This window comes from Ruminococcus sp. Marseille-P328 (assembly GCF_964249465.1).
Classification (GTDB): domain Bacteria; phylum Bacillota; class Clostridia; order Lachnospirales; family Lachnospiraceae; genus Blautia_A; species Blautia_A faecis.
Genome location: NZ_CAXUBQ010000015.1, coordinates 1 through 57,671, shown reverse-complemented (window position 1 = coordinate 57,671; position 57,671 = coordinate 1). Strand labels below are relative to the sequence as shown.

Below are 57,671 nucleotides of genomic sequence, written 5' to 3'. Positions count from 1 at the left end.
GACGAATATAGGAAAGACCGACATCATATAAGGTCTCTATCTTCCTTCTGATGGATGGAACGTTCTCAAAGAACGTCATTGCCTCCTCAACTGTCATATTCAGTACATCGTAGATGCTCTTATCCTTATACTTCACTTCCAGAGTTTCCCGATTATAGCGCTTCCCCTTGCAAACTTCACAAGGGACATAAACATCTGGCAGGAAGTGCATTTCAATTTTAATAATACCATCACCACTACAGGCTTCACAGCGTCCGCCTTTTACATTAAAGCTGAAGCGCCCTTTCTTATACCCCTTTGCCTTGGCATCTGCTGTAGCAGCAAAAAGATCTCTGATCTGGTCAAACACGCCTGTATACGTAGCAGGATTAGATCTTGGTGTACGGCCAATTGGAGACTGGTCAATGGCAATTACCTTGTCCAACTGGTCTATTCCAATAATTTCATCATGCTTTCCCGGGATCACGCGGGCCCTGTTCAGATCCCTTGCAAGATGTTTGTAAAGGATTTCATTAATCAGAGAACTCTTTCCTGACCCGGAAACACCTGTAATGCAGGTCATAATTCCAAGAGGAATATCCACGTCTATATGTTTGAGATTATTCTCTGCCGCCCCCTTAACAGTCAGATAACCGGTAGGTTCCTTTCGTACTTCCGGAACCGGGATTTTCAGTTTTCCGCTGAGATATGCTCCTGTAATGGACTTCGGATTCTGCATAAGTTCCTCAGCAGTGCCCATTCCAACAAGCTGTCCACCATGTTCTCCTGCGCCGGGTCCGATATCTACAATACAGTCCGCTGCGCGCATGGTATCCTCATCATGTTCAACCACTATAAGACTGTTTCCCAGGTCTCTTAAGTGCATCAAAGCACCAAGAAGTTTATCATTATCCCTCTGATGCAGACCAATACTTGGCTCATCCAGAATATAGGCAACCCCGACAAGGCCGGAACCGATCTGGGTAGCAAGACGGATTCTCTGTGCCTCTCCGCCAGACAGAGTACCAGTGGCACGTGCCAGGGAAAGGTACTCCAGACCTACATCTGCCAGGAACCCAACTCTGGCTCTGATCTCCTTTAGTATCTGCTTTCCAATAAGCTGCTGCTGCGGAGACAGCTGCATTTCTGCCAGAAATCTCTTCAGCTTATCAATGGACATATTGGTAATTTCATAAATATTCTTATCCGCTACCGTGACCGCAAGTGACTCCTTCTTCAGTCGCTGTCCCCTACATGCTTTACACGGAGTGATCTGCATAAAGCTCTCGTATTCCTGTTTCATAGATTCAGAGCCAGTCTCTTTATAGCGCTGTTCCACATTCCTTATAAGGCCTGGAAAAGCCACATCATAAACACCCTCTCCGCGCTGTCCCTTATAATAAACCTTCACAGAATGTCCGCCTGTACCATACAGAATAATATCCTGTATCTTCTTGGGATAATCTTTAAAAGGTGTATCCAGATCAAAACCGTATTCCCTGCAAAGGGCATTCAGAATAGCATTGGTAAAACTGCTCTTATCTGTGCAAGACTGCCAGCCCATTACTACAATAGCCCCTTCAGAAATGCTCAGAGACTTATCCGGGATCATAAGATCCGGGTCAAATTCCATCTTATAACCAAGGCCAAGGCACTCCGGGCAGGCCCCAAATGGGTTATTAAATGAAAAACTTCTTGGCTCGATCTCATCAATACTGACTCCACAATCCGGACAGGAAAAGCTCTGGCTGAAATTCATATAATTTCCGTCCATGGTATCCACCACAGCCAATCCGTCAGCCAGATTCAATACTGTCTCAAGAGAATCTGTAAGTCTTTTCTCAATTCCAGGCTTCACGATCAGACGGTCTACAATAATGGCAATCGTATGTTTAATATTCTTATCCAGGGTAATCTCCTCTGAAAGTTCATACACATTTCCATCGATTTCCGCACGTACATAACCGCTGCGTCTGGCCTGATCCAGTAATTTCGCATGGGTACCCTTGCGTCCTCGTACTACCGGTGCAAGAAGCTGGATCCTGGTGCGCTCCGGCAATTCCATGATCTGATCCACCATCTGGTCTACTGTCTGCTTGGCGATCACCTTGCCGCATTTCGGACAATGTGGAATACCAACACGGGCGTATAAAAGACGGAAATAATCATAAATTTCTGTCACCGTTCCTACTGTGGATCTGGGATTGCGGTTAGTAGACTTCTGGTCAATAGAAATAGCCGGTGGAAGTCCCTCTATGCTCTCCACATCTGGCTTCTCCATCTGGCCAAGGAACTGTCTGGCATAGGAAGACAGAGATTCCATATATCTTCTCTGCCCTTCTGCATAGATCGTATCAAATGCCAGTGAAGACTTTCCTGATCCGCTTAAGCCGGTAAGAACTACAAACTTATCTCTGGGAATATCCACACTGAGATTCTTCAGGTTATTCTCATTGGCTCCTCTGATTCTGATAAACTGTTTCTTATTCTCTGCTGCCATCTGTTCCTCCATTTCTTAACCGGAAAGCACCGGCTGTAACTCCCTGTATCCTGATCTGATCCGGAATCCTCCGGCTCAGATATTTCTTAATGTGTTCTTCAAGAATATCACAAGAACATTTGTTCGTCAACCATTTCTAAATTCTTTTTCCACCAAAACTTACAGCAAAAAATCTGCCATCACTGCATTACTCACATGAATGCCTTCTCTTGATAAAAATATCCTGCCGCTTTCTTCCAACAGCAGTCCCTGTTTCTTATATTTTTTCAGAACTTCTCCATATATATTCTCTATTGCAGTGCCGAAATACTCCTGAAATTCCTTTTTGGACACGCCCTGTGTCATACGAAGTCCAAGAAACATAAACTCTGCCATCTCATCTTCTCTTGTAAGAAGTTCCCTGTTTTTTCGAATTTTTTCTGGTGCACTGCTGTTTTTCAGATATTCCTGCATATCAGCAGTATTGGAAAAACGCTCCATTCCCAATAAGGAAGCCGCTCCAAGCCCCAGCCCCAGATAATCCTTTCTCTGCCAGTATCCTTCATTATGTCTGCATTCATACCCTGCTTTTGCATAGTTGGAAATCTCATACTGATGATAGTCATACTCTTTCAGAACTGCAGCAACATCTTCATACATGCGGTATTCCGTATCTTCATCAGGCAAATCCAGCTTTTTTCTGAAAAAAGGTGTGCCCTCTTCAATAATAAGACTATATGCTGAAATGTGCTCCGGGCCAAGTGCCGCCACTGTCTGAAGATTTTCTATCCAGCCGTCATAACTCTGTCCCGGAATAGCAAACATCAGATCCACATTTATATTGGAAAAGCCAGCCGCTCTTGCCATCTGAAAGCTTTCCAGAAACTGTGCATAATTATGAATTCTTCCAAGCATAGCCAGTTCCTTATTGTTTGGCGACTGTAAGCCAATGCTGATCCGGTTAATTCCGTATTTTCTGTAAATAGAAAGTTTCTCAGGCGTCAATGTTCCAGGATTTGCTTCAATCGTTACCTCCGCATCCGCCGAAAACAAAAAATAATCTCTCAGCCCCTGTAAAAGCTTTTCCATTACATCACATTCCGGCACAGAAGGTGTTCCCCCGCCAATGAAAACTGTATCTACCGGACGTTTTTTCAGATTCTTTGAAACCGTCTCCATTTCCCGTAAAAGTGCATAAATATAAGCTTCCTGCCCGGCCCTGGTAGAGGGACCTGACAGGAAGTCACAATAATCACATTTCTTTATGCAAAACGGGATGTGAAGGTACAATTCCAAACCATTCTTCTTTGTTCCCATTCTGATTTTCTCCACATTGTTTATTTTCTTCTGTTTACAATGCTGTTTCTGTAAAATTAATCTCCACTACCGGTCTCAGTTTCTTCATCTGTTGAATTTCCAGTAGCATCACTGCCGCTGTCAGACGAATCTGCAGCAGTCTGCTCTTCTGAAGAGCCGCTCTTACTGCTGCCTGCAGCCTTTCCCTCTTCTTTTTGAACCAGATACTCATTCACCATAGTCACGCTTCCGCTTTGCGCTACCGCATCTTTATTTACCTGGCGAGGTACCGGCGTAGGTGTTGCTGTAGGAATCGGCGTGATCTTCATTACGCCCTGCGACTCTGCGTCTGGTGCTTTCACCGTTTTCTTCCCACATGCACAGCTGCCTGCAAAAATTACGATCACCAGCAGGATCACTGTCAAAATCCCGCCCTTGATCCACTGTTCCCTGTCTTTTTTATAACTTCTCTTTATTCTTCTTGTCAGAATACGTATCTTAGCTTTCATCGGATACCTCCGCGTCTGATGCCAGCTGGCATATATCTTATGTCAATCAGTCACACTCAGACACCTTTATTTATTGCTTTTCACCACAGGATTGACAACAATTAATTTTCATCCAGTTTCAGTACGCTCATAAATGCTTTCTGCGGAATCTCTACGTTTCCAACCTGGCGCATTCTCTTCTTACCTTCCTTCTGTTTTTCCAGAAGTTTCTTCTTACGAGAAATATCACCGCCGTAGCACTTGGCAAGAACATCTTTACGCATAGCCTTAACCGTCTCTCTGGCAATGATTTTGCTTCCGATTGCGGCCTGGATCGGAATTTCAAAGAGCTGACGCGGAATCTCATCTTTCAGCTTCTCGCACATCTTGCGGCCTCTTTCATAAGAAGTATCTGCATGCACAATAAAAGAAAGGGCATCCACTTCTTCTTTATTTACCAGAATATCCAGTTTCACAAGCTCACTTCTCTCATAACCACAAAGTTCGTAATCCAGAGACGCATATCCTCTGGAACGAGATTTCAAGGCATCAAAGAAATCGTAAATAATCTCATTCAATGGAAGCTTATATTTCAGAAGAGCTCGTGTCTCTTCCATATATTCCATGCCAAGATACTGACCACGGCGCTCCTGGCAAAGATCCATAATGGCACCGATAAATTCTGTAGTTACCATAATCTCAGCATTCACGATTGGCTCTTCCATATATTCGATCTCAGATGGATCTGGAAGATTGGTCGGATTTGTCAGATCAATCACTTCGCCGTTTGTCTTGTGTACTTTGTAAATAACGCTTGGAGCTGTAGTAACAAGATCCAGGTCATATTCACGTTCCAGACGTTCCTGAATGATTTCCAGATGAAGCAATCCAAGAAATCCGCAGCGGAAACCAAATCCAAGAGCAACAGATGTCTCCGGCTCATAGAATAAAGAGGCGTCATTTAACTGCAGTTTCTCCAAAGCATCACGAAGATCCCCGTATTTCGCTCCGTCAGCCGGATAAAGGCCGCAGTAAACCATTGGATTTACTTTCTTATATCCAGGCAAAGCCTCCTCACATGGACGGTTATTGTCCGTAATAGTATCACCAACACGAGTGTCTCTTACGTTCTTAATGCTGGCGGTAATATAACCTACCATTCCAGCTGTCAGTTCCTCACATGGAATAAACTGCCCAGCTCCAAAATACCCAACTTCCACAACTTCTGCCACAAATCCAGTGGCCATCATACGGATGGTTGTGCCTTTGCGGACTTTTCCATCTACCATTCGGCAGAAAACAATGGCACCCTTATAAGAATCATAAATGGAGTCAAAAATAAGCGCCTTCAGCGGTGCATCCGGATTTCCTGCAGGTGCCGGGATCTTAGCCACTACCTGCTCCAGAACCTGATCTACATTCAGACCTGTTTTTGCAGAAATCTGCGGTGCGTCCTGGGCTTCAAGTCCAATCACATCCTCAATTTCATTGATAACACGCTCTGGCTCTGCACTTGGAAGATCAACCTTATTGATTACTGGAATAACCTCAAGATCATGATCCAGTGCCATATAAACATTTGCCAGCGTCTGCGCTTCAATTCCCTGTGCAGCGTCAACTACAAGGATGGCACCGTCGCAGGCTGCAAGGCTTCGTGAAACTTCATAGTTAAAATCCACATGTCCAGGTGTATCGATCAGATTGAAAATATACTCTTCTCCATCTTTTCCATGATATACCGTGCGGACAGCCTGGGATTTGATGGTAATTCCACGTTCTCTCTCCAGTTCCATATTATCCAGAACCTGGGCCTGCATTTCCCTCTCAGTCAAAAGTCCTGTCATCTCTATAATTCTGTCGGCCAGTGTAGATTTACCGTGGTCAATATGTGCAATAATACAAAAATTTCGAATTTTACTCTGGTCTGTCATTCCAGACATTCCTCCTCTGGTTATGCTATACTGTTTATTCTATCAAGAGATTATAGCACAGATTAAATCTGTTTGTCACTTCCTTTTATATGGTTCCTGTTCACTCCGTTCACAGTAACGTTCTTGACGGGATAAATTATATTATTTTTATCCTGTTCCGCAGCCCTTTAACACTCTGTTCAAAATGTCTGCAAAGGGTTCCATGGCGTTTTTTACTTCCTGCACCGTATTTGTCTGGGCACCGGCTTCCAGAAGCAGGGCTCTTTTTCGTAAATGAAGATTGTAGCGCAAGCCCGCCAGGTAAATCCCTCTGTAAAAATCAGGATAATACAACGCCGCCTGATATTCCAGCTGAAAAGAAAAAGCAAGATTGTCCTGTATGTAAGGATTGGGCAAATAAGAAACCTTCCCCTGGGCATTCGTGTAGCTAAGGCCATTATAAAAAAGAATCTGCGCAGTATCTTTTCCGTTTATTTCAGTTACCAGCCGTCTGTCTTCATCGATGCCATCTCTGTGCAGATCAATAACCACCTCCACAGACGGATTTTCTTCCAAAACCTTTTCTACGTAATCACAAGCATAATTATAGGCCTTATTCCGATCCAGTTCTCCGCTCATCATATCAAAAGCTTCTTTTATATGGATCACCTGATAACCATATTTTTCTGACAGCAAACTGGTCAGATAATTTCCAACACCCACAATCGTATCTTCCTCTTCTCCTTCCCTGGAATCGGAAAACGTTTCCTGGGAGTGACTGTGATAAATTAGAATCTGCGGCTCCAACGGTCCATGACTCAAGGAAAAATCCTCTGCCAGAAATTCAGCAGCATTTATTTTTACGGCAGATGCATCTGTGTTCTCATCTACAATGTAAAAATTGTTCATTAGATAATCGTAATCCGACAGCTTGTCTCTGGACAGATCCAGAATTGGATGCGGGAGAACGATGTTAGACTGAGGAAGGGTATTTGCAGGCTGAGTTTCTGAATTTAAGTGATTTTCACTATTTTCTATGATTTCTGACATCTCAGAGTTATCTTTATTTTCTATTTTATCTGTATTATTTATTTTTTTACTTTCCTCAGAAACACTGCTGTTTTTTTCCAGATTGGCTTCCTTGGATTTCTTTGCATTTTCCTCTCGCAAATTACGCTCATTCTCTGCAACTTCTTCTAAATATGCTCCATTTCTCTTCTCAATCTCAGCCAGAGTTTCCCCATCCATTTCCATCCAGGTTTCCTGTGCTTTTTCCTCCGTAAAATAATAGAACGGAAACTGCCTGTACACATTATGCACAATTTCCCGCATGGAAAAAGGTCCTGGCAGCATAGCCAGAACCGCAAAAAAACACAGACAAAGAAACACGCAGAAAACCTTCTGGACTTTTGTCACGAAATCACCTCTTTAAGGTTATCCTATGACAGATTTTTCCTCCGTATGTTTCTTTTTTTAGGCTAACTTTCCATATTTTCAGTATTTTTCCACAGTTCACCACCTTTACATCAGCTTCATGCGCCAGAGCGTGTTTGAAAAATCATTCCCGCAATCTGCACGCCCACTTTGCTGGAGATTTCACCCGAATTCGGTTGCCGTAGCCCGCTACGATGCCCTCATCTAGGCAAAATCTCCCACAAATTGTGACACACATCTTGCAGAAAGCCTTTTTCAAACACGCTCTAATAGCTCTCTGCAAAAGTCATATTTAATCCTTCTGAAATCGTAAAACTCAGATATTTTATGGTCTCGTCCACATCTTTCGGCGTCACAAACATTCCATGAAGATGTGGGGAAATCATTTCTTCCAAAAATTCTTTCTGTTCGGCCTCGTCCAGTGTCTCAAGCAAATGAGCCATAGAATCATGAACAATAGTCGCCGCATCCACCACCGTAGGCACTCCGATCCCAATCACTTTTACATTCAGATTTTCTTCTGTAAGACCATTTCTGTGGTTTCCCACCCCTGATCCCGGAGTAATTCCTGTATCCGTGATTTGAATGGTCCGATTAAGGCGCCTGGTATTTCTTGCGGCAAGAGCATCCACAGCGATCACTACATCTGGCCGTGTTATTTCCACCACGCCCTCCACGATTTCCGAAGTTTCCATTCCAGTCTGCCCCATTACTCCTGGAACAATTCCGCTGATTGCATGAAGAATCTGCTTTTCTGTACTTTTCAGTCCATACTCGCGGATCAGATGGCGTGTCATATGAAGATTCCCAATTACTTCCGGTCCCAATGAATCCGCCGTAATACCCGGATTTCCAAGCCCAACAATAAGCACGGACTTTTCCTTTTCCAGACCGATCAGCTGGCGTAAATGTCTGGAAAGTTCTTCAGACACTTCCCTGTGATAGTCCTCATCTGGCGCTGAAAGCCCTTCCGATTCAATTGTAATATATGTCCCCTGAGGTCTCCCCATCGCCCTGGCACCATTTTCCGTGGTTATTTTCACCACAGTGGTTCGAATGTCTTTTTCCTCATTATAATCTTCCTGAACCTCCACCCCGCGCACTTCTACATTGTCCTCTGTAAAGCGTTCTCTTGCCTCTACCGCCAAATCGGTTCTGATCTTATAAGTTCCCAGCATATCAGTTCCTCCATACTTTCCCAAATTCTCCCATATCACCGGCTCCGCCCTGCTGTTTTCTATGTGCAAAATGTATTTCTCATTGCAATTCATACCTTTCACAGCCACACCTTTCGATTTTTATATAATCTCCCCACTTTTTTGCAAAAATATGTATGTCAAGCATTTTTGTAAAAATATGTATTGACAATCCAAGGTAATTATTATAAACTATATAAGCATGTTCATAGGAACGCCCGTGTCTGTTCTTATGATGCAAAAAATTAATCATCATTCACGAATTGGAGGTGTACGAATTGGCTAACATCAAATCTGCAAAAAAGAGAATTTTAGTTAACAGAACAAAAGCTGCGAGAAACAAATCCATCCGTTCTGCTGTTAAGACTTCCATCAGAAAAGTTGACGCGGCAGTAGCAAACAACGATAAGGCAGCAGCAGAGGTTGCATTAAAAGAGGCTATCTCTACAATCAGCAAAGCAACTTCCAAAGGTGTTTATCACAAAAACAACTGCGCAAGAAAAGTTTCCCGTTTATCCAAAGCCGTTAACAGCATTGGCTAATAGATATCTGAATTTTTAGTTATAAGCTTATAAGTGAAAATTAAGGCAGTCGAACCGTCATCGACTGCCTTTTTTCTGTATTTTTTTGCATTCCTGTTCAGCCCACTGCCTATTTTTGCAAACATCATAGCCTGCACCAAAACGTCATCTTCTGGCTGAACTATACTTCACGATCAGTAATTCCACACTAAGCACATCCTGCAATCTGCCTGTCTTCACAGCTTCCTCTGCATCCACAAAATCCGTCACTGCCTGACGAAGTTCACTGATTCTATAGGATCTTGCACAGACTGCAATATTTTTCACCACAAAAGACGGCACTCCCAGTCTTGATGCCATCACCGGCTGAGGGATTCCTTCTTCTGCATATTCTTTTACCAGAAGCAGCTGGCGAAACTGTTTCGCCAAAAGAAAAAGGATTCTCATCGGGGGCTCCTTCAGCGTGAGAAGATCATAATACAGATCCAGTGCTCTCTTCTGATTTTTCTCCGTTACTGCCCGGACCATATCAAAAATCTTATTCTGGGTCTGAGTGGTACAAACCTGCTGAATATCCTCTCCCGTTACCACATCCCGGTCACCGGTATAGGAAATTATCTTTTCCAGTTCCATCCGCAGGTTTCCCATGTCCACGCCAGTCATGGTAAGAAGGAGTTCCATATCCCGCTGGGTGATCATCTTGCCTTCTTTTTTCAGAAGCCCGGCAGCCCAGCGCATTAGCGTTTTCTCATCCTGCTGCACAAATTCTCCGATTCTACCTGCTGCCTTTACGGCTTTATACATACGGTTTCTTTTATCCACCTCATTTTCTACAAAAATAAGGCAAAGATAGTCTGGCAGTTCTTTCATATAATCAGCCAGTTCATCACATTTATTCTTAAAAAAGCCGGTATCTTCCAACAAAACCACCCTACGGTCTGCAAAAAAAGGCATGGTCTCACAAAGGTCGATCAGTTCCTTCACATCAATGTTCCGACCCTCATAATGATTAAAATTCATGGTGTCATCTTCTGGATTTAGCGCCTGCACCAGTTTATGTTTATACTGCTGTTTCAGGTAAGCTTCCTCACCATACAGCAAATACGCCTGTTTAAAATTGCCCGTCTTTATATCTTCCTGGATATTCTTCAAAATATACGCTCCTGTCATCTTCTTGTCGGTCAGGACATTCCCCCAAGGTTACTATTCACGATCTGACCAGTAGCCCCCCAGACTCTTTCAGCCAGGGTGATAGAGCTGTACTCGACATTCTACTAAACCATACCACAAATTGTGTCTTTATAAAAGTGCCTTTTTCGCTCTACATACTATTTCCCTTTTCCAAAAATTTCTTAATCCTTATCCCCTCTTTCTCCCAGCAAACTTTCACAGCACCGCTCTCCATAGTAAAACTGGTCTGGCACCCGGTTTCTTCCAGGCGTTTCGTAATTTCCGGTGACGGGTGGCCATAGGTATTGGTAGAAGAGCAGGAAATCACAGCATATTCCGGGCGCACTGTATCAAGAAACTGTTGACAGGTAGAGTAATGGGAGCCATGGTGTCCCACCTTCAAAAAGTCCACATCTTCCAACATTCCCAATTCCAGCAATTTCTTTTCCGTTTCTTCCCCGATATCACCTGTCAAAAGGCCAAGAAACTCCTCATATTTTACTTTAATCACCATACCATCTTCATTTACGTCTGCGCCAGAAGCGCTGACAGCAGGAGCAATTATCTGCAATTGCAATTTACCTGCATTCAGGCAGTCTCCTTCCTTCAGGGTTCTCACTGGAATTCCGGCCGCTTTTGCTGTCTGTTTCAGTTTTTCCCATGCAGCAGGAGGATTTTCCCACTCAGGCAGATACAAGCATCCCAATTTTACTGAATTCAGTTTTTTTACAGCCATCTCCAATATTTCCTGTACACCACTGATATGATCCTGATCTGTATGAGATATAAAAATTCCATCAATCTGAGAAATCCCCTGATTTTTCAGATACGGTAAAACCTGATATTGTCCCACACCTGATTTGTTTGTGCTTCCACCATCCACCAGAAAGCAATTCCCTTCCGGCGTCCGCAGCACAAGCCCGTCGCCCTGTCCCACATCCAGACAGCTGACAGAAAATGGTTCCGGCTCACGCCATATAAGAATAGACATGGCCAGGCATACAACTACGAAAGCAATTATTTTTCTCTTCCTCTTCCCTTTCTGTGTAAGTATCCAGACTGCTCCTGCAAACAAAATATAATATACAGCCACCTGCCACAGCTTTGGTTGTCCTGTGATCCAGATGCCAAAAGGCAGATTCCCAGATAGTTTACATAACTCTTCATAAATTCCAGCAAGAACCTTTCCAGGCAAAATCACAACACGCCCAACGGAAAAGCTTACACACCCAGCAAGCAATCCAATAACTCCGCTTCCCAGAACAACTCCTACTGTAGGAAGCACCAGCAAATTTAAAAAAATTCCAACCAGTGAAACTTCTCCGAAAAAATATAAGGAAACAGGAAGCATGGTCAGCTGTATTCCTATAGATGCGCCTAAAGCCAGATTTGCTTTGCAAAAACCTCCGGCAAATTTTTCATATATTTGCCCTGTATGTTTTCCTAAAATCATACAGCAAATATTTTTAAACTTTTTTCCAGCATGTCTTTTCCATACACTCTTTTTTCTCCGCACATTTTCCCCTTTTTCAATACGGGATAAATCCATACTCTTTGTTAATGCAGGAACCACTACGCCAGCTCCTGCTACCGCGCTAAATGACAAAAGGAACCCACTGTTATATAAATATGCTCCTGAATCTCCAAGAATTAACATAGCCGAAACAGCCAGCGCCGTTGGCAGATCATAAATCCTTCCGGTTATTTTCGCCCCTACAGATATCAAAAACATACAGACTGCACGCATAGTAGACACACTTCCACCAGTCATCACGCCGTATTGAAGCAAAATCAGCAGGGCAATTATCCCAGACGGCCAGATTCCCATTCCAGTCTTCATCAGAAGATTATAAATTCCCATCCCAATCACACTGATATGCAGCCCCGAAATTGCCAGAACATGCACAATACCAGCCATCTGGTAGCGAAGCTTTACTTCCTCATCCAGACTGCTTTTATCCCCGAGAACAATTGCCTGAAAAACCCCAGCTTCTTTTCCACCAATTCCATTCAGAACTTTACTGAGATATTTCCTTAGATCATTCATACCTTGTCGATAAGCAGAATAATTTTCCGATTTTTTTAACAATTCCGCCTTTTTCATAAAATAGAAAATATGCTGGCTGGCATAATACTGTCTGGCATCAAATTCTCCTGGATTTCGCATCTCACCTACTCTCTCCAGATTTCCAGACATCAAAACAACAGTTCCTGCCGGAACATCTTCTTTTTTCTTAAAAAATACTTTTACATTTTCAATAGATATTTTCTTCGGTTGATTTTCCTTTGATTGATTCTTCTTTGGTTGATAAATCAGATATGTATTGCTAAGATAAACAGATTGTGAAAATTCATTTTCTGTGGTCTGTGTCACTTCTCCGCAGATTGTGACCTTGGGATGTTCCCGGATCCAGGAGTCCACATTTTCCGGAACAGGATTCCCTCTGATCAGTGGAAATCCTGCCCGGTCGGCCACACACATAAGGAGCATCAAGACCAGACACACCATGCAAAGCGGTCTTTTCGTCATTTATAAACTCCTTTAGTATTTCATTTTATAAGCGTTATTGATTGATTTTTTCAAACACGCTCTAATTCTCTTTCAGGATCAGATCTGTATTTTTACTGAAAAGACTGTACAAAGATGTTCCATCACTTAACTTAGCCTCTGTATCACCTTCGATTGAAATCTGCACTTTATCAGCAGATGTCGTATCCAGAAGAGAATTTACCACGGAATAGATCATGGTGTTCACCGGGATATCAATTCCTGAATCTGAAAAAGCGGAACTAAAATCCACATAGCACACATTATCAGACACCTCTATTCCCAGAATATCCGTATTCTGCGGAATTGTTGGATAATGCCCTTTCACCATCGGTCCTTTGGCAAGCTGTTCCAGTATTACTCTCTCTCTTGGCAGAATTCTCTTATAATATACATTTCTCTGTTCTGCCACAAGATGCTCTCCTGTCTTGTCTGTAAAATACAGAGTAAAAGTATCATACCGATACGCATCTTTATCAGAGCCCCACATTTCTACAAAAGTGTTGCCGTCAAGCAAGCTTACAGCCTGTCCCTTGGAATCGGTAAGCTCCTGATTTCCTATAAAAATCTTTATGCCGGTGATTCCTGGAATCTGAAGAAAAGTTCTTGCCACACCTGCGCGCACCAGAATCTCCCTGGTTCGGGAAATATTACTGTAATCAGCATTAAACTCCAATTCCAGAAGGGATTCATTTAAGCGGTAAGTCACCAGCTGAACTCCTGCTGGAAGCAAAGGCAGGTTCTCTCCGCTGCTCTCCTGTCCATTCAGGATTCCCATTAAATCCTGGAGCATATATTCTGCACTTTCCTGCTCCGGATAATATCTTGTCTTTGTTACTTTCGTTTCATCTTTGTTCAGGTAATATAGATAGTACTGATTGCTGACACTTTCAGTCTTCTCTCCCTGGCTTTCCACCGAGCATCCGGTAAGAAGGCCAATGATCAGAACCAGAGCCATCGCTGTACTCAACAATTTCTTCATCTGGCACCTCCTACGGAATATATGATAAAGGAATGCGGACAGTAAAGGTAGTTCCCTCGCCTTCCTTACTTGCCACCTGAATAGTTCCATGATGCATGGTCACAGCACTTCTGGTAATTGCAAGTCCAAGACCTGTGCCGCCAATTTCTTTGGAATGGGATTTGTCCACACGGTAAAAACGTTCAAAAATTCTTCCGATGGACTCCTCCGGAATGCCCATTCCGGAATCTGCAACCTTCACATAGAAATATTTATGGTCAGCGTCAAGGGTTACACGAACCCAGCCATCATCCACATTGTATTTAATACCATTCTCAACCAGATTGCTCACGGCAAGAGTAAACTTTACCTCATCCACATCTGCTTCAACAGGGCGGAAACTGTCCAGGATCAGATCAATGTGCCTCTTATCTGCAATTGGACGGAGTCTCTTCAGGATATCCTCCAGAAGCTGATTGATATTCAGGTGCTCCACATTCAGATCAGCTGCTTTCTTATCCATTTTTACAAGAGAAAGCAGGTCTGTGATGATCTTATTCTCCCGATCAATCTCTGCAGTGATATCGCCCATAAACTCCTGATACAGCTCCTCCGGCACCCCTTCCTGGCCCACCAGTGAATCGGCAAGTACCTTCATGGAGGTAAGCGGTGTCTTCAGCTCATGGGACACATTGGAAACAAACTCATTTCTGGACTCATCCAGAATCTTCATTCTGGAAAGCATTTTGTTGAACGCATCCGTAATAAGTGCTGTCTCTGTATAATCCGGGACAGAAATCTCCTCATTCTGGTATCCATCCGTCAAATCCTCAATGGACTTGGTAACTCTGGCAAACGGCTTTACAAGAACCGTAGAAAGCACATATCCAAGAAGGACCGCCAGCACAATAATGATTCCTGTGATCAGAAGACTCTTCTGTTCCAGCTCCAGAATATTCTCTGCAATTTCATTGGAGGAAAAGCTGATCAGCATAGCACCCTGAAGCTGCTTCACCTCCGGGCTTTTCACAGGGAGAGCCATCTCAATCTTCTGTGTCTTACTATTATAGCGGCTGGCTTCCTCACCTTTGAAGCATTTGATCACCATAGTGGAGATCAAAGTTTTTCCCTCATCTACGCCATAGGTATCCTTGATAATCCTGTAATCCCTGTCAACTAACAGAATTCTGCCGTCATACACATTAGACAACAACTCCAGCTTGCTGTTTACATCCTGCGAGCTGGAGTCATTCATATAATTCTCTTTAATTAACAGGTTACACAGAATGTCACACTGCTTCTCAACAGTCTGCTTACGGACAGCCACAGCCTTGCTCTCATAGGCCGCCACCATCACATGAGCAACAATGACACTTGGTACGATTCCCAGAATGACCAGAATGATCAGAATACGAAAACGCAGACTTTTTAAAAAGCTTGGTTTCTTTTTCTCTGGCATGGCTTATGCCTGGAAATAATATCCCACACCCCATTTGGTGTGTACATATTTGGGCTCACTGGGATTCGCCTCAATTTTTTCACGTAAACGACGGATATGTACATCCACTGTACGAACATCACCAGGATATTCATATCCCCATACAATATTCAGCAGGTTCTCACGGCTGTACACTTTATTGGGATTAAACACCAGAAGTTCCAGCACATCAAATTCTTTGGCAGTCAGATTGATTTCCTTACCAGAAATAAACACGCGACGGCTCTCACAATCCATCTTCAGGTCACCAGCCTCTATTGTCTTCGCCTTGTCTTTTTCTTCCTGATTGCTGCCTGCACGGCGCATAATGGCCTTGATTCTTGCCTTTACCTCAAGAATATTAAATGGTTTGGTGATATAGTCGTCCGCGCCATACTCAAGGCCGAGGATCTTATCCATATCCTCACCTTTCGCTGTAAGCATTACAATAGGAACATTTGAAAATTCCCTGATCTGCTGGCATACTTCAAAGCCATCCATCTTGGGAAGCATAAGATCCAGAAGAATAATGTCATATTTCTTCTCTTTGGCCATCTCCAGGGCTTCTTCGCCATCGTAGGCACAATCCACATCCATTCCATCCTGTTCCAGACTGAAACGGATACCCTTTACTATCAGTTTCTCATCATCTACTACCAAAACTTTCCTGCTCATTTAAGAATCTCCCTTATCCAGTTGATATCTTGTCTTTTATCTTTGAAAAGGTACCCTCTTTGATACCTTCTACATTCATAATCTCTTCGATAGAAGCAAAGTCTCCATGCTCCTCTCTGTATGCAACAATGGCTTCTGCCTTTGACTGCCCGATTCCGCTTAAAGTGGAAAGCTGTCCGGCATCTGCAGTATTCAGATTAATTCGTGTATCATCGCCTACGCCATCTCCGAAACTTCCTGTATCTCTTCCAACAGTTCCCGATGGATTTTCCACTGAGCTGCCTTGAATTTCTTCCAATCCTAAATTCCCAGAATTGTCACCATCGTTCAATGCCTCTGGCACTTTCGCCATAGCAAGTTCCAGGTTCTCAGCCACTTCTTTCTCAGTAGGCACATAAATCTGCTGCCCATCTCCAATACTTCTGGCTCTGTTCAGATAATTTATGGCTGCCTCTGGCAAATATCCTCCTGCTGCATCAACAGCCTGGAAAATACGTGCTCCTTCATCCAGCTCATAAACGCCTGGATTTACAACGGCTCCGCATACATCAACGAATATTTTCTGTGGAATTGGCGTTTCTAGTGGCAAATCCAAAGCTGAATTTTCTGTATTCCCCTCTGATCCAGCATCTGAAACAACAGACTGTTTTTCGGGATTTTCCCCTGCCGCCACGTTATTCTCATACGCAGTGCTCTCTTCTCCTGCTTTTCTATTCGAGTTCTCTTCATCTGAATCCATCTCTTCCAGAAAAACCTCTTCCCGACGTGCGCAACCTGTCATTGCAGACGCCGTCCAGAGAAAGAACAAAACTGTCCAGATTCCACATCTGTATTTTATTTTTCTTCCCATGCAGGTTCCCCTTTCGCTTTATGCGCAGGTTCCCCTCCACTCATGCTTTACCTAATCTATTTTAACGAAACTTTACATTTTTTACAATACCATTTCTAAATTTTATCAGTCTTTTATCTATTTGCCTTATTTCTCCCATTTAAATATGACAATTCCTACAATCGCCACAGCCATGCCGATCAGTTTTCGCCACTGAAAATCCACTTTTTCTACACCAAACAGACCAAATAATTCAATTATATAGGCAACTGCCAGCTGGGAAATTACAATCAGCATAGCAGCCTTTGCAGGACCTAAACTTCCCATGCTTTGAATGACAGTTATGGTAATAAATGCTCCGATAATACCGCCAAGTAAAGTATATTTATTCTCCACCTGCCACAACGCGCCAACACTGTCCCTCCCGGTAAAAATCCACGCCAACACGCAGACCAGAAACGCAGAAAACTGTACCCAGCCGGTGGATACCCACAAGCTGGTCTGCTTAGTCATCTCTGTGTTAAAAACGCCCTGAATACTCATCAATGCACCAGATATCAACGCTACAAGAAATCCCCACATACAATACCTCCATAAACTATCCTATACTTCCAGATTCTTTCTCTAGAACGTGTTTGAAAAAGGCTTTCTGCAAGATGTGCGTCACAATTTGTGGGAGATTTCGCCCGGATGAGGGCGCCGTAGCGGGCTACGGCAACCGAATTCGAGTGAAATATACCGCAAAGTGGGGCGTGCAGATTGCAGGAATGATTTTTCAAACACGCTCTAAGCCAATCGATGTTCTGACAGCCTCCAAAAGGATACTCCCTTTCCCGGGAAGAAAAGGAGGTGCACTTGCAGCAGGCACCTCCATAATAGTATTATATGTATTTTTCAAAGATTCATTCACTTCGCAAGTTTTTCGCTTTTTTTCGTAACGCAGCACCGGCAGTAATTAGACGCCGATAAGATCCAGAGAAAAGCAGGAATGATAATAGCAAGAACGCCCGTATTCCATACCATATGAAGCAGCATGGCTACCAATGTGCAAAAAGGAAGTACCTTTCCAGTCAGCAGATAAGTCTTATAGCTTGCTTCGTAAATTTCTTCCTTCTCTGCTTCGTCACAGCTTGCAAGCCACTGCTCCTGAAAGTTTATAGAAGTAGGATCACCTTTCTTATCCGGATAAATTCTCTGAACCAGCTTTATATAGCGAATCTGCCACATACCAAAATATCCAACCATTCCCACAAACACAACCAGTCCTGCTAAGAACATCCATATCTCACCGTCACTCTGGCTCTCAATATATTTCATAGAGTATCCTGGTGAAATAAGCAGCATCATAAGAACAGTTCCCACTGTACTCGCAATCATCCCCCAGCTGGAGGACACTTCAATATGATACTGCAATTCATGATATTCTTCATCCTCTGCATCCTGTATCTGGCTTCCCATTCTCTTCATCTTTCCAAAATGGATCTCACAGATCATAATACAGATCGCACCGCAGATACATTCCAGCAGCACTGTATGATCACGTACAGCCAAAAGAAATGCATTCATCCCATGCCCAATAGCTGCTATAGAATTCTCCCCAGTGTATGATGTAACAAAGCCAAAAATTCCTCCAACAACACCACCAGCCAGCATAATCAGTACCATTTTTAAATAGGAATTCATTTTCTTCTTAGATTTTCCCTTATTCATCTTCTCCATCCTCCGTATAAGTAAAAATATCTTCCACTGTCACCTGACAGATCTTCGCCAGCTTCAAAGCCAGCGTCACTGAAGGTGAATAGTCTCCCCTCTCAATCAGGCTGATCGTCTGTCTGGACACACCAGCCAGTTTCCCCATGTCCGCCTGATTGATTCCAAGCCTGGCACGATATTCCTTCAATCGATTCTCCAGCGCCATTTCAAAGGCTCCTTTCTCATTCGTAGTGTATTCATTTTTTTGAAATGACTTATTTCATTGTCATTATGACAAGTTTATTTGTCATTCCTTGTATTTGCATAATATCATTGACAACTTTACTTGTCAACAGGTTTTTTATATTTTCCCAAAACAACCTTGCAATCCTGTTATATCTCTACTGAAAACCGCTTTTCCAGTCTTTCTTCTGACATTATGCAAAAATATTTTCGAAATTTTCTATATTTTCCATCTATTCAACAGCTCTCACAATTGATATAATATTTTCAACAAATATGACAGCCGGGCTGGCATGTCAACTTGAAAGGAGAATCACAATGGCAGACGAAAAGAACATTGGTACCCCAGCAGAAGAGGAAATCGAGATCATCACCCTCACCGACGAAAACGGGGAAGACATGGATTTTGAGTTCCTGGACCTTGTTGAGTATGAAGGAAAGCGCTACGCAGTTCTTCTCCCACCTGTAGAGGACGTGGAAGGTGAGGACGAGAACGAAGATGAAGAAGTACTGATTCTTCAGGTTGAGGACGACGGAAATGAAGAAAACGAGAGCTATGTTTTCGTTGATGACGATGACATTCTCACCGCTGTTTTTGACATTTTCAAAGAGAAATTTAAAGACGAATTCGACTTCGCAGAAGAGTAAATTCACAAAAAGCTTTTAAGCAGCTGTACTCTATACAGTGTAAAAAGTTCCATCCCCCAACTTTTGACAAGATGTATGTCAGGATTTATGGGCGATTGCCGGAATAATTTTTTAAAACAGAATCTTGAGCAATAGAAAAAAGGTACCTGAAAACCATTTCAAAGTACCTTTTTTCTGTCATTTTATTCTCATTTATAGCTTAAAATCAACCTACAATGCTTTTTTAGTGAATCTTTTTTAATTTTCACCTATTTTTTCACCAAAACTCCAGCCCTGATTTACGCCAGACATTCATCCAAAATCTCCGCCATTTCATCGATATCCGCCTTGGTAATCACAAGCGGAGGCACAATACGAAGCACGTCGCTTCCTGCAGAAATAACCAGCAGTTTCTTCTCCAGAGCCTTCTTAACAATCTCTCCTACAGGTCGTCCTGCAATGACGATTCCCTGCATGAATCCCATACCTCTTCTTGCTGCAGCACACTCATGTTTTTCCACAAGTTCATCCAGTTTTTTTTCAAGATATGGGGTTAATTCCTGTACATGAGTAAGGATCATATCCTTCTCATAAATGTCAAAAACCTTGCTTACAGCCGCACATACAAACGGATTTCCGCCATAAGTTGTACCATGGTCTCCCGGCTTCAAAGAAGCCTGTGCAACCTTCTTACTCAACACAAATGCACCAACAGGAACACCGCATCCAAGCGCTTTTGCACAGGTCATAATATCCGGCTGTACACCGTATGCCTGCCATGCAAAATAATATCCGGAACGTCCCATTCCGCACTGGATTTCATCCAGAATAAGGAGAATATCTTTCTCATCACACAGTGCGCGAACGCCCTCCAGAAACTCTCTTTCCGCTGGATAAATACCGCCTTCTCCCTGTACGGTCTCCATAATAATTGCACATGTTTTATCTGTAACCTGGGCTTTTACACTCTCAAGATCATTGAAATCAGCAAATTTCACACCACCCATGAGCGGCTCAAAAGGCTCACGGTAATGTGCATTTCCAGTGACAGAAAGTGCTCCAATAGATCTGCCATGGAAAGAATGATTCATGGCAATGATCTCATGATCTGCATGTCCGTCACGTTCATAAGCATACTTTTTCGCAGCCTTTAATGCACCTTCAATAGCCTCTGTACCACTGTTTGTAAAGAAAGCCTTGTCCATGCGGCTTGCATTTACCAGCTTTGCGCCAGCTTCGATAATTGGCTCATTGTAATACAAATTAGAAATATGAGTCAGCTTATCAATCTGTTCTTTCAGTGCTTCATCATATCCAGGATAATGATATCCAAGCGAATTTACAGCAATTCCTGCTGCAAAATCCAGATATTTGGAGCCTTCGGAATCAAAAAGATGCACACCCTCTCCACGTTCAAAAACAACTGGAAAACGATTATATGTATGAAGAATACTGGACTCCGCTTCTTCCATCTGATTATTCATGTTCATGGTAATATTTCTCTCCATCCTCTCTTAAAATAGCAGTTCCGATACCTTTGTTTGTAAAGATTTCCAACAGTAAACTATGAGGAATTCTTCCATCAAGAATATGAACCCGGTTAACACCATGCTCAATTGCTTCAATACAGTTATTCAGCTTCGGAATCATTCCGCCGCCAACATATCCATCCTCGATCAGTTTTCTGGCATCCTGAATATGAAGCTCAGAAATCAGAGATGACGGATCATCTTTATCCCTATAAACTCCCTCAATATCAGAAAGAAATGCAAGCTTCTCTGCATGTACAGCCTCTGCAATTGCGCAGGCTGCATCATCTGCATTAATGTTATAGCTGTCATAATTATCATCAAATCCGATTGGAAAAACAATCGGAAGAAAATCTTTTTCCAGCAGATCATAAAGAATTTTCGGGTTTACTTCTGTAATATCCCCTACAAATCCAATATCCTCTCCATTGGAATATTTCTTTTTACATTTCAGCAATCCACCGTCTTTTCCACTGATACCAACAGCCTGTACGCCAAGAGATTCCACATGGGAAACAAGTTCTTTGTTTACTTTGGCAAGGACCATTTCTGCTATTTCCATTGTCTGGGAATCTGTTACCCGAAGACCATTGATAAACTTAGCCTCCATGCCTACTTTTCCAACCCATTTGCTGATTTCCTTGCCGCCACCATGTACGATAATTGGCTTAAATCCAACCAGTTTCAGGAGAACTGCATCCTTAATTACATTCGCCTTCAATTTTTCATCCAGCATAGCACTTCCGCCATACTTTATTACAACAATTTTACGGTTAAAACGCTGTATGTAAGGAAGCGCCTCAATCAGTACCTCTGCCTTATCAAGATATTTCTGATTTACCATTTTTTCTCTTAACCTTTCTTTCCTATATCTTTATGTTACAAAAGTCCTACAACTGCATGCCTTTCAGTCTTCCTCTGGCATCTAATTTACACACTCTCAAGCTTTAATATCAAGAACGGTAATCTGCATTAATTTTCACATAATCATAAGTAAGATCACAGCCCCATGCAGTTGCTTTTGCGTCACCCATCTTCACATCTGCAATAGCTGTTACCTCATCCTCAGACAGGATTCTGGTTGCCTCTGCTTCATCATATCCTGTTGAAACACCGTTCTCAATAATCTTTAATTTTCCTGCGCGGCTCTCAAAATACAGGTCAACTTTTTCCGGATCAAACTGCACTCCAGAGTATCCCATAGCGCACAAAATCCGTCCCCAGTTTGCATCGTGACCATAAATTGCAGCCTTTGTAAGAGAAGAAGTTACTACGGATTTGCTAAGCGTAACTGCATCTTCTTTTGTCTTAGCGCCCACAATTTTCACTTCAAAAAGTGCAGTCGCACCCTCTCCGTCACCTGCAATTTTCTTTGATAAACAGGTATTAATATAATTCAAAGCCTCCATAAATTTATCAAAATCAGCACCCTCTTCTGTGATCTCAGGGTTGCCTGCCATGCCGTTTGCAAGGAGCAAAACAGTGTCATTTGTGGAAGTATCGCCATCTACAGAAACCATATTAAAGGTATCTTTAATATTTGCACTTAGTGCTTTTTGAAGCATTTCCTTGGAAATTGCAGCATCTGTTGTGACAAATCCAAGCATGGTACACATATTAGGATGGATCATTCCGGATCCCTTGCACATACCGCCAACTGTTACTGTTTTTCCACCAATTTCGATCTGTACAGCAACCTCTTTTTTTACGGTATCTGTAGTCATGATAGCCTTGGCTGCCTCTGTTCCGGCCTCTAAAGAACCGTCAAGCTTCGGAGCCATAGCCTTTACACCATTTACAATTCTGTCAATCGGAATCTGCATTCCAATCACGCCTGTAGATGCAACCAGCACGCTATCTGCAGGGATTCCAAGTATCTCAGAAGCTGCATCAGCAGTCGCCTTACAATAGCCATATCCTTCTGCTCCGGTACATGCATTTGCAATACCGCTGTTGCAGATCACAGCCTGTGCAGATGGGTGATTATAGACCACATTCTGATCCCATTTTACAGGAGCTGCCTTCACCACATTTGTTGTAAAAGTGCCAGCTGCAACACATGGAACTTCACTGTAAACCATGGCCATATCTGTACGGCCTTTGTATTTAATTTCTGCTGCTGCCGCAGCTGCTTTAAACCCCTTTGCTGCGGTAACACCACCTGTAATTATTTCCATATTGATACTCCTCCTTTGCCCGATCAGGCAAATTATATGTTTATTTTTCAATGTAACTCAGTCCTGAAATCAGGCCCGGAGCCTGTCTCCAATTTCACTTTTACGGATACATCGGAACCTGTAATAATCCTTCCGCTTCATCAAACCCAAACATCAGATTCATATTCTGAACTGCCTGTCCGGCAGCACCTTTTACCAGGTTGTCAATAGCTCCCATCATGATGATTCTGTGGGTTCTCGGATCGATCTTGAAATTCACATCCACGTAATTACTGCCCTCTACCCACTTTGTCTGCGGACACACATCCTTATCCAGAACCCTCACAAATGTCTCATTCTCATAGCATGCATCATAAGCAGCTTTTACTTCTTCATAGGTCACATCCTTTGTCAGGGAAGCGTATGCTGTAACCAGAATGCCTCTGTTCATTGGAACAAGATGCGGGGTAAAATTAATGGTCACTTCCTGTCCGCAGGCATATCCTAACTGGTCTTCGATCTCTGGTGTATGTCTGTGTGTGGCAACACCGTAAGCCTTGATATTTTCATTTACTTCACAATAAAGATTATCAACCTTAGCCCCTCTTCCAGCACCCGTCGTTCCGGATTTAGCATCAATAATAATCGTGTTCGGATCAATCATTCCGGCCTTTAACAATGGGTAAATAGAAAGTGTAGAACAAGTTGGATAGCATCCCGGATTCGCGATCAGACGGGCTTTTTTGATGTCCTCACGGTTAATCTCACATAATCCGTACACAGCTTCATCAATAAACTGAGGGGATTTGTGCTCAATTCCGTACCATTTTTCATATTTCTTCACATCTTTAATACGGAAGTCTGCACTTAAATCAATTACTTTCGCTCTGGAAAGGATTCCCTCATTTACAAGAGAAGCACACAGCCCCTGCGGTGTTGCAGTGAAAATCACATCAACCTCATCTGCCAGAGCTTCCATGTTATCGTCCATACATTTTGCATCTACCAGCTTAAAAAAGTTCTGATAAATTCCTGCATATTTTTTATCAATGTAGCTTCTGGATCCATACCATGCTACTTCCACATTTTTATGTCCCAGAAGGAGACGTACAATTTCATTTCCCGCATAACCGGTTGCTCCAATAATTCCAGCTTTTATCATTTTAGTGTCCTCCATTATTATGGTGTCAAAAGCATGCTTTTTCAAACAGGCTCTAGAACTCATACTTGTTACTCTGTTCACTGGCAACAATGTCCGTTTTGTGAACGGAGTGAACAGTAACATGTGCTTTATAAACAATGATGAATGAATTATACATCTTCTTTGCATATTATGCAATAGTCATTTTTTCCTTATTTTCCATTCAATCTATCTTTTTTTGTGCATTTCAACGCGTATTTACCTATTATATGATGCATTTTTATGCAAAGTTTTTATAAATTTTTTTCAAATTTACTATTGCATATTTATGAGTATTGTTGTATATTATTCTTTGTGAATAACGTACAGAACGTAAGAGCCGTTATCACGATGAATATTTATTCAAAATTTAATATGCTTTATAACCCTATCTGTTTCAGAGGGATAAAAGAAAAGAGGTAAATATTATGAAAGAAAAAGTTGTACTTGCATATTCAGGCGGACTTGATACCACAGCATTGATTCCGTGGCTGAAAGAAACATTTGATTATGATGTTGTCTGCTGCTGCGTTAACTGCGGACAGGGAAATGAGCTGGACGGACTTGAGGAAAGAGCAAAGCTTTCCGGAGCTTCCAAATTATATATTGAGGATATCGTAGATGACTTCTGCGACAACTATATTATGCCGTGTGTTGAGGCAGGTGCTGTATATGAGCACAAATATCTTCTTGGTACTTCCATGGCACGTCCTGCTATTGCCAAGAAACTGGTTGAGATCGCAAGAAAAGAGAACGCTGTTGCAATCTGTCACGGCGCAACTGGTAAAGGAAATGACCAGATCCGTTTTGAGCTTGGAATCAAAGCTCTTGCACCAGACATCAAGATCATTGCTCCATGGCGTATGACAGACGTTTGGACCATGCAGTCCCGTGAAGACGAGATCGCGTTCTGCCAGGCTCATGGTATCAATCTTCCATTCGATGCAAAACACAGCTACAGCCGTGACCGTAACCTGTGGCACATCAGCCATGAGGGACTTGAGCTTGAGGATCCGGCGCAGGCTCCAAACTATGATGATATGTTAGTACTCAGCGTAACACCTGAGAAAGCTCCGGATAAAGAGACCGAAATCACCATGACATTTGAGGCAGGTGTTCCAAAGACCTTAAATGGAAAGGCAATGAAAGTTTCCGAGATCATCACAGAACTGAACAAGCTTGGCGGCGAGAACGGAATCGGCATTATCGATATCGTTGAGAACCGTGTTGTAGGTATGAAATCCCGTGGTGTTTATGAGACTCCTGGTGGAACAATCCTTATGGAAGCACATGAACAGCTTGAGGAGCTGATCCTTGATCGTGAAACTCTGGAAACCAAGAAGAAACTTGGCAGCCAGCTGGCTCAGGTTGTTTACGAAGGAAAATGGTTCACACCACTTCGTGAGGCAATCCAGGCATTCGTAGAGTCCACACAGAAATATGTAACTGGTGAAGTAAAATTCAAACTTTATAAAGGCAACATCATCAAAGCCGGAACCACTTCTCCATACAGCCTTTACAATGAATCTCTTGCTTCCTTCACAACAGGTGATATGTACGATCACCATGATGCAGACGGATTCATCACTCTGTTCGGTCTGCCGCTGAAAGTTCGTGCAATGAAGCTTGCAGAAGTAGAAAGTCAGAAACAGACCAACGACTGATCTTCATAAAAATAAGCAAAAAATATCTCCGGAAGTTCTTAATCCTCCCGGAGATGTTTTTTTGCAGATTTTTTGTTTTATGTAAACCAATTATTTTCCAGCGCTTATTTTATTTAGCAACCAGCGCTCATTAAAAATTTTCTCAACTGATTTTTACCTTCTTCTGCTCCAGCCTCTCAGACACCCATTCCTTAAACAATGTATAAATTACAGACACCAACGGAATAAAAATCAGCATTCCCACAATTCCCATAAGATTTCCGCCCAGAGTCACTGCAACCAGTACCCAGATTGCCGGCAGTCCCACAGAGTTTCCAACTACGTGAGGATAGATCAGATTTCCCTCAATCTGCTGCAGGATCAAGAACAATATAAGAAATGCCAAAGCTTTCAGAGGACTTACCATCAAAATCAGGAAAAATCCCACCCAGCATCCAATAATTCCGCCAAACACAGGAATCAGCGCCGTAAAACTGATCAGCACTCCGATCAGCATTGCATATGGAAATCTTCCGATCGTCATGGAAACAAAGAACATGCTTCCCAGGATCACCGCCTCTATGCACTGCCCGGTAATAAAGCTTGAAAACACCTTACTTGCCAGTGTACAAACATGTCCCAGATATTCCACTGTTTTCACAGGTAAGATCGCATAAGCCGCTTTCAGGACCTGCCTGCCCAGCTTCTCTTTCTGAAGGAGCACATAACAGGAAAACACAAAACCAATTGCAAAATTCATAGCCATACTCACCAGTCCCATAGTCACGGTAATAGTGGAGGATACCAGATTGTCCGCCCCACTTCTCAAAACGCTCACAATAGAATCAATAATTTTCTGCGGATCAATTTCTATGGTAGATGCCCATTTCACAATTTCAGAATCACTCTGGAAGGTATCTGTCAGCCATTTCTGAACTAACGGAATATCTTCTTCCACCTTTTTCACAACATTTACCAGAGTTCTTCCAAGCTCCGGTGCCACAATCAGTACTACAACGAGAATCGCCAGCACCACCAGAACAATGGAAAAGATCAGGCTCACCGGTCTTGCAAATTTTGCTGCTGCACGTCCCCTCCTGTTTTCTTTTTCCTTTGCTTTTCCAAAAACATGCCGCTCAATAAATGCCATAGGTACATTCAGCACAAACGCCATAGCTCCACCCAACACAAATGGCAGAAGAAGTCCCCACACAATTTTCACATACTTCAGCACCACATCCAGATTCTGCACTCCCAGATACAGAAGTACTGAAAAAGCGATCAGCCACCTTATCTTTTTCATATTTTCCTTATTTAGTTCCACTATTTTCAACCTCCTCCTTTCTTTCTCAGTACACTTTTGTTCTGCATATCTTACCACAAAATCCACTTTTTGACCAGTTATCCCTTTCTTTTTCCCACCTCTTTTAATTCAACGTGTTACTGTTCCCTCCGTGACCAGTAACACGCTTCGCGATGCAAAAGAATCATGCTTTGCATGATTTCGCGCCGCAATTCTCTGGTTTTCTGTGAACTTTATTGACACTTTTCCACGTTAACGCTATAATATTGATTAAATATCGTTTGCTCTAGAGCGTGTTTGAAAAAGGCTTTCTGCAAGATGTGCGTCACAACTTGTGGGAGATTTTTTTATAATTATATTGTGGGGTTTTTCCCCGGCGAAAAGGAGGTATCTTCACTAAATGAAACAGATATCAGGCAATAAGCTGCTGGTAAAAGCACTGAAAGAAGAAGGTGTTGAGTACGTTTTCGGTTATCCCGGAGCATGTACCATTGATATCAGCGATGAATTATACAAACAGGATGATGTCACCGTAATCCTTCCACGTCACGAGCAGGCACTGGTTCACGCAGCCGATGCTTACGCACGTACCACTGGAAAAGTTGGCGTATGTCTTGTAACAAGCGGTCCTGGTGCTACCAACCTTGTCACAGGCCTTGCTACAGCCAATTACGACAGCGTTCCTCTGGTGTGCTTCACCGGTCAGGTAGCACGTCATCTGATTGGAAACGATGCATTCCAGGAAGTTGATATTGTAGGAATTACCCGCAGTATTACCAAGTATGGAGTCACTGTACGCAACCGTGAAGATCTTGGACGTATCATCAAGGAAGCCTTCTATATTGCACGTACCGGACGCCCTGGACCGGTTCTCATTGACCTGCCCAAGGATGTAATGGCTGAACTGGGCAGTGCAGAATATCCAAAGAGCGTAAATATCCGCGGCTACAAGCCAAACACCAGTGTCCACATCGGACAGCTGAAACGTGCGATCAAAACACTTTCCAAGGCAAAGAAGCCTCTCTTCCTGGCAGGCGGCGGAATCAATATTTCCCATGCCAATAAGGTATTCCAGGAAGTAGTGGAAAAGACCGGTGTTCCGGTTGTAACTACTATTATGGGACGAGGTGCAATCCCTACCAACCATCCGCTTTTTATCGGAAACCTTGGCATGCACGGTGCCTATGCAGCCAATATGGCTGTAAGCAACTGTGACGTACTTTTTTCCATTGGAACACGTTTTAACGACCGAATCACAGGAAAGCTTCATGAATTTGCCCCTAATGCCCAGATTATCCATATTGACATTGACACGGCCTCTATTTCCAGAAACATCCAGGTAGATATTCCAATCGTTGCAGATGCAAAAGATGCCCTTGCAAAAATGTCCGAATACGTTTCCGACTATGCCAGCAAAAAATGGAACAGTGAGATAAACAGCTGGAAGCAGGAACATCCTCTTGTAATGCGTCCAAATGACAGATTAAGTCCGGTTGACATCATTAACCAGATCAACTGCCAGTTTGAAGAAGCCATCATTGTCACGGATGTCGGACAACACCAGATGCTGGTTTCCCAGTATGCTGAGATCACACCAGGCAAACAGCTTGTTATGTCCGGAGGACTTGGCACCATGGGATACGGTTTTCCCGGTGGTGTAGGCGCAAAGATCGGTAATCCGGACAAACCGGTTATTGTTATTTCCGGCGACGGTGGAATGCAGATGAATATTCAGGAATTTGCCACAGCTGTTCTGGAAGAGCTTCCACTGATCCTTTGTGTATTTAATAACGAATATCTTGGTATGGTTCGTCAGTGGCAGAAGCTTTTCTATGGCAAACGCTACAGCATGACCAATCTTCGCTCCGGTGCCCTTTCCCGCCGTACAAATGGCGAGGAATACCCGAAATATACACCGGATTTTGTAAAGCTGGCAGAAAGCTACGGTGCCAAAGGGATCCGGGTTTTCAATAAAAATGAGGTTGCCGCAGCCTTTGAAGAAGCAAAGAAAAATACCAAAGTTCCGACCCTGATCGAGTTCATCATTGATCCTGAAGAAATGGTTTATCCGATGGTAAAGCCTGGCGGAACACTGGAAGATTTAATTATGGATTGTTAATTAACAGGAGGTTTATCCAATGGCAGATAAAGGTATGAAAAAAAGATGGATTTCCCTCTACGTAGAAAACCAGGTAGGTGTTCTGTCCAAGATTTCCGGACTTTTCTCCGGCAAAAGCTATAACCTGGACAGCCTCACCGTTGGTACTACAGAGGATCCTACCGTTTCCCGAATGACCATCGGAACTGTAAGCGACGATGAAACGTTCGAACAGATCAAGAAACAGCTGAACCGAATGGTAGAAGTCATCAAAGTTATTGATTTCACCAATATGTTCGTCCGCATGAAAGAGATTCTTTACATCAAGGTTTTTAACTGCTCTTCTGAGGACAAAGTTGAATTATTCCAGATTGCTGAGACTTTCAAAGCCAGAGTCATTGATTACGGTAAAGACAGCCTGCTTCTGGAATTCGTACAGACAGCGACCAAAAATGATGCAGTTGTCAAACTGATCAAAGAAGAATTCGGCCGCATCGAAGTAGTCCGAGGTGGAAGTGTAGGAATTGAATCCATCAGCATGATGGAAAGATAATTTAAACGATGATGCCCCTCCTGTTAAAGGAGGGCATTTTTGTAAATTTTACGAGGGGATAATTCATTATGAAAAAACAACAAATACCATTAAAAAATTCACTGATTCTCCTTTTGACAGCAACGATCTGGGGAATCGCCTTTGTAGCACAAAGTGAGGGCGGTGAAGCTGTCGGCCCTCTCACTTTCAATGCCACAAGAAACATTATCGGTTCTCTGGTGCTGATCCCGGTTATTTTACTGCTCAATAAAATAAATCCACAGAGCAATTCAGCTGATTTCACAGAATCCGACAGACAGCCAATGGCATCCAGCGGTTCAAATCCATTTTCCCGCAACAAAACCTTAATTGCCGGCGGCATAATCTGCGGTATCTGCCTGTGTCTTGCTTCCAACTTCCAACAGTTTGGTATCCAGTACACCTCCGTTGGAAAAGCAGGTTTTCTCACTGCATGCTACATTATCATCGTCCCGATCCTTGGACTTTTTATGAAAAAGAAATGCAGTCCTTTTATCTGGGTTGCGGTTGTAATGGCACTGATTGGTCTCTATCTGCTTTGCCTCACAGACGGCTTTTCCATTGGAAAGGGAGACTTTCTGGTCCTGATCTGTGCTTTCCTGTTTTCCCTGCACATTCTGGTCATTGACTACTTTTCACCAAAGACAGATGGAGTAAAAATGTCTTGCATTCAGTTTCTGGTCTGCGGAATCCTCACTGCTATCCCAGCCATAATTCTGGAGCATCCCAGTCTTTCTTCATTCAGTGGTGCCTGGGGCGCTACTCTCTATGCCGGCGTTATGTCCTGCGGTGTCGCCTACACCCTCCAGATCGTGGGCCAGAAAAATATGAACCCAACCGTAGCCTCTCTGATTCTCAGTCTGGAATCCTGCATCTCTGTCCTCGCCGGCTGGATTATCTTAGGACAGAAATTAAGCACCCGGGAAATCATCGGTTGTGTGGTAATGTTCGGGGCTATCGTTCTTGCCCAGCTGCCGCAGAAAGAAACTGCCAGTGAAAAATAACGCGCAAAATAAGAGGTAACGCTTGAACCTTCCAAACGTTACCTCTTACTTATTTACCCCATATCACCCATTATACAGCTGATAATATTTACCTTTCTGCGCAATTAACTCATCATGAGAGCCTCTCTCAATAACACGTCCCTGCTCCAGAACCATAATACAGTCGCTGTTTCTGACTGTGGATAATCTATGTGCAATAGCAAATGTAGTTCTGCCTTCCATCAGCTTATCCATACCATCCTGTACAAGCTTCTCTGTACGGGTATCAATAGAGCTGGTAGCCTCATCCAGGATCAGAACCGGCGGATCTGCTACTGCCGCCCTGGCGATTGCAAGCAGCTGTCTCTGTCCCTGGCTTAAATTAGCACCATTATTGCGAAGCATAGTATGATAACCATCCGGCAGTCTTCGGATAAAGCCATCCGCATTCGCCAGCCTGGCAGCTGCAATAACTTCCTCATCTGTGGCATCCAGTTTTCCATAACGGATATTCTCCATAACGGTAGCAGTAAACAGATTAGTATCCTGAAGAACGATACCCATGGAACGTCTCAGATCACCCTTTTTGATCTTATTTATATTGATGCCATCATAACGGATCTTACCATCCTGAATATCATAGAAACGATTCAGAAGATTGGTAATTGTCGTCTTACCGGCACCCGTGGAGCCGACAAATGCAATTTTCTGTCCTGGCTTCGCATACATCTTCACATCGTGAAGCACGATCTTGTCATCACGATATCCGAAGTCAACGCCATCCAGAACAATATCACCTTTCAATTCAATATAATCTGTTTTGCCAGTGGCTTTGTGAAAATGCTTCCATGCCCAGCGTCCTGTACGTTTCTTGGACTCAACCAGCTTACCATTCTCTTCTTTCACATTTACCAGGGTCACATATCCGTCATCTACCTCCGGCTTCTCGTCCAGAAGGTCGAAGATACGCTTCGCTCCGGCAAGTGCCATAACAATACTGTTAAACTGCTGGCTTACCTGGTTGATCGGCTGGCTGAAGCTCTTGTTAAAAGTAAGAAAACTTGCCAGGCCGCCAAGAGTAAATCCACCCACACCATTTACTGCCAGCACGCCGCCAACAATGGCACACAGCACATAGCTGATATTCCCAATCTGTGCACAGGTAGGCATCAGCACGTTTGCAAATTTATTGGCATTATTCGCGCTCTCAAACAGCTGGTCATTCAGCTCATTAAACTTCTCAAGGCTTTCTTCCTCATGGCAGAATACCTTTACAACCTTCTGGCCTTCCATCATTTCCTCGATGTAACCATTTACAATACCAAGATTCTTCTGCTGCTCCATGAAATACTTGCCGCTGAGTCCTGCAAGATTTTTACTTGCCACCAGCATCACTCCAACCATGACCAGAGTCACGATGGTAAGAGGCACATTCAAAATAATCATACTTACCAATACACTGACAATGGTAATCACACTGGAGATCAGCTGTGGAATACTCTGGCTGATCATCTGGCGCAGTGTATCAATATCATTGGTGTAGATAGACATGATATCGCCATGTGCATGTGTATCAAAATATTTAACAGGAAGTGTTTCCATGCGCTCAAACATCTCATTTCGAAGATTGCGTAGGGTGCCCTGACTGACATAGATCATCAGACGGTTGTACGTATATGTGCACGCCACCCCAATTGCATAAAAACAGGCTACACGAAGAATTGCCATTGCAAGAGGATGGAAATCCGGAGTCTCAGATTGAAGCATAGGCATGATATACTGGTCAATCAAAGTCTTCATAAACATGGTTCCCTGCACATTGGCAAGAACACTTACCACAATGCCGATCACAACTACAATAATATGGATCCTGTAGTTCTTAAAAATATACCCCATCAGTCTTCCAAGCATCTTGCCCGGATTCTCTACCATAGGGCCTGAACGGAAGGCTGCCCCGCTGCGGCCTGGCTTCTTTATCGGTCTTTCATTGCTCATGCCTGCTCACCTCCTCTATTCTCATCAAAATCTCCACCACCCTTTATCTGTGAATTATAAACCTCCTGATAAATGGCATTGGTTTTCATCAGTTCCTCATGAGTTCCAAATCCGCTGATTTTTCCCTCATCCATGACAATGATCCTGTCCGCACTCTGAATACTGGAAATACGCTGTGCAATAATCAACTTGGTAGTATCCGGAATTTCTTCTACAAAAGCTCTTCTGATACGTGCATCTGTGGCAGTATCTACCGCACTTGTGGAATCATCCAGAATCAGTACTTTGGGTTTCTTAAGAAGAGCTCTGGCGATACACAGACGCTGTTTCTGACCGCCGGAAACATTGGTTCCGCCCTGCTCAATATAAGTATTGTATTTGTCCGGCATTTTCTCAATGAAGTCATCCGCACAGGAAAGCTGACACGCTCTGCGGCACTCTTTCTCCGAAGCCTCTTTATTTCCCCAGCGCAGATTCTCCAGAATGGTACCGGAAAACAGCACATTCTTCTGAAGTACAACTGCCACCTGGTTACGCAGACTATCCATATGGTAGTCACGCACATCCACACCTCCAACTTTCACTGATCCGGAGCTTACATCATAAAGCCGGCTGATCAGGTTTACCAGACTGGACTTGGCGCTTCCGGTTCCACCGATAATACCAATAGTTTCTCCTGCGCGGATAGAAAGATTGATATCCTTCAGCACCGGCTCCTTACTGTCCTTCTTATAGCTGAAATCCACATGGTCAAATTCAATACTTCCGTCTGCAACTTCCATAACCGGATCCTGCGGATCATGAAGATCTGCTGTTTCATTAATAACCTCAGTTACACGCTCTGCACTTGCTGCGCTCATGGTGACCATAACAAATACCATGGAGAGCATCATAAGGCTCATAAGAATATTCATACAATATGTAAGAAGACTCATCAATTCACCTGTAGTCAGACTGCCGCCAACGATCATGTTCGCACCAAGCCAGCTGATTCCAAGAATACATGCATATACTGTAAACTGCATAACCGGCATATTCATAACTACCAGCTTCTCAGCTCTTACAAACATTTCGTAAACTTTATTGCAGGCTTTCTGAAACTTAGTGGTCTCATATTCCTCACGTACATAAGCCTTCACAACGCGGACTGCGCTGATATTCTCCTGCACGCTGGCATTTAAATCGTCATATTTCTCAAATACTTCCCGGAAATACTTCGTCGCCTTTTTCATAATAAATACGAGAAAACATCCAAGAAAAATAACGGCAATAAGGTAAATGCTGGCAACCCTTGCATTGATCATAAACGCCATCGCCATGGCACAGATCAGACTGGCCGGGGCACGGGTACACATACGCAGGATCATCTGGTATGCATTCTGCAGGTTGGTCACGTCTGTAGTCAGACGTGTGATCAGACTTGCAGTACTGAACTTGTCAATGTTTGAAAATGAAAATGTCTGAATGTTCGTATACATTGCTTTACGAAGATTACGGGCAAAACCGGAGGATGCGTATGCTCCGTATTTTCCCCCAAGAATACCGGTAACAAGTCCTGCAACAGCAAGAAGCGCCATAATGGCACCCTTTCTGTAAAGATAACTGATATTACCGGCTTCCACACCGTTGTCGATCATATCTGCCATTACAAGAGGAATCATTGTCTCCACCACAACCTCCAGTATCATAAATACCGGTGTGAGGAAGGAGGCCTTCTTAAACTCCTTTACCTGGGCAAGTAATGTCTTTATCATCAGGTTCTCCCCTTTCTGTTTTGTTTTTCTTTTTACTTGTGCTGACTTTTCCGGCAGTCCGCCGGCTTATCTTAGTTTTCATCCCGCAGACAGCACTCTCTTTGGGCATTTTCCCGGATCATGTCCAGAACTTCCAGGAAGCATTCCAGTTTTTCCTGGGGAATATCAGACTTTAACACATCCTGGATCCTGTCAAAATTCTCCATAATTTCCATCTGAAATTCCATCCCCTTTTCCGTAAGCACCAGACGCTTCAACCTGGCATCTCTTGGAATAGATTCTCTGGTAATAAGCCCTTTCTTCTCCATTGCCTGAAGGATTCCTGACGCAGTAGAACGCGCCATCTGAAATTCTGCTTCCAGGTCTTTCTGAAAAACAGCTTCTTCTGAATGCCGGTACAGATAACCAATGATCCAACCCTGCATGCGGTTAATTCCGGCTTTCTCATCCACCTTGGACTGATACGAATTCACCAGACGCCCAATTACCTGATTGAGAGTACGAACCTCATACCCTATTTGCCGTTCCGCCCTGCAGCACTCATCAGGACCAGTTTTCTTCTTTTTCTCCATCTTTCCCTTCTTTCATATACTTCCATACAAAATAGTTCATGTGCGAACTGTTCGGGTTCGAACTGTTCGTGCACGAACTAATTATAAGGGGCATGTTTCTGAATGTCAATCCTGTTTTTTCAATATCCGCTTTGCTATTTGCTCGCGGAGCGTTTTTTGTGTAATAGGAAATTACTCCGTAATATTCCTATTACACAAAAAAATACCAGAAGCAAAATTCCCATTGCTCCTGGCATCCCTTTTTATTTCGAATAAAAGCTCCACTCCCTTTCATCCACAGGCAGGTCTTCCATCTGATAATTCTCAATCCGGATGAAACTTCCCATCTCGATTTCCTGAATCATACGCTCAATTCCGGAAAGCTCTCCCTGGACTTCCATTTCCACTCTGCCATCCCACAGATTGTCCACCCAGCCGGTAAGATCATTGGCTCTCGCCGCATTTTTGGCACGGTAACGAAATCCAACTCCCTGCACCTGCCCGGAAAAATATATGTGTTTTCTTACTATCGCCATCTTTTGTCACTCCTTATGTACCTTATGATATACGTCAATACCGGCAGATGCAAGAATTTTTATTATTTTCCCTCAAAAATCTGAGCAATCGGGGAATCCGATGACAAAATAACGGTCTTGTTTTCTCCTTGCATAGAAGCTTTCAGTGCTTCAAGACTTCTTACGAAGGAATAAAATTCACTTCTCTCATCTTCCCCATAAGCCTGGGAAAGAATTTTCATATATTCCTGTTCCCCTTCTGCCTTCAAAATCTCAGCCTGCTTCTTCGCATCTGAAATCTGAATGGTCACTTCCTTATCTGTCTTGTTCTGGATTACTTTTGCTTCTGAATCACCTTCTGCTTTATATGTAGCAGCAATATTATCACGCTCTGAGATCATTCTCTCATACACAGCAGCCTTATTATCGTCCGGCAGATCCAGCTGCTTTGTTTCAAATTTAATCAGCTCTATTCCATATTGTTCCATATTATCTCCAATGGCTTCCATCACCATATCCGATAATTCTCCGTCACGGCTTGTGATCACTCTGTCCTGGGAAAGACTGCTGATCACATTTTTTGTGGCATTATATACGGCCGTATTAATTCGGCTCTCGCTGTTTTCCAAAGAAGAGTTCAGAGTCTGTGCAAATTTAAGGGGATCTGTGATTCTCCACAAAACATAGCTGTCACTGATCATGGTTTTCTTGTCCTTGGTAATCACATCAGATGCTTCCAAATCATATAACAACGTTTCCTTTGGTAAAGACTGTGTTCTTTCTATCAATGGAATTTTAAAGCTGATTCCCGGTTCGCAGATCACTCTGTCAACTTTACCAAACTGACGGATCAGCTTGTATTCATTTTGTTGGGTTATAGTTATGGAAGAACCGATTATTACTGCTCCGAGAATGCCTGCTATAAGTGCCGCTTTTTTCATTTTCATAATTTTTTATCCTTTCTATCAGATACTTATCTTAACTTCACTTAGTTTCTTCACTTGTATCTTCTTCTGTTTTCCAGTCTCCGGAAAAAGAATCCAGCGGCAATATCTTTTCCACGCCACTTCCGTTGTCGATCACAATCTTCATACCAGGCAGCACATCTTCCATGGTTTCATAGAACATTCGCATTTTTGTGGTCTCCGGATTCTTCACATATTCCTCATACATTGCATTAAATCTTGCCACCTCAGCTTCTGCCTCATTGATCCTCACCTGTTTTTGTGCCTCCGCATCCTGAATAATCTGGTCTGCCTGGGCCTGCGCTTCGGGAAGCTTTTCGTTCCTGTATTTATTGGCATTGTTAAGCGCCGTTTCCTTTCCCTGTTTCGCAGTTTCCACCTCTTTAAATGCTTTCATCACTTCTTCAGTAGGCGGCTCGGAATCTTGTATTGTTATGTTAACCAACTGAATTCCAAGATCCTGTTCCTCCATCTGATTCAAAATCATCTCTTTGATCTTGCTCTGGATTTCTCCTTTTCCGGTGGTCAGAACCTCATCCACGTTATAGCTTGCTATCACAGTTCGGATACAGCTTTGCGCAATATTTTTTAAAATCTCTTCCGGCTGCTCAGATGTGTAAAGATATTTTACAGGTTCTGAAATTCGATATTCTACAAAGAAATCCACATCAATAAAATTATAATCCGAAGTGATCATGATTCCTTCATTTTCCACCACCTCATTGTTCCCCATACTGTATCCGATTGGAAATCCCTGGATCGTGGTGTTTACCTTCTGCACCTGCTGTACAAAAGGGACTTTGAAATGTAATCCCGTTTCAGTTACTGCCTTTGGCACTCCAAAGGTTGTGAGTACTGCCTGTTCCTGCTCCTGAATCTGGTAAGTTGCATCCAGAGCCAATCCCCCTGCCGCTATAAGCCCGGCAGCACCGATTGCCAGATATTTCATTTTTCCATTTCGCTTATTCATTTTTCTCCTCCATCTCTCTTACTAACAATAGTTGTAAAGCGTTCAAAAAGGGAAAAAAAAGACTTTTATCCCAGGCACTGTTATAATGCCTGAAATAAAAGTCTCGCTGATTATCTCATAATGCGGGTAGTTTCATCTACCGTTCTGACGCATTTATGCACCATTCAGAAAAAATGGATTTCCTTTTATCTCTTCATGGCCGCTACTCCCTTTTCTTTGAGCAGTATCATATCATAAGTATTCATGAAAATCAAGATGTTTTTTTATGTTTTTCAGTTCTTATTAATGCCTTGTTGCTGTTCAGGGGCTAACCCTGTGTTACTGTTCACTGTGTTACTGTTCACTCCGTTCACAGTAACGCGCTTCGCGATGCACAGAAATCATGCATTCGCATGATTTCGCGCCGCAATTCTCGGGTTTTCTGTGAACTTTGTTCACAAAAAACGCCTCGCGGAATGTTACCAGTGAACAGTAACAACCCTGTTTCAAAAAACAGGACAACTTTTCAGAGAATATGGATTTCTTTACATTAGCATGATACAATTAAGAAAGTAAAAAAACGGCACAGCATAGATCATCCGGCTTGCTGATTGGGATACAGTGAAAACAAACAAATTTGCAAACAGAGCAATAGCCAATAGCCTATCTTCTAAACTGTGAGAACGAAAAATTGCCCAAGGAAATAATGGTGGCATTTGAATAACGAGGGAGTGAGATACATGGAACAATTATTGATTATTGAAGATGATATAGGGTTGAATCAGGGTTTAAGTAAAGCACTGAAAGCAGATGACCGTCAGATTATATCCTGCCAAGACCTAAAAACGGCGAAGGAACAGCTGCTTTGCGGCGGTGTATCCCTGATCCTGCTGGATATCAATCTGCCGGATGGCAGTGGGCTTGAGCTGCTCCGTGAGATCAAGGAAAACACGCCCGGGATTCCTGTTATTCTGCTGACTGCCAATGACACCGATCTGGACATCGTAGACGGACTGGAGAGGGGCGCTGATGATTACATTACCAAGCCCTTTTCTCTTTCGGTTTTGCGGGCAAGGGTGAATACCCAACTGCGAAAGCAAGCGTCAAACAAAAAAAATGCGCCGTTCCATATGGATCTATTTCACTTTGACTTTGAGGCTATGACCTTTTATGTGGGAGATTCAAAAGTGGAATTGAGCAAAACAGAACAAAAATTACTGCGTCTGCTTGTTGAAAACCGAGGCCGAACCATGACCCGTGGAGACCTTGTCGACCGGATCTGGACAGATGGCGCAGAATATGTGGATGAAAATGCTTTGTCTGTTACGATCAAGCGTCTGAGGGATAAGCTTGGCGCACAGAAATACATTAAAACCATCTACGGAATCGGTTATAGCTGGGTGACAAAAGATGAATAAAACCGGCATTGTGATCCTGCTGCTGTGTTTTCTGGCGGCGGCAGCTATTGTATTATGGGAGCGGAGAAAGGCCAGAAAAACGATGGAAAAAATCGAAAGGATGCTGGACGCTGCCATGACCGGCTCCTTTTCTGAAACCAATTTTGATGAAAGCCAGCTATCTGCATTGGAAACAAAGTTTGCACACTATCTTTCTGCCGCAGAAGCATCTTCTCAAAATATAGCGCAGGAAAAAGACAAAATCAAATCCTTGATTGCGGACATTTCCCACCAGACGAAAACGCCGATTTCAAACCTGCTGTTATACAGCGAGCTTTTGATGGAGGAAACTCTGCCTGCATCGGCGAAGGCAAATGTGGAGGCACTGTATAAACAATCGGAGAAGCTGCGATTTCTGATCGATTCTCTCGTAAAGCTTTCCAGACTGGAAAACGGGATCATTTCACTCGCCCCCCAGCAAGTAGCGTTGCAGCCTCTGCTTGAAAGCGTAGTAGAACAATATGCCGCCAAGGCTTCTGAAAAAGGTTTGTCTTTGCAACTGCAGGATACCGATACTTTTGCTGTATTCGACTTCAAATGGACAGCGGAAGCGCTGGCTAATATCGTAGACAATGCCATCAAATATACAGAGCATGGCACCATTACTATTTCTGCTGTAAGCTATGAAATGTTTGCAAGGATCGATATATCGGATACCGGTTCAGGCATCCCGGAAAGTGAGCAAGCAAAGATATTTGCCCGTTTTTACCGCTCAAATAGTGTGCAGAAACAAGAAGGGGTCGGCATTGGCTTATACCTTGCCCGACAGATCATATCCGGCGAGGGCGGTTATATCAAGGTTGCTTCCGTTCCGGGAAAAGGAAGTACGTTTTCCATATTTCTGCCGAAATAACAACAATTCTATCAAAACTGTTAGATTTCATTTTCCGCCGGAAAGAATGTGGAAAGATTCCTATGCGATAATCTGTATGTATCAAAGGATCATTTTCTTTCATACATACAGATTTTTTCATGGAGGTACTCATTTATGGAAGTTTTACAGGCAAAAAACCTGAAAAAGATTTATGGCTCCGGCAATAACGCAGTTCATGCGTTGGATGGAGTTGATTTAAGTGTAAAGAAGGGCGAATTTGTTGCAATTGTCGGCACATCCGGCTCCGGCAAATCCACGCTGCTGCACATGCTGGGCGGGCTGGATCGCCCTACAAGCGGCACGGTCATGGTGGACGGACAGGATATTTTCTCCCTGAAGGAGGAAGCCCTGACCATCTTCCGCCGTAGAAAAATTGGCTTTGTGTTCCAAGCATATAATCTTGTTCCGGTGCTGAATGTGTATGAAAATATTGTTCTACCCATTGAGCTGGACGGTGGCAAGGTCAATAAGGATTTCGTACAGCAGATCGTGCAGACGCTTGGACTGAGCGACCGTCTGGATGCGCTGCCCAATCAGCTCTCAGGCGGTCAACAGCAGCGAGTAGCCATTGCCCGTGCGCTGGCGGCAGCACCCGCTATCATTCTGGCAGATGAACCCACCGGCAATCTGGATTCCAAAACCAGCCAGGATGTATTGAGCCTTTTGAAAGTCACCAGTCAAAAGTTCGCCCAGACAATCGTAATGATCACTCACAACGAAGAAATTGCGCAGATGGCAGACCGCATTATCCGTATCGAAGATGGTCGGATCGTCTCCCAGAACTAACGGGAGGTGGCTACGATGAATGTCAAAAATCGAAAATGTATTCGAAAACTCAGCTTAAAATCTCTTTATGCGAACCGTCGTCGCAATCTGATCGCCATTTTTGCCATTGCGCTGACAACGCTGCTATTTACTTCCATGTTCACCATTGTCTTGTCACTGAACGCCAGCTATGAAACCTACCAGTTTCGGCAGGTAGGCGGCTATGCACACGGCACCTTTAAGGATGTTTCCCCCGAGCAGGCGGAACGCATCGCTGCCCACCCAAAGGTGAAGGCTACGGGGGTACGGAAGGTAATCGGTATCGCTGCGGAGGGGGTCTTTGTCAAAATACCGGCAGAGATCAGCTACATGGATGCCAACTGCACTAAATGGAGCTATGCAACCCCTACTATCGGACGGATGCCCGAAAGCGGCAAAGAGGTAGCCATGGATACGGCAGCGTTGCAGCTGCTTGGCGTAACGCCGGAGCTGGGCGCCGAGGTCACGGTTTCCTATTCCATTACGGACAAGGATCAAACCGCCTTTACTGTAACAGATACCTTTACGCTGGTGGGCTATTGGGACTATGATGAACTAATGCCTGTTCATTACATCAACATCAGCCGTGATTACGCAGATGACATCGAAGCGCAGGCAGTGAAAACAGGTTTACAGCCTTTCCGCACCGATTTGAATGTCATGCTGGCCTCCGGCACAAACATTCAAGGGCAGATGGAGCAGGTGGATACCGATCTTGGTTACACATGGGACAGCTATACCGATCCCAACAGCGTCCGAATCGGCGTCAATTGGGGATATACCTCATCCCAGCTGGAGTCACAGCTCGATCCAGAGCTGATGGTCGCCATAGCAGCTTTTTTGCTGCTGGTGATTTTCACGGGGTATCTTATCATCTATAACATTTTTCAGATCTCTGTTGCAGGGGATATCCGGTTTTACGGACTTCTGAAAACCATTGGCACAACGCCCCGGCAGCTCAAACGCATCATTCGCCAGCAGGCACTTCTGCTTTGTCTGATCGGCATTCCGGCGGGGCTGCTGCTGGGCTATGGCATCGGCGCTGTTTTGGTTCCTGTTGTCTTGCGCTCCACCCAGTTGGATGCGGGCATCACAACTATCAGCACATCGCCTGTGATCTTCCTTGGTTCTATGCTGTTCGCCTTGTTGACGGTGCTCTTGTCCTGTTCCAAGCCCGGAAAAATGGCAGCTAAGGTCTCTCCGGTGGAGGCTACCAAATATACGGATGCAATGCAGACCAAGAAAAAACAACGCAGCACCCGGGGAGCCAAGCTCCATCAGATGGCCTTTGCCAATTTGGGACGAAACAAGAAAAAGACGGTGCTGGTGGTGGTGTCTCTGGCACTGTCGGTGACGCTGTTCAATGCACTGTGTGCCTTTGTGGGCGGCTTCAGCATGGAGAAGTATGTATCCTTCATGACCTGCGCCGATTTTATCGTCAGCACGCCCGACTATTTCCGTTACAACCCGGCAGATGAATTCATCACGCCAGAACAAATCGAAGAGATCGCAGCAAACACAAAGGCCAATCTTTCCGGCACGGGATATGCTGTGCGAAAACCCGCATACCTGTGGATGACGGAGGATGCTCTGCGGCAGGACTATGCAAGGTACGAAAGTGCTGAGCAGTTGGACAGCCATATGAGCCGTCTGGAGCACCGGGGCAATATGGTGATGGGAGATACCAGAATCGAGGCTCTGGATAACAGTCTGTTTGACAAGCTGCAAGTGCTCGACGGAGATATTTCTCCTATGCTGGAGCCAAACAATAACGCTATTGCCATTGCGGTTTCTTTGGATGATTACGGCAATCTGCTCAATCCTGAATACTACCCCAAGGTGGGGGACACGATTACCGCTACCTATGCGGATGATGTGAAATATATCGACAGCCGCACCGGGGAACTCCGCACCGAAGATACACCGGAGGAGTACTTTCAGGCAAAATTGTATGGAGCCAGAGATGTAGAGTACACGGTCTGCGCCTTGGTAGAACTTCCGAATTCCATGAGTTATCGTTATGGTGGTATTGGATATGACGCAGTTTTGTCTGTGGACACCGCACAGAGGGACAGCGGTGGTGCAGCCATTCCGATGCTCTACCTGTTCGACACAGCGGACGAAGTTGACGAGGCCGAAGCAGAGCAATATCTATCGAAGCTCACTGCCGGTGAGTTTTCGCCCTTGATGTATGAAAGCAAGGCCACGGCTCGCTCTGAATTTGCTCAATTCCGGCAGATGTTCCTTCTGATAGGTGGTATCCTCTGTGCTATCATTGGGCTGGTGGGACTCTTAAATTTCTTCAACGCCATGATGACCGGTATTCTTTCCCGCCGCCGTGAATTTGCTGTGCTTCAGGCTGTAGGAATGACGAACCGGCAGCTCAAAACCATGCTGATCTACGAGGGGTTGTTTTACGCAATGTCTTCTGTAGCGGCGGCCTTTATTCTGTCGCTGGCGGTGGGACCTCTTGCGAGAAAAATGCTGGGCAGTATGTTCTGGTTCTTTGAGTATCGATTCACCATTCTGCCTGTCCTACTGACAATTCCGGTATTTCTTCTGCTGGGGTGGCTGATTCCTTGCATGATGTATGACAACGCAGCGAAATGCAGTGTTGTAGAGCAATTAAGGGATGCTCAATAACTGTTAAGCAAAAAACGGCCCTCTGCCAATGAAAAGGCAGAGGGCTGAAAATCTATGGGTTTATATTCCGTCACAGTTTTTAAATAGGTTTCGGGGTTTCGTTCAAAACAAGACAACCGTCTCGTGTATTGCACTCCCGCAATCCTGGTATCTTATAAAAACTTCCACGCTTCCACATCAAAAACGCCTCTTGGTGTAATTCGGATCTGCGGAATAACCGGCAAAGCCATAAAGGACAGCGTAATAAACGGATCATGACCGTCTTTCACACCCATTTCATGAGCTTTATGGATCATTCGCCCAAGAGTCTCATTGTCTTTCTCAAAACCATTATCACTCATCAGTCCCATTACAGGAAGGGCAAGAGTGTCAAATACTTTATGACTCTCTACGATCGTATAGCCTCCCTGAGTACGCATCAGTTCCCGCACAGCAAGCTCCATGTCCTCATCATTATCTCCGATCACAATAATATTATGGGAATCATGGGATACACTGGACGCAATTGCTCCACCGCGGATACCAAAACCACCGATCACGCCGCAGCCGATTTTCCCTGTCATCTTATGACGCTCTACAACTGCAATCTTCTGATAATCGTCATCGGACTGGAATTTGCAGGGACCATTCCCTGCGTTCAGAGTTCCCTTTCTGGTAGTAATCTGTCCTTCTTCTGCCAGAATCACCGGAAAGATTCCATCTGCAGACTCCAGCTGAAATGCCTCTCTGGAAAATTCAGCCACATGCACTGTATTTTTCAATTCAGGGGCACACGGCTTTATAACAATCTTTGCATTTTTATCTACCAATTGCCCTTTAAAGTACACATCTTCTATGGTCACACTGGCAAGATCCGAAAGAACCAAAAGATCTGCCTGTCTGCCGGGTGCCACTGCCCCCTTGTCTTTCAGTCCATAACAATTAGCTGCATTGATGGTTGCCATCTTAATAGCGGACACCGGATTCATGCCAAGGCGGATAGCTTTTCGCACGTTATGGTCAATATGCCCTTCCCGCTGGATATCCTCAATATGCTTGTCATCTGTGCAGAAGCAGAATCCGTCACCATTCATATGTCTCTGCACCAGACCGCCAACAAGCGCCTCCAGATTTCGGGCAGCGCTGCCTTCCCTTACAAGAATGGTAAGACCGTTCCGCCGTTCTCGCATGGCATAATCAAAGAAGCTGCACTCATGGTCCGTAGCAATCCCTGCCATGGCATATGCCTGAAGATCCCCCTCTTCCAGAAACGGAGCGTGGCCATCACGGATTCTGCCTTCAAACAGCTCCAGCTTGTCATGCATGCTTTTCTCGCCCTGTACCACAGAAATGCTGTCCATTACTTCTCCAAGTCCAAGAATCCGGCTGTTATGAAGATAAGGAGCCATATCTTCAGCAGTAAGAGTACATCCATTATCATCAATGGAAGTAGCCGGAACACAGGAAGGCATCATTACGTATACGTTGGCTTTTACATTCTCTGTCTGATCCAGAATATAATCAACTCCTGCCAGACCGGACACATTGGCTGATTCATGGGGATCCACAATAAAAGTGGTAGTTCCATGTCTGGAGGCAACCGTTACCAGTTCAGCCGGTGTAACCAGTGTAGATTCCAGGTGAAGATGGCTGTCAATAAATCCCGGACATACATATCTGCCAGCCAGATCACGTTCTTCTTTCCCATGGAAGCTTCCAATTCCTGCTATAATCCCATCCTGTATGGCAATGTCTCCGCGGATGATCTCTTCCGTAAAAACATTCACAATCCTCGCATCCTTCAATACCAGGTCTGCCTTTTCCAAACCTCTTGCAATTCTGGAATACTGCTGATATTTTTCCAAATTCATATATATCCTCCTTTCATTTGTCAAATAATATTTATTGTACGCAAAAATATTTTGATTATTATTTATGATAGTAACACTTGTACAGTGAAATTTCAATGTAAATTTCAAAACATCCAGAAAAGACAAAAAACACCAGAGATGATTTTTACTTTTAAATCACCTCCGGTGTTTCCATCAATTCTGCAGCATTGTTTTCATTTCCGACAGGATAGCCTTATCTCCATAATTTTCCCGGAATTTCACTTGCCATAATTATTTATCGTCTCCTGTAAGACGCAGAATATCCCTGATCTCATCCACATTCATATCGAGAATAACCGCCAGCTCATCAATGGTAAAACGGTTCTCCCCGTCATCGTCCGTCAGATCCTTCACTGCCGATTCCAGTTTCTCCACCTTCGTTACCAGACAATCATCCTGGAATTTCTGCTGTGTCTGCTCCTCAATGGCAGCGATGATTCCCTTGCGAAGCTGAAGACGTAGCCAAGCATCATCTTTACGTTCTGTCTCCGGGTCGGAAAGAGCCGTAAGCAGCACCACATTCGCCTCCTGAATCAAATCTGCAAGTTGAATCTCTGTACAGTTCATATCTGCGGCCATATTTGCCGCTACCGGCAGATAAATGCTGGTAAGAGCTGCCTCTGCAATGGCATCCCCATCTGCCAGATTCTCAAACAGTGTGTGAAGCATCTCCGGACTTACTTCCTTACCGTTGCTTACCTCTGCCAGGTAATCCTTCAGATATGCTTCTTCCTCTGAAGTAAGCGGGGTGCTGGTTCCTTTTGACTCCGGTTCCGTCTCACCCACTTCCTCTGTCTCCACCGGGGCAGTGTCTCCCTCTATCATAATTCCCTGCAGTTTCAGATACTGCAGTACCTTTAACATCTGACTGGTCTCAAGATCAGTACTTGCAAAATGCTCCCGAATCTGCTCATGCGTCAGCATATTTCCATTCTGCTTTCCAAGCTCACAAATATTCCTTAATTTCTCCTGAAACTGAATAACGTCCATATTATTCCTCCATGCTTCTTCGTTGTGTAAACTATAACAAATCCGTCCTGTAAAATCAAGGCATTACTGTTCACTCCGTTCACAGTAACGCGCTTCGCGATGCACAAAAAGACGAACCTTCTTGTGACAAGCACAAGAAGTAGCGTTTGCTGCGCAAACTTAACTCTCGGGTTTTCTGTGAACTTTGTTCACCAAAAACACCTCACGGAACGTTACCAGTGAACAGCAACAAACAGATTAAAAAAATGACCCAGATCTAATTTTCATCTCGAAAATCCGATCCAGATCATTCCTCATTTCCTGCGGATGACAGGACTTGAACCTGCACGTCGTAAACACCAGAACCTAAATCTGGCGCGTCTGCCAATTCCGCCACATCCGCATATATATTATTTAAAAAACCGGAATGCCCTAATCATAAGGCTTCCGGTTCTCATTCGCAAGTGAAGCATCGGGGATTCGAACCCCGGACAACTTGATTAAAAGTCAAGTGCTCTACCAACTGAGCTAATGCTCCATATAGGACTGGGCTAGCTGGATTCGAACCAGCGAATGCAGCAGTCAAAGTGCTGTGCCTTACCGCTTGGCGATAGCCCAAAGGCAAAGGGTGGATACAGGGATTCGAACCCTGGGCCTCCAGAGCCACAATCTGGCGCGCTAACCAACTGCGCTATACCCACCACAGCGTGTCAGAAGGGATTCGAACCCCCGACCCACGGCTTAGAAGGCCGTTGCTCTATCCAGCTGAGCTACTGACACATATCTCTCTTCATCAGAGAAGCGGGTGATGGGAATCGAACCCACGTATCTAGCTTGGAAGGCTAGTGTTCTACCATTGAACTACACCCGCATTTACGCTGAAACGGTAATGTTGTTACAGCAGTCGGGGTGACAAGATTCGAACTTGCGGCCTCCTGGTCCCAAACCAGGCGCTCTAGCCAAACTGAGCCACACCCCGATGTCTTACAACATCATTTCTATGAAGTTGTCGTTCCTTGTGCTCTCAAGAATTTCTTTTCTCTCGCTCAAGGCAAGAGTTATTATATTATATGGTCTCCCATTTGTCAACACCTTTTTTATAAATTTTTATATTTTTTTCGAAAAAAGATGTAATTTCCGAAAACCCGCTAAAAATGCGGGTTTTCAGGCCCTCCACCACCTGCATTTTTCTCTTTTTCGACTATTTTCAAAAAAATATTTCAAAAAACATTTCATTTCCACAGTCAAACATACAAGTATTTTTCAGTTACAAATACCGAATTTCAATTTCCGGCTCTTCCCCTTTATACAGCTCCATCACCGCATAACTTGGTCTGCGGCCTTCCTGTCTCGGAAAAGAAAGGCTTCCCGGATTGATCACCAGTACACCATTTTTCTTCTCCACCACTGGCTTATGGGTATGTCCAAAGCAAACAATCTCACAGCCTCTGGCTGCCGCCTCTTCCGAAACCCCATAAAGATCCATGGACACACCATAATTGTGCCCATGAGTCACCATGATCTTATGTCCTTCCAGCAAAATCTCATCCTCTCTTGGAAGATCACTGAAAAAATCATTATTTCCTGCCACAATGGTACAGGGACATTCTGCCAGCGCTTCAATAAAAAATTCCCTGCCCTCCACGTCGCCGCAATGAATCAGATAGTCAAAGGGTTGCTCCAAAGCTACTGCCATCTCCAGTGACTCATCTCTCCCATGAGTATCACTGACAACCAGCACCTTCATCGTAATTCTTCCTTTATTGCCTGCAAAGCTTTTCCTCTGTGGCTGATTTTATTTTTTTCTTCCATAGACAGCTCTGCAGATGTACAGCCATATTCCGGCAGGAAAAAGATAGGATCATAGCCAAATCCATTGGCACCCTTTTCCTCATATCCAATACGGCCTTCCATGGTTCCACGCACAGTTTCCACTCTTCCGTCTGGAAAGGCAGCTGCAATAGCGCAGACAAAACGGGCTGTACGCTGCTCATCCGGCACGCCATCCAGTCTCTGGATCAAATTTGCATTCTTAATATGATAGTCTGTATTCTCGCCCATATAACGAGCAGAATAAACTCCCGGCTCTTTATTCAGATAATCAATCTCAAGCCCCGAGTCATCTGCAAGTACAATTTCGCCATCACTGGTAAGCTTGCTGATGGCAGTCGCCTTGATCACTGCGTTTTCCTCAAAGGTTTTGCCATCTTCCACAATATCAGCCTGAATCCCGGCTTCTTTCATAGATACCACTTCTGCATCCAGATCTGCCAGGATTTTACGGATTTCTTTCATTTTATCTGCATTTCCTGTTGCAAAAATTATCTTCTTCATTTATCAGTGCCCTCTTTCTTTTCCTGTGCCGCACGTCTTGGAGGCTTTGGTCCCAGGAACTGGTAAAAATATGTTTTCAGCATTCCGTTATAGATTTTACGGTTCTTATCCGCCTTGCGTCCAATGTCATTCTCAGCTTTGTCATAAGAAGTGATCAGGTACATAGACCACTTATCCAGGCCGCGGTAGCTCTCACCGATCTCGCGGTAAAGCTGCGGCAAAGCTGCTTTTTCTTCCAGACGCTCACCATAAGGTGGATTCGTAATAATAAATCCGTAAGGCTTCGGGTGATGAAGCTCCTTCACAGGACGCTGCTGAAAATGGATCAGGCTTTCTACCCCTGCCATTTTTGCATTTGCCCTGGCTGCCTTCAGTGCCTCAGCATCTATGTCATAGCCCTGAATATCTGTCTCGATTTTCAGATTTACTCTGTCCTGAGCCTCTTCTACAGCCTCATACCAGCATCTTCTCGGCACAACCTGCTTCCAGTCCTCGGCAAGGAAAGAACGGTTCATACCCGGTGCAATATCTGCAGCCATCATAGCTGCCTCGATTGGAAAAGTACCGCTTCCGCAAAAGGGATCCACAAGACTTCTGTCCTTTTTCCACGGAGTTAACATAATCAATGCGCTGGCAAGAGTCTCTGTAATAGGTGCCTTCACGGTCATCTGACGATACCCTCTCTTATGAAGAGAAACACCGGAAGTATCGATTCCAATAGTTGCAACATCCTTCATAAACGCCACACGGATAGGAAAACTTGCTCCATCCTCCGGGAACCAGGACACATTGTATACGCCCTTCAGACGCTCTACAATGGCTTTTTTCATAATAGACTGGATATCAGACGGGCTGAACAGCTTACTCTTCACTGAATTGGCTTTCGCAATCCAGAATTTGCCATCTGCTGGAATGTAACGTTCCCATGGCAAAGCTTTCGTTGCCTCAAAAAGCTCATCAAATGTCTCAGCTTTCACTTCCGCAATCTTCAGAAGAATACGCTCTGTAGTGCGCAGAAAAACATTGGCATCTGCAATTCCCTGGGCATCTGCCAGGAAAGTAACCTTGCCATCCTCCACCTTGCTGATCTCATATCCCAGATCCAGTATTTCTCTTTTCAAAACCGCTTCCAGGCCAAAATGGCAGGGAGCGATCAGTTCAAATCTTTCTGTACTCATTCACCGTTTTTCCCTTCTTAAAGAACTATGCTTTTTACAATATTCCCGTCAAAATCCATGATGGAAAAAACACCGTCCTCAAGCACTGCATAGGTAGGCGGATTTCCTTCTTTCGGAATGGATACGGAACCCGGATTCAAAAGAATGTATCCCTCCATCTGCTCTGCTTTCAGCACATGGGTATGACCATGGATCAAAATATCTCCCTCGCATAAGGGCGGCAGGTTATTCTGATTATAAACATGTCCATGAGTCGCATAAAACGTCTTGCCGTCAATTGCCAGAATGCAGTAATCTGCCATCACCGGAAACTCCAGAACCATCTGATCCACTTCTGCCTCACAGTTACCGCGCACAGCATAAATTTTGTCTTTCATGGCATTCAGCATGGGAATTACCTGCTTAGGTGCATATTCTTTTGGCAGATCATTTCTTGGTCCGTGATAAAGCAGATCGCCCAGCAGAACCAGGCGCTCTGCCCCTTCTTTCTCAAAAGCATCCAGCATTTTCCTGCAATAGTAAGCAGAACCATGGATGTCAGAAGCAAACATATATTTCATAAACTTGGTTTCTCCTCTGTTTTTAGTGTTCGAATTGTCTCTCTCCTTTTCGATTTACATAACTTCATGAAAAGGACATTTTTCTTCTTTACATTATCATGCCTTGATGGAAATTACAAGATAGTACTCTTTTGAATTTTTTCTCATATATCGCATATCAGATTTCTCCCTCTGTACTCCTTCATTCCCCCGATCACCGTTTTTGTCTTATATCCATTTCGCGCCAGAATCCTGGCCGCCTGAAGACTTGCCCCGCCCCGGTCGCAATACAGCACCAGTATTTTCCCTTTTGGAAAATCATATGTCTGCATTTCTTCAAACTTCTCATATGGCACATTTACCGCTCCCCTTATATGTCCGTTATGATACTCTTTTGCATCTCTTAAATCTATGATAAAGGAATCCTTCCGTCCAACATAATAATCCAGCATTTTTCCGGAAATCGGCTCTACAGGAAACATGGAAAATCCCCTTTTTTATCAGTATATCCGCAAATACAAAAAAGGTGCCAAAATGCACCTTTTTTAAGTATTGCTTTTCGCAACCTCCGCAGGGGACTTACTTGATTCGGTTAAATATGAAACAAGATCAGAAATCCGTTGTACATCTGCGGACTATTTCGCATGGAACACACACATTCTTTTCAATTTGTATTTCTCTCTCAAGAAGGTCTATCATCCGTTCCACTGTCTTTTTGCACATCACGCCCAGCTTACTGTCCACCGATGTAAGCTCAGGATCACTGCTGATTGCAAGAATTGAGTTATTATATCCGACGACCGCCAGTTCCTCAGGAATCGCCAGTCCCTTAATCTTTGCATACTTTACTGCTCCGATTGCAATTCCATCCTCCGTTGCAAGGACGCTGTCGAAATCGAGGGTCCGGTTGTATTCAAGCAGCATATCCCGCGTATATTCAATGTCATTTTTGGTCTTGAATTTCAGATTTCCACGAATGGGATATCCGGCATCCTGCAATGCAGCTTCGTATCCCGCCATTTTCTGCCTGGCACTGTAGGATTCTGAATCATACATAAAAAGAATTTTCTCTTTTCCTCTCCGAATAAAGGCTTTCGTCACTTCATAAGTAGCCTGAAAATCATCCGCATAGGTGCAGTAAATATTATCGCCTGAAACCTTTGCGTTAATCATAAATATGGAAACCTGTTCCGCTGCCTCCCGAATATAATCTGTGTCAGATTCATCTTTACCATTTCCTGCATATGTAGAACCAACCAGTATCAGCGTGTCTATTTTCTTAGACAAAAGGAGTCTGACATAATCCTCCTTTTCTTCCTGTTTAAATCCGCTGCAGCCAAGAATACAGTCATATCCATGAGCATGAAGATTTTGCTCCAGATAAGATACTGCTTTTGCCATATAGATATCGTCAATATTTGGACAGATGATTCCTACTGTTTTCATCGACCCAAGACCAAGGCCTCTGGCAAACGCATTCGGCGTGTATTCATTTTCTTTCATAACCGCAAGAACCTTTTCTTTTGTCTTCGGGCTGACTTTCGGACTGTTATTGACCACTCTGGATACTGTTGCGATGGAAACATTTGCCAGCTTTGCAATATCATATATATTCACTATCGTTCTCCTGTTCGTTCTGGTAATAATAGAAAATAAGCTTTCTGATATCAATCATTTTACAGGTCAAACCCAAAATAGTCTACTGCATTATTGTATGAAATTCCACACACGATTTCCTTTAAAGTCTTATAATCAGCCGGATATTCTCCATTTTCCACCCATCCGCCAATAAGCTCGCAAAGAATTCTGCGGAAATACTCATGTCTGGTATAGGACAAAAAGCTTCTTGAATCAGTAAGCATGCCAACAAAGTTTGCAAGCAGTCCCAGATTTGCAAGTGATGTCATCTGTGCGATCATACCTGTTTTGTGATCGTTGAACCACCATGCACTTCCCTGCTGAATTTTACCTGCTGCCTCTGTTCCCTGGAAGCAGCCAAGGATTGTTCCAATTGCTTCATTGTCATTGGGATTCAGGGAGTACAGGATTGTCTTTGGAAGTTCATTTGATGCGATCAGAGAATTCAGGAAATCTGCTGTCTGAGCACTTGGCGCATAGTTATTGATGCAGTCATATCCGGTATCCGGTCCGAGCTGCTCATACATAAATGCATTGTTGTCTCTCTTGCATCCATAATGGATCTGCATTACCCAGTTCTTTTTATGATATTCTTTTCCAACAAACTGCATAAAAGCTGTCTTGAAGATCATTTCTTCTTCTCTTGAAATGCTTTCGCCATTCAGTCTCTTTTTAAAGATCTCATTTACTTTTTCTTCTGCTGCAGGCGCATACATAACATATTCCAGTGCATGGTCAGATACGCTGCATCCCATCTGTGCAAAGAATTCCATTCTCTTAAGAAGGGCTTCTTTCAGATCTGCGAAATCAGCAATTTCAACGCCACTGACCTGTGAAAGCTTTTTCATGTATTCCGGATATTCCGGTTTTTCCAGATTCATTGCCTTGTCCGGACGCCATGCAGGAAGCACTTTCACCTCAAAGCTGTCATCCTCTGCAAGAACTTTATGCCATTTCAGATCATCTACCGGATCATCTGTTGTGCAGATTAATTTTACATTGGACTTGCGGATAATGTTTCTTACAGACATATCATCTTCCTGAAGCTTTTTGTTGCACAGGTTCCACACTTCTTCAGCTGTATCTCCGTTCAGATATCCTGTATATCCGAAATATCTCTGCAATTCCAGATGGCTCCAGTGATAGAGCGGATTTCCGATTGCTTTCCCAAGAGTTTCTGCCCATTTCTGGAATTTTTCACGATCACTGGCACCACCTGTAATGTAGTACTCATCTACTCCATTTGATCTCATCTGACGCCATTTATAATGATCGCCACCAAGCCACACCTGGGTAATATTCTCAAACTTACGATCCTCTGCAATTTCCTGGGGATTGATATGGCAATGGTAATCTACAATTGGCATTGTCTCTGCATACTCATGAAATAACTTTTTTGAAGTTTCTGTTGAAAGTAAAAAATCTTTGTCCATAAATGCTTTCATAAAATAATTCTCCTCTCCTTTCTATCCGTTTCAGCAAAATGTAAGGTCTTACATTTTATTTACAGTATACGACAAATAAGTATCATTTTCAATTCACGAAGTATTTGCAGAACAGACAAATTTTCGCACTACACATTGTGTATTTTTACCATTTTCAGCTTTTTTTCCATTTCCTATTGACGTTCCCGTTTTGTTGATGTAATTTGTATGTAAGCTCTTACATACATTATTTTCACATAAAGGAGGTTGTTGATTTCTTGAAATCTTTTATTAAAATTAATCCTTCAGATAATGTAGCCGTTGCGCTTCAGCCTCTGGCGAAAGGCACTGTGATCAAACTTGATAACTCCACACTCACTCTTACAGAAGAAATCATGCAGGGACACAAGTTTGCATTAAAAAGTCTCAAGCCTGGTGATTCCATTATTAAATATGGTAATCCCATTGGACGTGCAACCGCAGAAATTCCTGCAGGTTCCTGGATTCATACTCACAATTTAAAAACAGGGCTGGGAGATCTTCTTACTTATACATATAACAAAACTATCACAGAGCTTCCACACCGGGAGCCAAAGTTCTTCCAGGGCTATCGCAGAAAAAACGGTGGTGTTGGTGTACGCAATGAAATCTGGATCATTCCTACAGTAGGCTGCGTTAACAATGTGGCATCTGCTATTGAACGAGCCACACAGAAGTACATGACAGACCAGATTGATGGTGTCTGTGCTTTTCCACATCCTTACGGATGTTCCCAGATGGGTGATGATCAGAATAACACACGTCAGATTCTTGCTGATTTAGTGAACCATCCTAATGCAGGCGGTGTTCTGGTTCTTGGACTTGGCTGCGAAAACAGCAACATCGATGAATTAAAGAAATTTATCGGGGACTATGATCCTGAGCGTGTACGTTTTCTCGTTGCCCAGGAATGCGAAGACGAGATCCGTGATGGTATTGAAACTGTCAAAGAACTGATTTCCTATGCATCCTCATTTAAACGAGAACCAATCCGTGCATCTGAACTGATAATCGGTATGAAATGCGGCGGCTCTGATGGTTTGTCCGGAATCACGGCAAACCCTACTGTTGGTGCATTTTCTGACAAACTGATTTCTATGGGAGGATCTACAATTCTTACAGAAGTTCCTGAAATGTTCGGTGCTGAAGAATTACTTATGAACCGCTGCGAGACAGAAGATCTGTTCAACCAGACAGTTGCCCTTGTCAACGATTTCAAAAACTATTTTAAAAGTCACAACCAGACCATTTATGAAAATCCTTCTCCTGGAAACAAAAAAGGCGGTATTTCCAGTCTGGAAGATAAATCTCTCGGATGTACGCAAAAATCCGGAAGTGCACCTGTCATGGGAGTTCTTTCTTATGGAGAACCTGTAAAGGAAAAAGGATTAAACCTGCTGAGTGCACCTGGCAATGATCTTGTCGCCTCTACTGCCCTTGCTGCATCCGGTGCACACATTGTACTTTTTACCACCGGACGCGGAACACCATTTGCAAGTCCTGTACCTACAGTAAAAATCTCCACAAATAACCAGCTTGCAAAAAAGAAGCAGAACTGGATTGATTTCAACTGTGGAGTCATGGTAAATGATACTCCTCTTGATGAGCTTTCAGAAAATCTTCTGGATTTTGTCCTTGAGATTGCATCCGGAAAGAAATCAAAATCCGAAGAAGCAGGTTTCCATGATATGGAAATCTTCAAACAGGGCGTTACTTTATAAAATATAAATCGAATTGCGGAAGCAGCGTAGCTGCGTAGCAATCCGGATATCAAATGAGTGTCAAAAGACCTTTTAACACTCATATCATTATATATGAGGAAAAATGAAAATGAAAAAATTATCTTATGCTGTTTTAAAAGAACAGGGCTATGATGGATACCTTCTTGAATCAGCGCCGGAACGTGTACTTCAGTTTGGTGAAGGAAACTTCCTCCGTGCATTTGTAGATTATTTTATAGATGAGTTAAACGAAAAAGCCGGATTCAACTCCAAAGTTGTTCTGTGCCAGCCAATCGCTCCAGATCTCGATGACAGGTTCAACGAACAAGAGGGTCTTTATACCTTATTTCTCCGTGGATTCCAGGATGGCAAAAAAATAGATAAAAAGCGTGTTATCTCCTGTGTAAGCCGTTGTCTCAATCCATATAAGGATTTTGAAGCAGTTCTCGCATGTGCAGATAACCCGGACCTCCGTTTTATCGCATGTAATACAACAGAAGCCGGAATTACTTATGATTCTTCCTGTCAGTTTACTGATGTTCCGGCTGGCAGCTATCCTGGAAAACTTACTCAATTTATGTATCGCCGTTTCCAGAAATTCGGTCAGGAAGCCGGCAAAGGATTTATCATTCTTTCCTGTGAGCTGATCGATGATAATGGAAAAGAGCTTGAAAAATGTGTATTAAAATATGCAAAGCAGTGGAATCTTGGTGAAGACTTTATCAACTGGATCAAAGCTGAAAACATCTTCTGCTCTACACTTGTAGACCGTATTGTAACAGGTTATCCAAGAAATGAAGCTGCTGCAATCTGTGAAGAACTTGGCTATAAAGATAACCTGATCGACACAGGTGAAATCTTCGGCTTCTGGGTAATCGAAGGACCTCAGTCAATCAAAGACGAATTCCCGGTTGACAAAGCGAACCTTCCAATCCTGATCACAGACAATCACAAACCATACAAGCAGAGAAAAGTACGTATCTTAAATGGTGCTCATACCTCCTTTGTACTGGGTGCTTACCTTGCAGGACAGGATATTGTCAGAGACTGCATGAACGACGATGTGATCTGTGGATTTATGAACAAAACTATTTATGATGAGATCATCCCTACTCTGGACCTTCCAAAAGCAGAGCTCAAAGATTTTGCCGCTGCTGTTACAGAACGTTTCAAAAACCCATTTATCGATCACGCTCTTCTTTCCATTTCTCTGAACTCTACATCCAAATGGAAAGCACGTGTTATGCCGTCACTCAAAAAATATGTTGAACGCAAAGGTACACTTCCTGCATGCATCACAGCTTCTTTCGCCTTCTACATTGCATTCTATAACGGATATGCTATGAGCGAAGACGGACTTACAGCCAAAAGAGCAGCTAATGAATACACTGTAAAAGATGACAAAGCAGTTCTCGAATTCTACCTTGCACATAAAGATGATTCCGCAGCGGATCTTGTTCATGCAGTCTGCACCAATACTTCCTTCTGGGGCGAAGATCTGACACAGATTTCCGGATTTGAAGCAGCTGTATGCAATTACTTAACTCAGATCCGTGAAAATGGTGCGTATGAAGTAATGAAAGCACTGGCTTAAATATATTACTGAATCATAAGTTCTTTCCATGATTGAAAGCGACGGTGCAGGACGCGTGCAACGTTAGAGCGTGTCTGAAAAAGGCTCTGGATTTTCTTCCGCATTGCTCATCAAAAACCTCCGGCATACATTAAACCTCCCAACATGGGCGCAGAGTCAACAGACCCTGCGCCCTTTCTTAAAATATTTTAATATCTGGAAGTAGTATCTTCCCCAGACTCGTAAGAATTACGACTCTTGTTTTTGCTGCTGTTTTTTGAGTAAGAATTCTTGCAATCCTGAGAATTCATCTCATTTTCATAAGATCTGTTTGTTGAATTTTTGTTGTTCTTGTTTTCAGACTCATAATTTTTTGCCATTTGAGTATTCCTCCTGTTGAATGCCGCTGTTCGCGTTCTGTTCCGCACCCAGCAGCTGTTTTCAGATTACTTTGTGTATTGTAACCAATTGCAGAAAGAATATTCATCAAAATGATATTGCTTTTTTTTCCAATTTATATTATAATTGGCTTTGTAAAAGAATTTACCCTTCAAAAATTTTTTTACATAACCCCTTATTTAATTATTTATACTCCCCTCGAAATACCCGGTAGCTCCCCTACCGGGTGTTTCTCTTTGGATTTATGCGGGTTTGCGGGGTTTTGGGGTACACCGTTCTTGTAATATTTCTGTAACATTTACCCTCCGTACCCAAAATATACCCAAGATTGCATTTCAAGTACCCAAATCAGTTTCCTCCGACGCAAAAATGAGGGCAGCTTTTAACCACCCTCACTCAAATTCTTCAAAAACAGTGGTACTATGTCAAGATTTAGTACAAGTTAAAATGAGGTTTTCCCCATCTTAACTTGCCATTGGCTCTTCGTTCTG

The 57,671-nt window shown here is 43.5% G+C and carries 51 protein-coding genes, 7 tRNA genes and 1 pseudogene (1 of these 59 running past the window's edge); 14 read left to right on the top strand and 45 right to left on the bottom strand.

The window, feature by feature from the left end; translation table 11 throughout:
* From uvrA to ACESTK_RS11855, 5 genes are all read right to left on the bottom strand, one after another.
* Window positions 1-2,479, bottom strand: partial view of an excinuclease ABC subunit UvrA gene (gene uvrA / locus ACESTK_RS11875; RefSeq protein WP_373119817.1) — the 5' portion only. The gene continues 359 nt to the left of window position 1, outside the view; 2,479 of the gene's 2,838 nt are visible here — the first part of the coding sequence; the start codon lies at window positions 2,477-2,479; its stop codon lies beyond the left edge, outside the window.
* Between the two features lie 159 nt (window positions 2,480-2,638).
* Window positions 2,639-3,775 carry a radical SAM family heme chaperone HemW gene (gene hemW / locus ACESTK_RS11870; RefSeq protein ID WP_373119816.1) on the bottom strand — a complete coding sequence of 379 codons (1,137 nt, stop codon included), beginning with the start codon at window positions 3,773-3,775 and terminating at the stop codon, window positions 2,639-2,641.
* 56 nt (window positions 3,776-3,831) lie between these two features.
* Window positions 3,832-4,263: a hypothetical protein gene (locus ACESTK_RS11865; protein WP_173718896.1), complete on the bottom strand. Its 432-nt coding sequence runs from the start codon at window positions 4,261-4,263 to the stop codon at window positions 3,832-3,834.
* Window positions 4,264-4,364: 101 nt separating this feature from the next.
* The gene (gene lepA, locus ACESTK_RS11860; RefSeq protein WP_330382770.1) at window positions 4,365-6,173 is read right to left on the bottom strand and encodes a translation elongation factor 4; all 1,809 of its coding nucleotides are present in this window, start codon (window positions 6,171-6,173) and stop codon (window positions 4,365-4,367) included.
* A 147-nt stretch (window positions 6,174-6,320) separates the two neighbouring features.
* On the bottom strand, window positions 6,321-7,568 hold the full coding sequence (locus ACESTK_RS11855) for a stage II sporulation protein P (RefSeq protein WP_226815251.1): 1,248 nt from the start codon (window positions 7,566-7,568) through the stop codon (window positions 6,321-6,323).
* A 118-nt stretch (window positions 7,569-7,686) separates the two neighbouring features.
* Here ACESTK_RS11855 and ACESTK_RS11850 point away from each other — a divergent pair.
* A pseudogene (locus ACESTK_RS11850) lies at window positions 7,687-7,899 on the top strand (DUF6783 domain-containing protein).
* On the opposite strand, the gene gpr reads toward ACESTK_RS11850, so the two are convergent.
* Window positions 7,853-8,764, bottom strand: a complete 912-nt coding sequence (gpr, locus tag ACESTK_RS11845; RefSeq protein ID WP_373119814.1) for a GPR endopeptidase — start codon at window positions 8,762-8,764, stop codon at window positions 7,853-7,855. The pseudogene ACESTK_RS11850 and the gene gpr sit on opposite strands and share 47 nt — an antisense overlap.
* Before the next feature lie 296 nt (window positions 8,765-9,060).
* Between gpr and rpsT the strand changes: the two genes are divergently transcribed.
* Window positions 9,061-9,324, top strand: a complete 264-nt coding sequence (gene rpsT, locus ACESTK_RS11840) for a 30S ribosomal protein S20 (protein WP_330382769.1) — start codon at window positions 9,061-9,063, stop codon at window positions 9,322-9,324.
* Window positions 9,325-9,468: 144 nt separating this feature from the next.
* On the opposite strand, the gene holA is transcribed toward rpsT, so the two are convergent.
* From holA to ACESTK_RS11800, 8 genes are all read right to left on the bottom strand, one after another.
* Window positions 9,469-10,455, bottom strand: a complete 987-nt coding sequence (gene holA, locus ACESTK_RS11835) for a DNA polymerase III subunit delta (RefSeq protein WP_148461738.1) — start codon at window positions 10,453-10,455, stop codon at window positions 9,469-9,471.
* A gap of 169 nt (window positions 10,456-10,624) precedes the next feature.
* Window positions 10,625-13,003, bottom strand: coding sequence for a ComEC/Rec2 family competence protein (locus ACESTK_RS11830; protein WP_373119813.1), 2,379 nt, complete (start codon window positions 13,001-13,003; stop codon window positions 10,625-10,627).
* 61 nt (window positions 13,004-13,064) lie between these two features.
* Window positions 13,065-14,003, bottom strand: a complete 939-nt coding sequence (locus ACESTK_RS11825; RefSeq protein ID WP_373119811.1) for a GerMN domain-containing protein — start codon at window positions 14,001-14,003, stop codon at window positions 13,065-13,067.
* A gap of 10 nt (window positions 14,004-14,013) precedes the next feature.
* A complete protein-coding gene (locus ACESTK_RS11820; RefSeq protein ID WP_148461740.1) occupies window positions 14,014-15,441 on the bottom strand; it encodes a cell wall metabolism sensor histidine kinase WalK in 1,428 nt (475 codons plus the stop codon).
* A 3-nt stretch (window positions 15,442-15,444) separates the two neighbouring features.
* Complete coding sequence (locus ACESTK_RS11815) at window positions 15,445-16,134, bottom strand: response regulator transcription factor (RefSeq protein ID WP_173734913.1); 690 nt, start codon at window positions 16,132-16,134, stop codon at window positions 15,445-15,447.
* A 13-nt stretch (window positions 16,135-16,147) separates the two neighbouring features.
* Complete coding sequence (locus tag ACESTK_RS11810) at window positions 16,148-16,984, bottom strand: helix-hairpin-helix domain-containing protein (RefSeq protein ID WP_226855023.1); 837 nt, start codon at window positions 16,982-16,984, stop codon at window positions 16,148-16,150.
* A 126-nt stretch (window positions 16,985-17,110) separates the two neighbouring features.
* A complete protein-coding gene (locus ACESTK_RS11805) occupies window positions 17,111-17,545 on the bottom strand; it encodes a DMT family transporter (RefSeq protein WP_118579731.1) in 435 nt (144 codons plus the stop codon).
* Window positions 17,527-17,700 carry a DUF6783 domain-containing protein gene (locus ACESTK_RS11800; protein WP_308768404.1) on the bottom strand — a complete coding sequence of 58 codons (174 nt, stop codon included), beginning with the start codon at window positions 17,698-17,700 and terminating at the stop codon, window positions 17,527-17,529. Before ACESTK_RS11800 ends, ACESTK_RS11805 begins: the two co-directional genes overlap by 19 nt.
* On the opposite strand from ACESTK_RS11800, the gene ACESTK_RS11795 reads away from it, so the two are divergent.
* Window positions 17,620-17,901, top strand: a complete 282-nt coding sequence (locus tag ACESTK_RS11795) for a DUF6783 domain-containing protein (protein WP_319017271.1) — start codon at window positions 17,620-17,622, stop codon at window positions 17,899-17,901. The genes ACESTK_RS11800 and ACESTK_RS11795 overlap by 81 nt on opposite strands.
* Here ACESTK_RS11795 and ACESTK_RS11790 read toward each other — a convergent pair.
* Complete coding sequence (locus ACESTK_RS11790) at window positions 17,870-18,673, bottom strand: DUF3169 family protein (RefSeq protein ID WP_173716155.1); 804 nt, start codon at window positions 18,671-18,673, stop codon at window positions 17,870-17,872. The genes ACESTK_RS11795 and ACESTK_RS11790 overlap by 32 nt on opposite strands.
* Complete coding sequence (locus ACESTK_RS11785) at window positions 18,666-18,875, bottom strand: helix-turn-helix transcriptional regulator (protein ID WP_330382771.1); 210 nt, start codon at window positions 18,873-18,875, stop codon at window positions 18,666-18,668. The genes ACESTK_RS11790 and ACESTK_RS11785 overlap by 8 nt, the downstream gene beginning before the upstream one ends.
* 341 nt (window positions 18,876-19,216) lie before the next feature.
* On the opposite strand from ACESTK_RS11785, the gene ACESTK_RS11780 reads away from it, so the two are divergent.
* Window positions 19,217-19,546, top strand: coding sequence for a DUF1292 domain-containing protein (locus ACESTK_RS11780; RefSeq protein ID WP_118579740.1), 330 nt, complete (start codon window positions 19,217-19,219; stop codon window positions 19,544-19,546).
* 278 nt (window positions 19,547-19,824) lie between these two features.
* Here ACESTK_RS11780 and ACESTK_RS11775 read toward each other — a convergent pair whose 3' ends face one another.
* From ACESTK_RS11775 to argC, 4 genes are all read right to left on the bottom strand, one after another.
* Entirely contained in the window at window positions 19,825-21,015 is a 1,191-nt protein-coding gene (locus ACESTK_RS11775; protein WP_118579743.1) for an aspartate aminotransferase family protein, read from the bottom strand.
* Window positions 21,002-21,898, bottom strand: a complete 897-nt coding sequence (argB, locus tag ACESTK_RS11770; RefSeq protein WP_118579746.1) for an acetylglutamate kinase — start codon at window positions 21,896-21,898, stop codon at window positions 21,002-21,004. The genes ACESTK_RS11775 and argB overlap by 14 nt, the downstream gene beginning before the upstream one ends.
* Window positions 21,899-22,007: 109 nt before the next feature.
* Window positions 22,008-23,231 (bottom strand): bifunctional glutamate N-acetyltransferase/amino-acid acetyltransferase ArgJ, encoded by a 1,224-nt coding sequence (gene argJ / locus ACESTK_RS11765; protein ID WP_148461743.1) that lies wholly within the window; start codon window positions 23,229-23,231, stop codon window positions 22,008-22,010.
* A gap of 100 nt (window positions 23,232-23,331) precedes the next feature.
* Window positions 23,332-24,372, bottom strand: coding sequence for an N-acetyl-gamma-glutamyl-phosphate reductase (argC, locus tag ACESTK_RS11760; protein ID WP_148461744.1), 1,041 nt, complete (start codon window positions 24,370-24,372; stop codon window positions 23,332-23,334).
* A gap of 446 nt (window positions 24,373-24,818) precedes the next feature.
* Between argC and ACESTK_RS11755 the strand changes: the two genes are divergently transcribed.
* On the top strand, window positions 24,819-26,054 hold the full coding sequence (locus ACESTK_RS11755; RefSeq protein ID WP_118579752.1) for an argininosuccinate synthase: 1,236 nt from the start codon (window positions 24,819-24,821) through the stop codon (window positions 26,052-26,054).
* A 142-nt stretch (window positions 26,055-26,196) separates the two neighbouring features.
* Here the strand turns inward: ACESTK_RS11755 and ACESTK_RS11750 are convergent, their stop codons facing one another.
* Window positions 26,197-27,357 carry an AI-2E family transporter gene (locus tag ACESTK_RS11750; protein ID WP_173716157.1) on the bottom strand — a complete coding sequence of 387 codons (1,161 nt, stop codon included), beginning with the start codon at window positions 27,355-27,357 and terminating at the stop codon, window positions 26,197-26,199.
* A 249-nt stretch (window positions 27,358-27,606) separates the two neighbouring features.
* On the bottom strand, window positions 27,607-27,687 hold the full coding sequence (locus ACESTK_RS11745) for a DUF6783 domain-containing protein (RefSeq protein WP_368072561.1): 81 nt from the start codon (window positions 27,685-27,687) through the stop codon (window positions 27,607-27,609).
* Between the two features lie 49 nt (window positions 27,688-27,736).
* On the opposite strand from ACESTK_RS11745, the gene ilvB reads away from it, so the two are divergent.
* From ilvB to ACESTK_RS11730, 3 genes are all read left to right on the top strand, one after another.
* Window positions 27,737-29,455 (top strand): biosynthetic-type acetolactate synthase large subunit, encoded by a 1,719-nt coding sequence (gene ilvB, locus ACESTK_RS11740; protein ID WP_187566215.1) that lies wholly within the window; start codon window positions 27,737-27,739, stop codon window positions 29,453-29,455.
* A gap of 19 nt (window positions 29,456-29,474) precedes the next feature.
* The gene (gene ilvN, locus ACESTK_RS11735) at window positions 29,475-29,987 is read left to right on the top strand and encodes an acetolactate synthase small subunit (RefSeq protein ID WP_118579761.1); all 513 of its coding nucleotides are present in this window, start codon (window positions 29,475-29,477) and stop codon (window positions 29,985-29,987) included.
* Between the two features lie 68 nt (window positions 29,988-30,055).
* Complete coding sequence (locus tag ACESTK_RS11730; protein ID WP_373119808.1) at window positions 30,056-31,009, top strand: DMT family transporter; 954 nt, start codon at window positions 30,056-30,058, stop codon at window positions 31,007-31,009.
* 63 nt (window positions 31,010-31,072) lie between these two features.
* On the opposite strand, the gene ACESTK_RS11725 is transcribed toward ACESTK_RS11730, so the two are convergent.
* The 6 genes from ACESTK_RS11725 to hflK all read right to left on the bottom strand — a co-directional run bounded on the left by ACESTK_RS11725 (window position 31,073) and on the right by hflK (window position 37,738).
* Complete coding sequence (locus tag ACESTK_RS11725) at window positions 31,073-32,983, bottom strand: ABC transporter ATP-binding protein (RefSeq protein ID WP_226837381.1); 1,911 nt, start codon at window positions 32,981-32,983, stop codon at window positions 31,073-31,075.
* Entirely contained in the window at window positions 32,980-34,737 is a 1,758-nt protein-coding gene (locus ACESTK_RS11720; RefSeq protein WP_373119807.1) for an ABC transporter ATP-binding protein, read from the bottom strand. Before ACESTK_RS11720 ends, ACESTK_RS11725 begins: the two co-directional genes overlap by 4 nt.
* Window positions 34,738-34,808: 71 nt before the next feature.
* Window positions 34,809-35,309, bottom strand: coding sequence for a MarR family winged helix-turn-helix transcriptional regulator (locus ACESTK_RS11715; protein ID WP_195477714.1), 501 nt, complete (start codon window positions 35,307-35,309; stop codon window positions 34,809-34,811).
* Between the two features lie 242 nt (window positions 35,310-35,551).
* Window positions 35,552-35,824 carry an acylphosphatase gene (locus ACESTK_RS11710; RefSeq protein WP_118579773.1) on the bottom strand — a complete coding sequence of 91 codons (273 nt, stop codon included), beginning with the start codon at window positions 35,822-35,824 and terminating at the stop codon, window positions 35,552-35,554.
* A gap of 62 nt (window positions 35,825-35,886) precedes the next feature.
* Entirely contained in the window at window positions 35,887-36,750 is an 864-nt protein-coding gene (gene hflC / locus ACESTK_RS11705; protein ID WP_118579775.1) for a protease modulator HflC, read from the bottom strand.
* 37 nt (window positions 36,751-36,787) lie between these two features.
* The gene (hflK, locus tag ACESTK_RS11700; protein ID WP_204453834.1) at window positions 36,788-37,738 is read right to left on the bottom strand and encodes an FtsH protease activity modulator HflK; all 951 of its coding nucleotides are present in this window, start codon (window positions 37,736-37,738) and stop codon (window positions 36,788-36,790) included.
* Between the two features lie 719 nt (window positions 37,739-38,457).
* Here hflK and ACESTK_RS11695 point away from each other — a divergent pair.
* From ACESTK_RS11695 to ACESTK_RS11680, 4 genes are all read left to right on the top strand, one after another.
* Entirely contained in the window at window positions 38,458-39,135 is a 678-nt protein-coding gene (locus tag ACESTK_RS11695; protein ID WP_270413517.1) for a response regulator transcription factor, read from the top strand.
* Window positions 39,128-40,027 carry a sensor histidine kinase gene (locus ACESTK_RS11690; protein WP_373119805.1) on the top strand — a complete coding sequence of 300 codons (900 nt, stop codon included), beginning with the start codon at window positions 39,128-39,130 and terminating at the stop codon, window positions 40,025-40,027. Before ACESTK_RS11695 ends, ACESTK_RS11690 begins: the two co-directional genes overlap by 8 nt.
* Before the next feature lie 135 nt (window positions 40,028-40,162).
* Window positions 40,163-40,834, top strand: a complete 672-nt coding sequence (locus ACESTK_RS11685; protein WP_118579787.1) for an ABC transporter ATP-binding protein — start codon at window positions 40,163-40,165, stop codon at window positions 40,832-40,834.
* A gap of 15 nt (window positions 40,835-40,849) precedes the next feature.
* Entirely contained in the window at window positions 40,850-43,495 is a 2,646-nt protein-coding gene (locus ACESTK_RS11680; protein WP_373119804.1) for an ABC transporter permease, read from the top strand.
* A gap of 152 nt (window positions 43,496-43,647) precedes the next feature.
* On the opposite strand, the gene ade is transcribed toward ACESTK_RS11680, so the two are convergent.
* The 16 genes from ade to uxaC form a co-directional block, all read right to left on the bottom strand.
* On the bottom strand, window positions 43,648-45,345 hold the full coding sequence (ade, locus tag ACESTK_RS11675; RefSeq protein WP_373119802.1) for an adenine deaminase: 1,698 nt from the start codon (window positions 45,343-45,345) through the stop codon (window positions 43,648-43,650).
* 252 nt (window positions 45,346-45,597) lie between these two features.
* Window positions 45,598-46,356, bottom strand: coding sequence for an RNA polymerase sigma factor region1.1 domain-containing protein (locus ACESTK_RS11670; RefSeq protein ID WP_195379512.1), 759 nt, complete (start codon window positions 46,354-46,356; stop codon window positions 45,598-45,600).
* A 301-nt stretch (window positions 46,357-46,657) separates the two neighbouring features.
* A tRNA-Leu gene (locus ACESTK_RS11665) sits at window positions 46,658-46,738 on the bottom strand.
* Between the two features lie 62 nt (window positions 46,739-46,800).
* Window positions 46,801-46,873: transfer RNA gene (locus ACESTK_RS11660), tRNA-Lys, on the bottom strand.
* An 8-nt stretch (window positions 46,874-46,881) separates the two neighbouring features.
* Window positions 46,882-46,953: transfer RNA gene (locus ACESTK_RS11655), tRNA-Gln, on the bottom strand.
* Window positions 46,954-46,962: 9 nt separating this feature from the next.
* Window positions 46,963-47,036, bottom strand: a tRNA-His gene (locus ACESTK_RS11650).
* 5 nt (window positions 47,037-47,041) lie between these two features.
* Window positions 47,042-47,115: transfer RNA gene (locus ACESTK_RS11645), tRNA-Arg, on the bottom strand.
* A 20-nt stretch (window positions 47,116-47,135) separates the two neighbouring features.
* A tRNA-Gly gene (locus ACESTK_RS11640) sits at window positions 47,136-47,206 on the bottom strand.
* 33 nt (window positions 47,207-47,239) lie between these two features.
* Window positions 47,240-47,314, bottom strand: a tRNA-Pro gene (locus ACESTK_RS11635).
* Between the two features lie 288 nt (window positions 47,315-47,602).
* Entirely contained in the window at window positions 47,603-48,082 is a 480-nt protein-coding gene (locus tag ACESTK_RS11630) for a metallophosphoesterase (protein WP_148461758.1), read from the bottom strand.
* The gene (locus ACESTK_RS11625; RefSeq protein WP_118579802.1) at window positions 48,079-48,669 is read right to left on the bottom strand and encodes an XTP/dITP diphosphatase; all 591 of its coding nucleotides are present in this window, start codon (window positions 48,667-48,669) and stop codon (window positions 48,079-48,081) included. The genes ACESTK_RS11630 and ACESTK_RS11625 overlap by 4 nt, the downstream gene beginning before the upstream one ends.
* Window positions 48,666-49,847, bottom strand: coding sequence for a class I SAM-dependent RNA methyltransferase (locus tag ACESTK_RS11620; protein WP_148461759.1), 1,182 nt, complete (start codon window positions 49,845-49,847; stop codon window positions 48,666-48,668). The genes ACESTK_RS11625 and ACESTK_RS11620 overlap by 4 nt, the downstream gene beginning before the upstream one ends.
* 17 nt (window positions 49,848-49,864) lie before the next feature.
* Window positions 49,865-50,407, bottom strand: coding sequence for a phosphodiesterase (gene yfcE / locus ACESTK_RS11615; protein WP_294424296.1), 543 nt, complete (start codon window positions 50,405-50,407; stop codon window positions 49,865-49,867).
* A gap of 143 nt (window positions 50,408-50,550) precedes the next feature.
* Complete coding sequence (locus ACESTK_RS11610; RefSeq protein WP_195477704.1) at window positions 50,551-50,868, bottom strand: rhodanese-like domain-containing protein; 318 nt, start codon at window positions 50,866-50,868, stop codon at window positions 50,551-50,553.
* A gap of 127 nt (window positions 50,869-50,995) precedes the next feature.
* Window positions 50,996-52,003, bottom strand: coding sequence for a LacI family DNA-binding transcriptional regulator (locus ACESTK_RS11605; protein WP_118579814.1), 1,008 nt, complete (start codon window positions 52,001-52,003; stop codon window positions 50,996-50,998).
* A 59-nt stretch (window positions 52,004-52,062) separates the two neighbouring features.
* Window positions 52,063-53,469, bottom strand: coding sequence for a glucuronate isomerase (uxaC, locus tag ACESTK_RS11600; protein ID WP_173716169.1), 1,407 nt, complete (start codon window positions 53,467-53,469; stop codon window positions 52,063-52,065).
* Window positions 53,470-53,726: 257 nt separating this feature from the next.
* Here uxaC and ACESTK_RS11595 point away from each other — a divergent pair, with 257 nt between their 5' ends.
* Window positions 53,727-55,208: a UxaA family hydrolase gene (locus ACESTK_RS11595; protein WP_373119800.1), complete on the top strand. Its 1,482-nt coding sequence runs from the start codon at window positions 53,727-53,729 to the stop codon at window positions 55,206-55,208.
* A gap of 109 nt (window positions 55,209-55,317) precedes the next feature.
* Window positions 55,318-56,802 (top strand): tagaturonate reductase, encoded by a 1,485-nt coding sequence (locus ACESTK_RS11590; protein ID WP_373119799.1) that lies wholly within the window; start codon window positions 55,318-55,320, stop codon window positions 56,800-56,802.
* Between the two features lie 188 nt (window positions 56,803-56,990).
* Here the strand turns inward: ACESTK_RS11590 and ACESTK_RS11585 are convergent, their stop codons facing one another.
* Window positions 56,991-57,161, bottom strand: a complete 171-nt coding sequence (locus ACESTK_RS11585; RefSeq protein ID WP_373119797.1) for a hypothetical protein — start codon at window positions 57,159-57,161, stop codon at window positions 56,991-56,993.
* Window positions 57,162-57,671 lie beyond the last annotated feature (510 nt).

What these genes read in the sequence shown, in the direction of transcription:
- ACESTK_RS11730 (WP_373119808.1), top strand. Translation starts at nt 30,056, where the DNA reads ATGAAAAAACAACAAATACCATTAAAAAATTCACTGATTCTCCTTTTG.
- ilvB (WP_187566215.1), top strand. Translation starts at nt 27,737, where the DNA reads ATGAAACAGATATCAGGCAATAAGCTGCTGGTAAAAGCACTGAAAGAA.
- ACESTK_RS11685 (WP_118579787.1), top strand. Translation starts at nt 40,163, where the DNA reads ATGGAAGTTTTACAGGCAAAAAACCTGAAAAAGATTTATGGCTCCGGC.
- ACESTK_RS11810 (WP_226855023.1), bottom strand. Translation starts at nt 16,984, where the DNA reads ATGGGAAGAAAAATAAAATACAGATGTGGAATCTGGACAGTTTTGTTC.
- ACESTK_RS11670 (WP_195379512.1), bottom strand. Translation starts at nt 46,356, where the DNA reads ATGGACGTTATTCAGTTTCAGGAGAAATTAAGGAATATTTGTGAGCTT.
- ACESTK_RS11720 (WP_373119807.1), bottom strand. Translation starts at nt 34,737, where the DNA reads ATGATAAAGACATTACTTGCCCAGGTAAAGGAGTTTAAGAAGGCCTCC.
- ACESTK_RS11825 (WP_373119811.1), bottom strand. Translation starts at nt 14,003, where the DNA reads ATGAAGAAATTGTTGAGTACAGCGATGGCTCTGGTTCTGATCATTGGC.
- yfcE (WP_294424296.1), bottom strand. Translation starts at nt 50,407, where the DNA reads ATGAAATATATGTTTGCTTCTGACATCCATGGTTCTGCTTACTATTGC.
- ACESTK_RS11775 (WP_118579743.1), bottom strand. Translation starts at nt 21,015, where the DNA reads ATGAACATGAATAATCAGATGGAAGAAGCGGAGTCCAGTATTCTTCAT.
- uxaC (WP_173716169.1), bottom strand. Translation starts at nt 53,469, where the DNA reads ATGAAAGCATTTATGGACAAAGATTTTTTACTTTCAACAGAAACTTCA.
- ACESTK_RS11830 (WP_373119813.1), bottom strand. Translation starts at nt 13,003, where the DNA reads ATGACGAAAAGACCGCTTTGCATGGTGTGTCTGGTCTTGATGCTCCTT.
- hflK (WP_204453834.1), bottom strand. Translation starts at nt 37,738, where the DNA reads ATGAATAAGCGAAATGGAAAAATGAAATATCTGGCAATCGGTGCTGCC.
- argJ (WP_148461743.1), bottom strand. Translation starts at nt 23,231, where the DNA reads ATGGAAATAATTACAGGTGGTGTTACCGCAGCAAAGGGGTTTAAAGCA.
- hemW (WP_373119816.1), bottom strand. Translation starts at nt 3,775, where the DNA reads ATGGGAACAAAGAAGAATGGTTTGGAATTGTACCTTCACATCCCGTTT.
- argB (WP_118579746.1), bottom strand. Translation starts at nt 21,898, where the DNA reads ATGGTAAATCAGAAATATCTTGATAAGGCAGAGGTACTGATTGAGGCG.
- ACESTK_RS11865 (WP_173718896.1), bottom strand. Translation starts at nt 4,263, where the DNA reads ATGAAAGCTAAGATACGTATTCTGACAAGAAGAATAAAGAGAAGTTAT.
- ACESTK_RS11585 (WP_373119797.1), bottom strand. Translation starts at nt 57,161, where the DNA reads ATGGCAAAAAATTATGAGTCTGAAAACAAGAACAACAAAAATTCAACA.
- ACESTK_RS11680 (WP_373119804.1), top strand. Translation starts at nt 40,850, where the DNA reads ATGAATGTCAAAAATCGAAAATGTATTCGAAAACTCAGCTTAAAATCT.
- ACESTK_RS11710 (WP_118579773.1), bottom strand. Translation starts at nt 35,824, where the DNA reads ATGGCGATAGTAAGAAAACACATATATTTTTCCGGGCAGGTGCAGGGA.
- ACESTK_RS11610 (WP_195477704.1), bottom strand. Translation starts at nt 50,868, where the DNA reads ATGTTTCCTGTAGAGCCGATTTCCGGAAAAATGCTGGATTATTATGTT.
- ACESTK_RS11780 (WP_118579740.1), top strand. Translation starts at nt 19,217, where the DNA reads ATGGCAGACGAAAAGAACATTGGTACCCCAGCAGAAGAGGAAATCGAG.
- ACESTK_RS11695 (WP_270413517.1), top strand. Translation starts at nt 38,458, where the DNA reads ATGGAACAATTATTGATTATTGAAGATGATATAGGGTTGAATCAGGGT.
- ACESTK_RS11625 (WP_118579802.1), bottom strand. Translation starts at nt 48,669, where the DNA reads ATGAAGAAGATAATTTTTGCAACAGGAAATGCAGATAAAATGAAAGAA.
- ilvN (WP_118579761.1), top strand. Translation starts at nt 29,475, where the DNA reads ATGGCAGATAAAGGTATGAAAAAAAGATGGATTTCCCTCTACGTAGAA.
- ade (WP_373119802.1), bottom strand. Translation starts at nt 45,345, where the DNA reads ATGAATTTGGAAAAATATCAGCAGTATTCCAGAATTGCAAGAGGTTTG.
- ACESTK_RS11725 (WP_226837381.1), bottom strand. Translation starts at nt 32,983, where the DNA reads ATGAGCAATGAAAGACCGATAAAGAAGCCAGGCCGCAGCGGGGCAGCC.
- ACESTK_RS11755 (WP_118579752.1), top strand. Translation starts at nt 24,819, where the DNA reads ATGAAAGAAAAAGTTGTACTTGCATATTCAGGCGGACTTGATACCACA.
- ACESTK_RS11715 (WP_195477714.1), bottom strand. Translation starts at nt 35,309, where the DNA reads ATGGAGAAAAAGAAGAAAACTGGTCCTGATGAGTGCTGCAGGGCGGAA.
- ACESTK_RS11630 (WP_148461758.1), bottom strand. Translation starts at nt 48,082, where the DNA reads ATGAAGGTGCTGGTTGTCAGTGATACTCATGGGAGAGATGAGTCACTG.
- ACESTK_RS11620 (WP_148461759.1), bottom strand. Translation starts at nt 49,847, where the DNA reads ATGAGTACAGAAAGATTTGAACTGATCGCTCCCTGCCATTTTGGCCTG.
- gpr (WP_373119814.1), bottom strand. Translation starts at nt 8,764, where the DNA reads ATGCTGGGAACTTATAAGATCAGAACCGATTTGGCGGTAGAGGCAAGA.
- ACESTK_RS11820 (WP_148461740.1), bottom strand. Translation starts at nt 15,441, where the DNA reads ATGCCAGAGAAAAAGAAACCAAGCTTTTTAAAAAGTCTGCGTTTTCGT.
- ACESTK_RS11795 (WP_319017271.1), top strand. Translation starts at nt 17,620, where the DNA reads ATGTGCGTCACAATTTGTGGGAGATTTCGCCCGGATGAGGGCGCCGTA.
- lepA (WP_330382770.1), bottom strand. Translation starts at nt 6,173, where the DNA reads ATGACAGACCAGAGTAAAATTCGAAATTTTTGTATTATTGCACATATT.
- ACESTK_RS11815 (WP_173734913.1), bottom strand. Translation starts at nt 16,134, where the DNA reads ATGAGCAGGAAAGTTTTGGTAGTAGATGATGAGAAACTGATAGTAAAG.
- hflC (WP_118579775.1), bottom strand. Translation starts at nt 36,750, where the DNA reads ATGAAAATGAAAAAAGCGGCACTTATAGCAGGCATTCTCGGAGCAGTA.
- argC (WP_148461744.1), bottom strand. Translation starts at nt 24,372, where the DNA reads ATGATAAAAGCTGGAATTATTGGAGCAACCGGTTATGCGGGAAATGAA.
- ACESTK_RS11690 (WP_373119805.1), top strand. Translation starts at nt 39,128, where the DNA reads ATGAATAAAACCGGCATTGTGATCCTGCTGCTGTGTTTTCTGGCGGCG.
- ACESTK_RS11790 (WP_173716155.1), bottom strand. Translation starts at nt 18,673, where the DNA reads ATGAATAAGGGAAAATCTAAGAAGAAAATGAATTCCTATTTAAAAATG.
- ACESTK_RS11805 (WP_118579731.1), bottom strand. Translation starts at nt 17,545, where the DNA reads ATGTGGGGATTTCTTGTAGCGTTGATATCTGGTGCATTGATGAGTATT.
- ACESTK_RS11590 (WP_373119799.1), top strand. Translation starts at nt 55,318, where the DNA reads ATGAAAAAATTATCTTATGCTGTTTTAAAAGAACAGGGCTATGATGGA.